Source organism: Actinoplanes sp. NPDC051346 (assembly GCF_040682215.1).
GTDB lineage: Bacteria > Actinomycetota > Actinomycetes > Mycobacteriales > Micromonosporaceae > Actinoplanes.
In genome coordinates, this window is record NZ_JBFBAJ010000001.1 from 174,148 (window position 1) to 231,818 (window position 57,671).

48 protein-coding genes (1 of these 48 running past the window's edge) are annotated in these 57,671 nt (G+C 71.4%); 29 read left to right on the forward strand and 19 right to left on the reverse strand.

Translation table 11 applies throughout. The features are described 5' to 3' along the window. The first annotated feature begins 712 nt into the window (after window positions 1-712). The 3 genes from nrdR to AB0M36_RS00765 all read left to right on the forward strand — a co-directional run bounded on the left by nrdR (window position 713) and on the right by AB0M36_RS00765 (window position 6,106). Window positions 713-1,240, forward strand: a complete 528-nt coding sequence (gene nrdR / locus AB0M36_RS00755; protein WP_364150337.1) for a transcriptional regulator NrdR — start codon at window positions 713-715, stop codon at window positions 1,238-1,240. Between the two features lie 673 nt (window positions 1,241-1,913). Continuing rightward, entirely contained in the window at window positions 1,914-4,808 is a 2,895-nt protein-coding gene (locus AB0M36_RS00760) for a vitamin B12-dependent ribonucleotide reductase (RefSeq protein WP_364150339.1), read from the forward strand. Between the two features lie 83 nt (window positions 4,809-4,891). Beyond that, entirely contained in the window at window positions 4,892-6,106 is a 1,215-nt protein-coding gene (locus AB0M36_RS00765) for an MFS transporter (protein ID WP_364150341.1), read from the forward strand. On the opposite strand, the gene AB0M36_RS00770 is transcribed toward AB0M36_RS00765, so the two are convergent. Together AB0M36_RS00770 and AB0M36_RS00775 are read right to left on the reverse strand one after the other, a co-directional pair. Further along, on the reverse strand, window positions 6,081-6,989 hold the full coding sequence (locus AB0M36_RS00770; protein ID WP_364150343.1) for an alpha/beta hydrolase: 909 nt from the start codon (window positions 6,987-6,989) through the stop codon (window positions 6,081-6,083). The genes AB0M36_RS00765 and AB0M36_RS00770 overlap by 26 nt on opposite strands. After that, window positions 6,986-7,795, reverse strand: a complete 810-nt coding sequence (locus AB0M36_RS00775) for a hypothetical protein (protein ID WP_364150345.1) — start codon at window positions 7,793-7,795, stop codon at window positions 6,986-6,988. Before AB0M36_RS00775 ends, AB0M36_RS00770 begins: the two co-directional genes overlap by 4 nt. Before the next feature lie 381 nt (window positions 7,796-8,176). Here AB0M36_RS00775 and AB0M36_RS00780 point away from each other — a divergent pair, with 381 nt between their 5' ends. Further along, on the forward strand, window positions 8,177-8,455 hold the full coding sequence (locus tag AB0M36_RS00780; protein ID WP_364152157.1) for a DUF5522 domain-containing protein: 279 nt from the start codon (window positions 8,177-8,179) through the stop codon (window positions 8,453-8,455). 62 nt (window positions 8,456-8,517) lie between these two features. Beyond that, window positions 8,518-9,069: a hypothetical protein gene (locus AB0M36_RS00785; RefSeq protein WP_364150348.1), complete on the forward strand. Its 552-nt coding sequence runs from the start codon at window positions 8,518-8,520 to the stop codon at window positions 9,067-9,069. 387 nt (window positions 9,070-9,456) lie between these two features. Here the strand turns inward: AB0M36_RS00785 and AB0M36_RS00790 are convergent, their stop codons facing one another. Further along, window positions 9,457-10,155 carry a metal-dependent transcriptional regulator gene (locus tag AB0M36_RS00790; protein WP_364150351.1) on the reverse strand — a complete coding sequence of 233 codons (699 nt, stop codon included), beginning with the start codon at window positions 10,153-10,155 and terminating at the stop codon, window positions 9,457-9,459. A 542-nt stretch (window positions 10,156-10,697) separates the two neighbouring features. Between AB0M36_RS00790 and AB0M36_RS00795 the strand changes: the two genes are divergently transcribed. Together AB0M36_RS00795 and AB0M36_RS00800 are read left to right on the forward strand one after the other, a co-directional pair. Beyond that, window positions 10,698-11,882, forward strand: coding sequence for an acetoin utilization protein AcuC (locus AB0M36_RS00795; protein ID WP_364150353.1), 1,185 nt, complete (start codon window positions 10,698-10,700; stop codon window positions 11,880-11,882). 562 nt (window positions 11,883-12,444) lie between these two features. Beyond that, entirely contained in the window at window positions 12,445-14,991 is a 2,547-nt protein-coding gene (locus AB0M36_RS00800; protein ID WP_364152160.1) for a GNAT family N-acetyltransferase, read from the forward strand. Between the two features lie 198 nt (window positions 14,992-15,189). Here AB0M36_RS00800 and sigB read toward each other — a convergent pair whose 3' ends face one another. Then, window positions 15,190-16,146, reverse strand: coding sequence for an RNA polymerase sigma factor SigB (gene sigB / locus AB0M36_RS00805; RefSeq protein WP_364152163.1), 957 nt, complete (start codon window positions 16,144-16,146; stop codon window positions 15,190-15,192). Window positions 16,147-16,461: 315 nt separating this feature from the next. On the opposite strand from sigB, the gene AB0M36_RS00810 reads away from it, so the two are divergent. Next, complete coding sequence (locus AB0M36_RS00810; protein WP_364150355.1) at window positions 16,462-17,247, forward strand: sporulation protein; 786 nt, start codon at window positions 16,462-16,464, stop codon at window positions 17,245-17,247. On the opposite strand, the gene dtd is transcribed toward AB0M36_RS00810, so the two are convergent. After that, window positions 17,244-17,666, reverse strand: a complete 423-nt coding sequence (gene dtd / locus AB0M36_RS00815; RefSeq protein ID WP_364150358.1) for a D-aminoacyl-tRNA deacylase — start codon at window positions 17,664-17,666, stop codon at window positions 17,244-17,246. The genes AB0M36_RS00810 and dtd overlap by 4 nt on opposite strands. A 102-nt stretch (window positions 17,667-17,768) precedes the next feature. Between dtd and AB0M36_RS00820 the strand changes: the two genes are divergently transcribed. After that, window positions 17,769-21,008, forward strand: a complete 3,240-nt coding sequence (locus tag AB0M36_RS00820; protein ID WP_364150360.1) for a hypothetical protein — start codon at window positions 17,769-17,771, stop codon at window positions 21,006-21,008. On the opposite strand, the gene deoC is transcribed toward AB0M36_RS00820, so the two are convergent. Then, on the reverse strand, window positions 21,002-21,706 hold the full coding sequence (gene deoC, locus AB0M36_RS00825) for a deoxyribose-phosphate aldolase (protein WP_364150363.1): 705 nt from the start codon (window positions 21,704-21,706) through the stop codon (window positions 21,002-21,004). The genes AB0M36_RS00820 and deoC overlap by 7 nt on opposite strands. Further along, complete coding sequence (locus AB0M36_RS00830; RefSeq protein WP_364150366.1) at window positions 21,703-22,431, reverse strand: GntR family transcriptional regulator; 729 nt, start codon at window positions 22,429-22,431, stop codon at window positions 21,703-21,705. Before AB0M36_RS00830 ends, deoC begins: the two co-directional genes overlap by 4 nt. Before the next feature lie 136 nt (window positions 22,432-22,567). On the opposite strand from AB0M36_RS00830, the gene AB0M36_RS00835 reads away from it, so the two are divergent. Continuing rightward, window positions 22,568-23,146 carry an HhH-GPD-type base excision DNA repair protein gene (locus tag AB0M36_RS00835; RefSeq protein ID WP_364150368.1) on the forward strand — a complete coding sequence of 193 codons (579 nt, stop codon included), beginning with the start codon at window positions 22,568-22,570 and terminating at the stop codon, window positions 23,144-23,146. On the opposite strand, the gene AB0M36_RS00840 is transcribed toward AB0M36_RS00835, so the two are convergent. Then, window positions 23,100-25,484: a bifunctional diguanylate cyclase/phosphodiesterase gene (locus AB0M36_RS00840; protein WP_364150371.1), complete on the reverse strand. Its 2,385-nt coding sequence runs from the start codon at window positions 25,482-25,484 to the stop codon at window positions 23,100-23,102. The genes AB0M36_RS00835 and AB0M36_RS00840 overlap by 47 nt on opposite strands. Window positions 25,485-25,570: 86 nt before the next feature. On the opposite strand from AB0M36_RS00840, the gene AB0M36_RS00845 reads away from it, so the two are divergent. Continuing rightward, window positions 25,571-25,924, forward strand: coding sequence for a DUF3099 domain-containing protein (locus AB0M36_RS00845; protein ID WP_364150373.1), 354 nt, complete (start codon window positions 25,571-25,573; stop codon window positions 25,922-25,924). 685 nt (window positions 25,925-26,609) lie between these two features. Here AB0M36_RS00845 and AB0M36_RS00850 read toward each other — a convergent pair. Further along, window positions 26,610-27,596 (reverse strand): PfkB family carbohydrate kinase, encoded by a 987-nt coding sequence (locus AB0M36_RS00850; RefSeq protein WP_364150375.1) that lies wholly within the window; start codon window positions 27,594-27,596, stop codon window positions 26,610-26,612. After that, a complete protein-coding gene (locus AB0M36_RS00855) occupies window positions 27,593-28,540 on the reverse strand; it encodes a pseudouridine-5'-phosphate glycosidase (protein WP_364152166.1) in 948 nt (315 codons plus the stop codon). Before AB0M36_RS00855 ends, AB0M36_RS00850 begins: the two co-directional genes overlap by 4 nt. Before the next feature lie 166 nt (window positions 28,541-28,706). On the opposite strand from AB0M36_RS00855, the gene AB0M36_RS00860 reads away from it, so the two are divergent. The 3 genes from AB0M36_RS00860 (at window position 28,707) to AB0M36_RS00870 (ending at window position 31,411) form a co-directional block, all read left to right on the forward strand. Beyond that, window positions 28,707-28,925, forward strand: a complete 219-nt coding sequence (locus tag AB0M36_RS00860) for a DUF3039 domain-containing protein (RefSeq protein WP_364150377.1) — start codon at window positions 28,707-28,709, stop codon at window positions 28,923-28,925. 16 nt (window positions 28,926-28,941) lie between these two features. Next, window positions 28,942-29,556 (forward strand): TRIC cation channel family protein, encoded by a 615-nt coding sequence (locus AB0M36_RS00865; RefSeq protein ID WP_364150379.1) that lies wholly within the window; start codon window positions 28,942-28,944, stop codon window positions 29,554-29,556. Between the two features lie 124 nt (window positions 29,557-29,680). Next, window positions 29,681-31,411 (forward strand): DEAD/DEAH box helicase, encoded by a 1,731-nt coding sequence (locus AB0M36_RS00870; protein WP_364150382.1) that lies wholly within the window; start codon window positions 29,681-29,683, stop codon window positions 31,409-31,411. A 233-nt stretch (window positions 31,412-31,644) separates the two neighbouring features. Here AB0M36_RS00870 and AB0M36_RS00875 read toward each other — a convergent pair whose 3' ends face one another. Continuing rightward, complete coding sequence (locus AB0M36_RS00875) at window positions 31,645-31,884, reverse strand: hypothetical protein (RefSeq protein ID WP_106129273.1); 240 nt, start codon at window positions 31,882-31,884, stop codon at window positions 31,645-31,647. Window positions 31,885-32,693: 809 nt separating this feature from the next. Further along, window positions 32,694-34,253: an RNA polymerase sigma factor gene (locus tag AB0M36_RS00880; protein WP_364150385.1), complete on the reverse strand. Its 1,560-nt coding sequence runs from the start codon at window positions 34,251-34,253 to the stop codon at window positions 32,694-32,696. Window positions 34,254-34,507: 254 nt separating this feature from the next. On the opposite strand from AB0M36_RS00880, the gene AB0M36_RS00885 reads away from it, so the two are divergent. Continuing rightward, on the forward strand, window positions 34,508-35,326 hold the full coding sequence (locus tag AB0M36_RS00885; RefSeq protein WP_364150387.1) for an inositol monophosphatase family protein: 819 nt from the start codon (window positions 34,508-34,510) through the stop codon (window positions 35,324-35,326). Window positions 35,327-35,354: 28 nt separating this feature from the next. Here AB0M36_RS00885 and AB0M36_RS00890 read toward each other — a convergent pair whose 3' ends face one another. Beyond that, window positions 35,355-35,894 carry a LytR C-terminal domain-containing protein gene (locus AB0M36_RS00890; protein ID WP_364150390.1) on the reverse strand — a complete coding sequence of 180 codons (540 nt, stop codon included), beginning with the start codon at window positions 35,892-35,894 and terminating at the stop codon, window positions 35,355-35,357. 371 nt (window positions 35,895-36,265) lie between these two features. On the opposite strand from AB0M36_RS00890, the gene AB0M36_RS00895 reads away from it, so the two are divergent. After that, window positions 36,266-36,562, forward strand: a complete 297-nt coding sequence (locus AB0M36_RS00895) for a DUF4193 domain-containing protein (RefSeq protein WP_023561654.1) — start codon at window positions 36,266-36,268, stop codon at window positions 36,560-36,562. 151 nt (window positions 36,563-36,713) lie between these two features. Further along, on the forward strand, window positions 36,714-37,559 hold the full coding sequence (locus AB0M36_RS00900; RefSeq protein ID WP_364150392.1) for a hypothetical protein: 846 nt from the start codon (window positions 36,714-36,716) through the stop codon (window positions 37,557-37,559). On the opposite strand, the gene AB0M36_RS00905 is transcribed toward AB0M36_RS00900, so the two are convergent. Continuing rightward, a complete protein-coding gene (locus AB0M36_RS00905) occupies window positions 37,556-38,041 on the reverse strand; it encodes a DUF3093 domain-containing protein (protein ID WP_364150394.1) in 486 nt (161 codons plus the stop codon). The two genes, AB0M36_RS00900 and AB0M36_RS00905, sit on opposite strands and share 4 nt — an antisense overlap. 93 nt (window positions 38,042-38,134) lie before the next feature. Here AB0M36_RS00905 and dut point away from each other — a divergent pair, with 93 nt between their 5' ends. The 4 genes from dut to AB0M36_RS00925 all read left to right on the forward strand — a co-directional run bounded on the left by dut (window position 38,135) and on the right by AB0M36_RS00925 (window position 40,679). Beyond that, window positions 38,135-38,626 carry a dUTP diphosphatase gene (gene dut / locus AB0M36_RS00910; RefSeq protein ID WP_364150396.1) on the forward strand — a complete coding sequence of 164 codons (492 nt, stop codon included), beginning with the start codon at window positions 38,135-38,137 and terminating at the stop codon, window positions 38,624-38,626. A 20-nt stretch (window positions 38,627-38,646) separates the two neighbouring features. Then, window positions 38,647-39,369, forward strand: a complete 723-nt coding sequence (locus tag AB0M36_RS00915) for a DUF3710 domain-containing protein (protein ID WP_364150399.1) — start codon at window positions 38,647-38,649, stop codon at window positions 39,367-39,369. Window positions 39,370-39,534: 165 nt separating this feature from the next. After that, window positions 39,535-39,915, forward strand: coding sequence for an OB-fold nucleic acid binding domain-containing protein (locus AB0M36_RS00920; RefSeq protein ID WP_364150402.1), 381 nt, complete (start codon window positions 39,535-39,537; stop codon window positions 39,913-39,915). After that, window positions 39,912-40,679 carry a DUF3159 domain-containing protein gene (locus tag AB0M36_RS00925; RefSeq protein WP_364150405.1) on the forward strand — a complete coding sequence of 256 codons (768 nt, stop codon included), beginning with the start codon at window positions 39,912-39,914 and terminating at the stop codon, window positions 40,677-40,679. Before AB0M36_RS00920 ends, AB0M36_RS00925 begins: the two co-directional genes overlap by 4 nt. On the opposite strand, the gene AB0M36_RS00930 is transcribed toward AB0M36_RS00925, so the two are convergent. Next, window positions 40,676-41,350, reverse strand: a complete 675-nt coding sequence (locus AB0M36_RS00930; RefSeq protein WP_364150408.1) for a TrkA family potassium uptake protein — start codon at window positions 41,348-41,350, stop codon at window positions 40,676-40,678. The two genes, AB0M36_RS00925 and AB0M36_RS00930, sit on opposite strands and share 4 nt — an antisense overlap. Window positions 41,351-41,352: 2 nt before the next feature. Continuing rightward, entirely contained in the window at window positions 41,353-42,018 is a 666-nt protein-coding gene (locus AB0M36_RS00935; protein WP_364150411.1) for a TrkA family potassium uptake protein, read from the reverse strand. 113 nt (window positions 42,019-42,131) lie between these two features. Between AB0M36_RS00935 and AB0M36_RS00940 the strand changes: the two genes are divergently transcribed. The 8 genes from AB0M36_RS00940 to AB0M36_RS00975 all read left to right on the forward strand — a co-directional run bounded on the left by AB0M36_RS00940 (window position 42,132) and on the right by AB0M36_RS00975 (window position 53,652). After that, window positions 42,132-44,201, forward strand: coding sequence for an APC family permease (locus tag AB0M36_RS00940; RefSeq protein ID WP_364150414.1), 2,070 nt, complete (start codon window positions 42,132-42,134; stop codon window positions 44,199-44,201). Further along, window positions 44,198-45,565, forward strand: coding sequence for a TRAM domain-containing protein (locus AB0M36_RS00945; RefSeq protein WP_364150417.1), 1,368 nt, complete (start codon window positions 44,198-44,200; stop codon window positions 45,563-45,565). The genes AB0M36_RS00940 and AB0M36_RS00945 overlap by 4 nt, the downstream gene beginning before the upstream one ends. A gap of 96 nt (window positions 45,566-45,661) precedes the next feature. Then, entirely contained in the window at window positions 45,662-47,590 is a 1,929-nt protein-coding gene (gene dxs, locus AB0M36_RS00950) for a 1-deoxy-D-xylulose-5-phosphate synthase (protein WP_364150419.1), read from the forward strand. 42 nt (window positions 47,591-47,632) lie between these two features. Then, complete coding sequence (locus AB0M36_RS00955) at window positions 47,633-48,946, forward strand: PQQ-binding-like beta-propeller repeat protein (protein WP_364150422.1); 1,314 nt, start codon at window positions 47,633-47,635, stop codon at window positions 48,944-48,946. Window positions 48,947-48,948: 2 nt separating this feature from the next. After that, complete coding sequence (locus AB0M36_RS00960; RefSeq protein ID WP_364150424.1) at window positions 48,949-50,280, forward strand: PQQ-binding-like beta-propeller repeat protein; 1,332 nt, start codon at window positions 48,949-48,951, stop codon at window positions 50,278-50,280. Between the two features lie 43 nt (window positions 50,281-50,323). Next, window positions 50,324-51,652 carry a hypothetical protein gene (locus AB0M36_RS00965; protein ID WP_364150427.1) on the forward strand — a complete coding sequence of 443 codons (1,329 nt, stop codon included), beginning with the start codon at window positions 50,324-50,326 and terminating at the stop codon, window positions 51,650-51,652. An 87-nt stretch (window positions 51,653-51,739) separates the two neighbouring features. After that, window positions 51,740-52,429 carry a response regulator transcription factor gene (locus AB0M36_RS00970; protein WP_364150430.1) on the forward strand — a complete coding sequence of 230 codons (690 nt, stop codon included), beginning with the start codon at window positions 51,740-51,742 and terminating at the stop codon, window positions 52,427-52,429. A 26-nt stretch (window positions 52,430-52,455) separates the two neighbouring features. Further along, a complete protein-coding gene (locus AB0M36_RS00975) occupies window positions 52,456-53,652 on the forward strand; it encodes a HAMP domain-containing sensor histidine kinase (RefSeq protein ID WP_364152170.1) in 1,197 nt (398 codons plus the stop codon). Window positions 53,653-53,698: 46 nt separating this feature from the next. Here the strand turns inward: AB0M36_RS00975 and AB0M36_RS00980 are convergent, their stop codons facing one another. The 3 genes from AB0M36_RS00980 to AB0M36_RS00990 form a co-directional block, all read right to left on the reverse strand. Next, entirely contained in the window at window positions 53,699-54,646 is a 948-nt protein-coding gene (locus AB0M36_RS00980; RefSeq protein WP_364150433.1) for a hypothetical protein, read from the reverse strand. 139 nt (window positions 54,647-54,785) lie between these two features. Further along, the gene (locus AB0M36_RS00985; RefSeq protein WP_364150435.1) at window positions 54,786-55,586 is read right to left on the reverse strand and encodes a hypothetical protein; all 801 of its coding nucleotides are present in this window, start codon (window positions 55,584-55,586) and stop codon (window positions 54,786-54,788) included. Window positions 55,587-55,736: 150 nt separating this feature from the next. Then, window positions 55,737-57,671, reverse strand: the 3' portion of a protein-coding gene (locus AB0M36_RS00990; protein WP_364152173.1) for a 3-hydroxyacyl-CoA dehydrogenase NAD-binding domain-containing protein. The gene runs 126 nt beyond the window's last position; only the last 1,935 of its 2,061 coding nucleotides appear in the window; its start codon lies beyond the right edge, outside the window; the stop codon is at window positions 55,737-55,739.

Genomic DNA, 57,671 nt, shown 5'->3' on the forward strand with positions numbered 1-57,671 from the left:
GAGCGGCGTCCCGCTGAGCCGTTGGGCAAGCGGTGTGCCGGCGAGGTTGTGGGGAAGCGGCGCGCCCGCCAAGGTCGTTGGGCGAGCGGCGTCCCGCTGAGCCGTTGGGCAAGCGGTGTGCCGGCGAGGTTGTGGGGAAGCGGCGCGCCCGCCAAGGTCGTTGGGCGAGCGGCGTCCCGCCGAGCCGTTCGGTAAGTGGCGTGCCGGCGAGGTCGTTGGGGCAATTGGCGCCCCGTTCAGGCTGTCGGGGAGCGGCGCACCGCCGAAGCTGCCAGGCAAGGACGCCCGCCGCCGAAGCGGTGAATCCCGGCGCCGCCGCGCGGGGCGGAGCCCGTTCCGTCGCTGCAGCCATCCACCGTCATGGTGCTCGCCTCCACCCCGCTGTCCCCTCTCCAAGATCTGCGATCAAGGCGATCCGGTGCTGGCCGTGACGGCCGCGGTACCCGTCGTGTTGAGGTAGAAAATACGGCGCGCCGACGCGCCGGTGAACTTGCATCGGGGTCCGTGGCGGCCTAACGTCGACCCCAACATCTAGTAGTTACAAGGGTGTAAGTCGTCCACAGGTTGGGGTCAGGTCCCCCGTAATCCACAGGCTCGTCCACAGCTCCGAGGCGGAAAATGATCACCGCGGAGCTGGGTTCGTCATGCCCGGATCGCGGGAACACCGCAGTCAACTCCCTGGGGCGGCGGCCCCGGCGACAGGAGGTTAGCGGTGCGTTGCCCGTACTGCCGGCACGCGGATTCCCGCGTGGTCGACTCGCGTGAGGCCGATGACGGTCAGTTGATCCGTCGTCGTCGGTCCTGCCCCGAGTGCGGCAAGCGGTTCACCACCGTGGAAGAGGCCGTGCTCGCGGTGGTCAAGCGTAGCGGCGTCACCGAGCCCTTCAGCCGGACCAAGATCATGAGTGGGGTGCGCAAGGCCTGTCAGGGCCGGCCCGTCGACGAGGACTCGATCGCTCTGCTGGCGCAGCGGGTCGAGGAGACCGTCCGGGCCCGGGGCGCGGCCGAGGTGCCGAGTCACGACGTCGGCCTGGCGATCCTCACCCCGCTCCGCGAGCTGGATCAGGTGGCCTATCTGCGGTTCGCGAGTGTCTACAAGTCGTTCGACTCGCTCGACGAGTTCGAGCGGGAGATCACCGAGTTGCGGGAGGCCGCGACGAGCAAGGAGTCAGCGGTGCGGCACGTCGTCACGCCTCGGTCCGGGGGTCGACCACCCAAGATCAGTGACCGTGCCCCCTAGCGCGTGACGGGCGACCGTCCGGATTGTCGAGTGGCCGGCGTGCACCAGGCCACTCGGAAAGCTGGGCCACCCGGAAAGCCGGTCCGGTCGGAAGCCGGGCCACCCGGAAAGCCGGTCCGGTCGGAAGCCGGGCCACCCGGAAAGCCGGTTCGGGCGGACGCCAGGCCACCCGGAAAGCCGGTCCGGCAAGGGAAAGCCGGTCCGGGCGGACGCCGGAGCGAGACCGTCCGGCCGGGCGCCGGCCGCACCAGAGCGGGATCGTCCGGGACCGTCCGGCGATCGCGCAGGTGCGGGAACCGCCGGGAAGCGCAGGCGGTTCGCGCGGAGTGCGGGACCACTTGTGGACAACGCGTGACCCGCATGACAACGGGATCACTTGGCGCACCAGAACGCGATCGTCCGGGAAGCAGCGGACGGCCGCACAAGTGCGAGGCAGCGCGGGACACCGGACGGCCGCACGAGAGCGAGCACGAGAGCGAGCACGAGAGCGAGGCAGTCCGAAACACCGGACAGCCGCACAGGGACAAGGTCGCCCGGGAGCGCCGGGTGACCACAGGCGACAGCGCGAGAACCGCACCGCGGCCACGGGGCGCCGCGCGTACCAAAGGCTTGAAAGATGTCGGAAATTGGATCGCGGTGGGGAAGCCGCGATCGTTCGAGGGGGAGCACACACATGGCCGGTGACGGCATGACAGCAGGTAAGCAGCGCAGCCGGGCGGGCAACGGCGGGGGCGCCGCGGTCGGGGGGCTGCGCGTCGAGCGGGTCTGGACGACCGAGGGTGTTCACCCCTACGACGAGGTCGAGTGGGAACGCCGCGACGTCGTGATGACGAACTGGCGGGACGGCTCGATCAACTTTGAGCAGCGCGGGGTCGAGTACCCGGGGTTCTGGAGCATCAACGCCGCCAACATCGTCACCACCAAGTACTTCCGGGGTGCGGTCGGCACGCCGGAGCGGGAGTGGTCGCTCAAGCAGCTCATCGACCGGGTCGTGAAGACCTACCGCAAGGCGGGCGAGGACCACCGGTACTTCGCGTCACCGGCCGATGCCGAGCTGTTCGAGCACGAGCTGACCTGGATGCTGCTGCACCAGGTGTTCAGCTTCAACTCGCCGGTCTGGTTCAACGTCGGCACCTCGTCGCCGCAGCAGGTCAGCGCGTGCTTCATCCTGTCCGTGGACGACTCGATGGACTCGATCCTGGACTGGTACAAGGAAGAGGGCCTGATCTTCAAGGGCGGCTCCGGTTCCGGCGTCAACCTGTCCCGGATCCGTTCCTCCCGCGAGCTGCTGTCCTCCGGCGGCACGGCCAGCGGACCGGTCAGCTTCATGCGCGGCGCCGACGCCAGCGCCGGGACGATCAAGTCCGGCGGTGCCACCCGGCGCGCGGCCAAGATGGTCATCCTCGACGTCGATCACCCCGACATCGAGGAGTTCGTCACCACCAAGGCCCGCGAAGAGGACAAGATCCGCGCGCTGCGGGACGCCGGCTTCGACATGGACCTCGGCGGCAGTGACATCGTCTCCGTGCAGTACCAGAACGCCAACAACTCGGTCCGCGTCAGCGACGAGTTCATGCGCGCGGTCGAGGAGGGCGGCACGTTCGACCTGCGCGGTCGCCTGCACGGCGAGGTCATCGAGACCATCGACGCCAAGAAGCTCTTCACCGAGATCGCCAAGGCCGCGTGGGAATGCGCCGACCCGGGCATGCAGTACGACGACACCATCAACGACTGGCACACCAACCCCGAGACCGGCCGGATCACCGCGTCGAACCCGTGCTCGGAGTACATGTCGCTGGACGACTCGTCCTGCAACCTGGCGTCGCTCAACCTGATGAAGTTCCTCAACGCCGACGGCGGCTTCGAGGTGCAGAAGTTCGTCAAGAGCGTCGAGTTCGTCATCACGGCGATGGAGATCTCCATCGCGTTCGCCGACTTCCCCACCCCGAAGATCGGCGAGACCACGCGGGCCTACCGCCAGCTCGGCATCGGGTACGCGAACCTGGGCGCGCTGCTGATGGCGTCGGGCCAGCCGTACGACTCGGAGGCGGGACGCGGGGTCGCCGCCGCCATCACCTCGCTGATGACCGGAACGGCCTACCGCCGCTCCGCGGAGATCGCCGGCGTCGTCGGCCCGTACGACGGCTACGCCCGCAACGCCCAGGCGCACAAGCGCGTCATGCGCAAGCACGCGGCCGCCAACGACGAGATCCGCCCGAACGGCCCGGTCGCGACCGCGCTGGTCAAGGAAGCCACCAAGCAGTGGCAGGACGGCATCAAGATCGGCGAGAAGAACGGCTGGCGCAACGCCCAGGCGTCCGTGCTCGCGCCGACCGGCACCATCGGCCTGATGATGGACTGCGACACCACCGGCATCGAGCCCGACCTGGCCCTGGTCAAGTTCAAGAAGCTCGTCGGCGGCGGCTCCATGCAGATCGTCAACCAGACGGTGCCGCGCGCCCTGCGCAGCCTCGGCTACCCCGAGGAGCAGGTCGAGGCGATCGTCGAGCACATCGCCGACCATGGCAACGTCGTCGACGCGCCGGGCCTCAAGCCGGAGCACTACCCGGTCTTCGACTGCGCCATGGGCGAGCGGTCCATCGCCCCGATGGGCCACGTCCGGATGATGGCCGCCGTGCAGCCGTTCATCTCCGGCGCGATCTCCAAGACGGTCAACATGCCCGAGTCGGCGACCGTCGAGGACATCGAGCACATCCACTTCCAGGGCTGGAAGCTGGGCCTCAAGGCGCTCGCGATCTACCGGGACAACTGCAAGGTCGGCCAGCCGCTGTCCGCGGCGAAGCCGAACAAGTCCGCCGCGGAGGCCAAGGCGCCGGCGCAGGTCGAGAAGGTCGTGGAGAAGGTCGTCGAGTACCGCCCGGTCCGCAAGCGGCTGCCGAAGAAGCGCCCGTCGGAGACGGTGTCGTTCTCGGTCGGCGGCGCCGAGGGCTACCTCACCGCGTCGTCCTACCCGGACGACGGCCTCGGCGAGGTCTTCCTCAAGATGTCCAAGCAGGGCTCCACCCTGGCGGGCGTCATGGACGCCTTCTCGGTCGCGATCTCGATAGGGCTCCAGTACGGCGTCCCGCTGGAGACGTTCGTCAGCAAGTTCACCAACATGCGCTTCGAGCCGGCCGGCATGACCGACGACCCGGACGTCCGCATGGCCGCGTCGGTGATGGACTACATCTTCCGTCGCCTCGCGCTGGACTTCCTGCCCTACGACACCCGCGCCGAGCTGGGCATCTTCACCGCCAAGGAGCGCGCGGCGCAGATCGCGGCCGAGGCGGCGGCGGAGGTTGCGAACGTCGACCTGGCCGGCATGGCGGCGTCCGCCCCGGTGTCGGCCCCGGTCGGTGCCGCCACCACCCCGGCGGCGCCCGCCCCGGCGGCCGAGGCGAAGCCGCCCGTGGAGGAGAAGGAAGCACACTCCTCGACGGAACTGCTCGAGATCGTGCTGGGAACGTCCGCGGACGCGCCGCTCTGCTTCACCTGCGGCACGAAGATGCGCCCGGCCGGCAGCTGCTACGTGTGCGAGGGATGCGGCTCGACGTCGGGCTGCAGCTGAGCCTGTGAAACGAATCTGAGGGAAGTCCCCCGGACGCCACCGTCCGGGGGACTTTCCCGTCTGGCGCCCATTACGTTCGAACGATGACCGCTGACGTTCTCGACCGCCGCCGGCTGGAGGCGGCCAAGGTCGCCGTCGGCGTCACCTTCGCCACGAACGGTCTTGCTTTCGGTGGATGGTTGGCGCGGGCTCCCGCCGTACGCGATGATCTGAGCCTTTCTCCGGCGGGGTTGGGTCTGCTTCTGCTGTGCCTGTCCGGGGCGGCGGTGGCCGCGATCCCGCTGGCCGGACCCCTGGTGCAGCGGTGCGGTCCGGCGAGGACGGTCCTGCTCGGCAGCATGTCGGTCGTGCTGGGACTGGTGGGCCTGGGCGTCGGCACCGCGGCCGGTTCCGTGCTGGTGGCGGGCGCCGGGCTGATAGCGATCGGCATGGGCAACAGCACCTGGGACGTCGCCATGAACGTCGAGGGCGCGGACGTCGAACGGCGGCTCGGCCGCACCCTGATGCCCCGCTTTCATGCCGGTTTCAGCCTGGGCACGGTAGCCGGCGCGGGACTCAGCGCCGCGGCGGCCGCCGCCTCGGTCACGGTCACCGTTCAGGTGCTCGTCATGGCAGCCGTGGCCGCGGTGATGACGCTGCTGACCGTGCGCCGCTTTCTCCCCGTACCGAAAATTCATGAGCGGCAGGCCCGCGGCCAGGTCGGAATCGCCTGGCGGGAGCCACGCACGCTGCTCATCGGCGTCATCATGCTCGGCTTCGGCTTCACCGAGGGCGCGGCCAACGACTGGCTCGCGATCGGCCTCGTGGACGGCTACGGCGCGAGCGAGACCGTCGGCGCCGTCGGCTTCGGCTTCTTCGTGACGGCGATGACCCTCGGCCGGCTCTTCGGCGGGGCGGCCATCGAACGGTGGGGCCGGGTCCGCACGCTTCGGCTGACCGCGACGTCGGCCCTCGCCGGCCTGCTGCTGGCCGTCTCCGGCATCGGCGTCCCGGCGGTGCTCGCCGGCGCACTGCTCTGGGGCGCCGGCGCGTCGCTGGGATTCCCGATCGGGATGAGCGCGGCGGCCGACGATCCATCGCGGGCGGCGATCCGGGTGTCGGTCGCGGGCTCGATCGGGTACGGGGCGTTTCTCGCCGGCCCACCGCTGATCGGGTTCCTCGCCGAACACGTCGGCGTGCTGCGCGCTCTGCTCGTGGTCGCCGCGGCGATCGGGCTCGGCGTGCTGGCCTCCGGCGCCGCCCGCCCTCTCGCCGGCGCCCTCGCCGGCGCCGTCACTGGTGCAGAAAGTCGCCGATGACCGAGGCGAGCACGTCCGGTCGCTCGATCACCATGGCGTGCGACGCGTCCGCCAACTGCAGATGACGCATGCGCGGATTCAGCTTCGCACCGGTCGCCGCCTGCTCCACCAGATAGCGGCGGTGCGCGGCGTAGAGGTCGGCGAACGGCTCCTGCTCCGGCAGGTTCCGGGTGGCGAGCACGGTGAGCGTCGGCGTGGGCGTCGAGGCATAGATCGAACCAAGATCAAACTCATTCATCAGCGTACGTAAGGAATCCGCGGTCTCCGCCGTCGGCCGCATCGACGTCTCCCCGTTCTTGTGCACGAGATTGCGCCGGAACCCCTCGATCCACACCTTCTCGTTCGCACCCATGTCCCGCGCCGCCATCTGCTGGCGCTCCACCAGATCGGGCAGTTCGGTAGCCGTGATCGTGCGCCCCATCTGCGCCCGCGCCCCATCGAAAGCGGCATCCAACCGCGCCAATTCCGCGGCCGCCTTCTCCGGATCCAGACCCGGCAGCTGAGCAATCCGAGTAGGCGGCGGATTACCGTCCAGGCTCACCACCCCGGGCGATTCGGGATGCCGCTGCCCCCAGAGAACGGCCAACATCCCGCCCAGAGAATGCCCAGCAACCGCAGGACGATCCAATTCCATCTGTACGGCCACCGCGGCGAGGTCACCGAGCGCCGCATCCCACGACCAGGGGCCGTCACCCGAGCGCCCGTGCCCCCGCAGATCCATGGTGATGACCCGATGCCGCGGCCGCAGCGCCCGGGCCAGCGTGGTGAGCATCGCAAGATTGCCCCCGGCACCGTGCAGGAGCAGCAACGGAGGCTGATCCCCACCGAAATCCCGAACGGCGATGGGAAGCTCCCCGGCGTCGATCAGTCGGTCATTGATCATTTGTCGTCTCCCTGGCGCTCGTCGCCGGCCTCGTGGTCGCCGCGATCGTTGTGTTCACCGCTCGTGCTGCTGACGGCGTTGTTGGGTGGGTCGGGGGTGGTGCCGCGGTCTATTGCCGGGGTGGTGGTGTGGCCGCGGCTTTTGGCTGGGTCGGCGTTTCTTCCATGGTCGCGGTTCTTGGTCGGATCCGCGTTGGTGTTGTTGTTGAGATTCTTCGCTGGATCCGCGTTGGTGTTGTTGTCGTGGTTCTTCGCTGGATTGACGTTGGCGCTGTTGTCGTGGTTCTCCGACGGATTGGCCTTGGCGCTGTTGGCGTGGTTCTTCGACGGATTGGCCTCGGTGCTGTTGGCGCGTTCGGAGGCGTGCCTCAGGCGGTCGCGGACCGCGGCCGATGGCACGCCGCCGTCCGGGTGACGGGGAAGCTTCCCCCGGCGGACCAGGTCGTGAACCCCCTGCCGCGTGATCCCGAGCATCGCCCCGGCGGTCGCGAGCGACACCGACTCGGCGGACGGATGGCCCACCCGCAGCGCCGTCACCCGTCCGAGCGGAGTGCGCCACCAGTCCACCGGCGGGTCGAAAGCGCGATCACCGGGATACAGCGTGGCGACAAGACGAATGACGGCCCCGGCAGCGATGCGATCGTCGGCAGCGCGCATGAGATCCGCCCAGCCGCCGGCGCGGACACGAACCAGCCCACGCAACGCCGCCACGGCGTCGTCGCCCTCGAGAAGGATCTCGAGCGGATCGAGCAGGCGGATGTCCAGCAGCCGGACGATCTGCTCGACGAGGTCCGCGCGGGTGGGCACCCCGCAATCCTCCATCTACTTGACGAGCGATGTCAAGGAAGGCTCGTCTAGGGTCGAGTGGTGGACGACCCGGCCCCGCAGCACCCGTCCGAGCCGCCCTCGTCCGAGCCGCCCTCGTCCGAGCCGCTCCGGTCGGTGCCGCCCTCGACTGAGCCGCCGCCGCCGTCGTCGCCGTCCGCTTCCGCGCCGTCCGCTTCCGCGCCGCCGCTTGCGCCGCCGCCGTCCGAGCCGCCCCCGCCCCCTTCCGCGCCCTCATCCGAGCTGTCTCCGTCCGAGCTGCCGCCGTCCGAGCTGCCGCCGTCCGAGCTGCCGCCGTCCGAGCTGCCGCCGTCCGAGCTGCCGCCGTCCGAGCCGCCGCCGTCCGAGCCGCCGCCGTCCGAGCTGCCGCCGTCCGGGCTTGCGGCGGGTTCGCCGACTGAGTCGCTTCCGTTCGGGCTTGCTCCGCGCCCCCTGTTCGAGCCCCATCCGTCCCGGCTCGCCGCAGGTCATCCGCGACGGACGGACATCCTCGCCGCCCACTCCGCGGCGCTGGAAGCGGGCCAGGCCGGCTACTCGGACCCGGAGACCGGCCTCTTCGTACTCACCGCCGGCTTTCTCGCCCGCCGCGGCACCTGCTGCGGACGCGGCTGCCGTCACTGTCCGTACGTGGATGGTGTCTGACCCGGCCTTTCGCGGTTTCCCCGAGACCAGTACGGTGTGCCCGAAATATTCGGGAGGACCAGGTGCGCAAGCGTCCCATCGCCCTCAGCGCCGCGGTGGCGCTGCTCGCGCTCGCGGGCTGTTCGAACGAGCAGCCCGACACGCCCCTGCCTCCTGTCCGACCGGTCGAGTTGCCGGCCGCGTCGGCGGGCGGCGCGTGCATCCTCTGGGACTACCCGTTCATCAAGCAGACGATCGGCGTCGACTTCTCCGTCGCAGCCTCCGGCCAGGTGGACGACACCTCCACGTGCGTGGTCCAGACGACGGCGTCGCAGGGTCCCTACCTGGTGCTTTCCGTGGTGGAGAGCACCAAAGCGGACGGGGATCTGTTCCTCGACGAACTGATGCCGTCGAAGTCGACGAAGGTGAAGGGGCTCGGCAAAGCGGGCTACCTCCTGGTGACGAAGGCGTCCGGCGACCATGGTCCAACGGTCGAAATCGGATGGCTGAGCGAGGCTGACCAGTTGCAGACGCTGCAGTTCACGTTCGCAAAGGAAGCCAAGACGAAAGACATCGAACCGATGCGTACGAAGCTTTTGGCGCTCGCCAAAGCGATGAACACCACCAACGGCTGACATCTGCCCAACCGGACAATTTCCCCCGTTCGGCGCCCATCCGTGCCGATCAAACCCCTCCGGGTATGGGCGTGCGCTGTGGATGGCGTGCGTTGCGGGATGACGTGCACTGTGGGATGGCGTGCGGCTGCGGGTTGGTGGGCGTGGGGACGGCGTGCCACGCACGACGATGCATTCCGTCAGGCGCGCCGCGAACCGTTCCGCCGCCGCGCACCTTGCGGTCGACTCACTCGCTGGCCTTCGGCCGGCGCGGTGTGCGGCGCCCAGCGGCGCCCCACAGCGATCGACATGTCGTCGGGATAGTGGCGCACGGCATGACCGTCCGACGGCGCTGAGATCCCGTCCGACGGCGCTGAGCTCAGAGCGGCACCGCCCTGGCGGACCTGCTCAGTAAGCGTCGACGAACACCCGCGACGCAACCTCGCGCGGCAGGCGGATTTTGTCACCCGACCGGTCGATCGTGACGCCGTCACGCTCCTGGGCGACGGTCACGGTTGCGCCAGGGTCGATGCCCGCGGCGTGCAACTGGCGCAGCACGCCGGCGTTCGTCTGAACGCTCTCGCAGATCCGCCGGACCACCACGCTGCCGCTGAGTCCAGGGAACGCGAGGTTACGCTCGCCGGCGCTCGCGACCGCGGTGCTGGTGTTCAGCGGTTCGTCCATCGGCAGGCCCAGAACCTCGAGACCGGGGATCGGGTTGCCGTACGGCGAGCGGGTCGGTCGGTTGAGCAGCTCGTAAACCTTCTTCTCGACCGCGTCGCTCATCACGTGCTCCCAGCGGCAGGCCTCCTCGTGTGCCTCCTCGTAGGGCATGCCGATGACGTTGACCAGCAGCAGTTCGGCGAGGCGGTGCTTGCGCATGACGGCGACCGCGGCGACGCGACCCTGCTCGGTCAGGAGCAGGTGACGGTCGTTCTCGACAGTGAGCAGGCCGTCGCGCTCCATGCGCGCCACAGTCTGGCTCACGGTCGGGCCACTCTGATGCAGGCGTTCGGCGATGCGCGCGCGAAGCGGTGGTACGCCCTCTTCCTCGAGCTCGAGAATCGTGCGCAGGTACATCTCGGTGGTGTCGACGAGATCATTCACGGTGCGGCCCTCCCAGCAGCGATATTACCTCGCAGCCGGGGGTTGACTTCGCGCCGACGAGGTGGGTGTGCAGACCTTACCGGACCGAACGCGGCGATGTCCGGACGGGACAAATTGCCACGGCCTGCCGCTCGCCGACCGCCCAGCCCGCCTCGACGCGCGGCGTGGCTCCCGCCTTCCTCTCGCGTGACCTGCCCCCGCGCTACCGCTTGACCTGCCCCGCGCTACCGCTTGACCTGCCCCGCGCTACTGCCTGACCTGCCCCGCGCTCCTGCCTGACCTACCCCGACCTTTCGCCTGACTTGCCCTGAGCTAACGCCTGATCTCCCCCTGCCTTGTCTCCCTGGTCTGCCCCCGACTTACCGTCTGGCGCGCCCCACTTGCCGCCTGATCTGCTCCACGATTTCTTGCCGCCTGGTGTGCTTCCTGCTTGTCGGCGGGCTACGCGGCTCTCGTTTCGGCTCTCACGAACTGAAACCTCGTTATCCACAGCCCTCAGCCGGCAGCCCAAATCTGTCGGACCGGCGTGGCAGAGTGACGGCATGGCGGATGGGACGACGGCAGTGATCTGGGACGAGGCGCTGCTCGCGTACGACATGGGCGATCACCCGCTCAACCCGGTGCGAGTCGAGCTCACCATCGCGCTCGCTCGGGAGCTGGGAGTTCTCGACCGGCCGGGGGTGCGGATGATCGTGCCCAAGCCAGCCGACGACGAGGCCCTGACGCGTGTGCATCGTGCCGACTATCTGGATGCCGTGCGGGCGGCGCCGATCGATCCCTTCTTCCAGGGCTGGGGGCTCAACACGCCGGACAACCCGGTCTTCGACGGCATGCACGAGGCGTCCGCACGCATCTGTGGCGCCACGATCGCCGCGGCCGAGGCGGTCTGGTCCGGGGCGGCGACGCGGGCAGTCAACGTCTCCGGGGGGCTTCATCACGCGATGGCCTCGCGCGCGTCGGGGTTCTGTGTCTACAACGACCCGGCGGTCGCCATCGCGCGCCTGCTCGATCTCGGCGCACGGCGCATCGCGTACGTCGACATCGACGTCCACCACGGTGACGGCGTCCAGGCGGCCTTCTACGACGACCCCCGGGTCCTCACCGTGAGCCTGCACGAGTCGCCACTGGCGCTCTTCCCCGGCACGGGTTTCCCCGACGAGACGGGCGGGCCGGCAGCCGAGGGCACGGCGGTCAACGTCGCCCTTCCGCCCGGCACGGGTGACGGGGGCTGGCTGCGGGCCTTCCACGCGATCGTGCCCTCGGTCGTGCGCGCCTTCGAGCCCGAGGTGCTGTTCACCCAGTGCGGAGCCGACGCCCACCGCCTGGACCCGCTCGCCGATCTGAGCCTCTCGGTGGACGGTCAGCGAGCCGCATACATCGCCCTGCGCGCCCTGGCCGACGAGGTGAGCGACGGTCGTTGGGTGGCTACCGGTGGCGGCGGATACGCATTGGTCGAAGTGGTGCCCCGAGCGTGGACGCACCTGCTCGCGGTGGCGACCGGGGAACCGCTGGAGCCCGGCACGGCAACCCCGCCACGCTGGCGCAAGCTCGCGGCTGAGCGCTGCCCCGGCGGCACGGTCCCGGACACGCTGACGGACGGCGACCCCCCGCCGGTCGAGCGCTGGGAACCGGGCACGGCACCGGATCCGGTCGACAAGGCCATCATGGCGACCCGGATGGCGGTCTTCCCACTACACGGACTCGACCCTCATGACCCCCGAGACTGACCAGGACCGGCGCCCAGCCTGCAAGGCCTCGCCCCCACAACCCCGCCCAACAGCGGCGAGGCTTGGCGAGGGAATAGGGGCAGGGCCGGCCGGAACACGGAGCGATGGATATGTGCGCCGCCGGCGAGCTTGCCCTGGTGCTTGTGGACTGGCAAACGGGGTGCGGCAAGGGCGGCGTAGCACGAAACGGTGGGAAGGGAGGACTCCCCGGCGCGTTCGCCGGCGGAGCGAGTGGATTGGCGATGGAGGTGTGGACCCCGAACGGTGGAGTACGGAGTTGAGGACTCACGCGCGGGTTAGCCGCCGGGACCGGTGGATTGGTGGCGGAGGTGCGGGCCCGAACGGCGGAGCACGCAGCGATGAGGAGTGTGGACCAGCGGCGGCTCGCCGCTGAGCCGGGGATAGGCGAGGGAGAGGCCGGGGCCGGGACGCGGAATTCGGAGCGGCCGGGACCGAAGAACCGCGACGTTAGAACCGCGACGTTAGAACCGCGACGTTAGAACCGCGACGTTCCGCCCTAGCGACGGAGACTTGGGAGGTGAAGCCGGTGACCAGAGAAGCCGTGACCAGGAAAGCCGACGTGCTGCTCTCTGACGGCAGCGCCGTACACCTGCGCCCTATCCGCCCGGACGATGCACCCGCCATCGTGGAGTTCCACTCGCGGATGAGCGACCGCACCCGCTACCTGCGGTATTTCTCGCCCTATCCGCGCATTCCGAAACGCGACCTCGACCGGTTCGTCAACGTCGATCATCGCGACCGTGAGGCCTTCGTCATCGTGTCCGGCTCCCGCATCATGGCCGTCGGCCGCTATGAGCGCCTCGGTCCCGATTCGCCGGAGGCCGAGGTGGCCTTCGTCGTCGAGGACGCGCACCAGGGCCGGGGCATCGGTTCGGTGCTGCTCGAGCATCTTGCCGACGCCGCGCAGGAGAACGGCATTCTGCGGTTCGTCGCCGAGGTGCTGCCACAGAACGGGGGCATGCTGCGGGTCTTCAGCGACTTCGGCTACCAGATCCAGCGACAGTACGCCGACGGGGTCGTGCACCTGAGTTTTCCGATCGCTCCCACCGAGAAGTCGCGTGAGGTGCAGGAGAGCCGCGAGCAGCGTACGGAGGCGCGGTCCATCGCACGGCTGCTGCATCCGCGGGGCGTCGCCGTCTACGGGGCGAGCGCGAGTGGGCAGGGCATCGGCGCGGCCCTGCTCGGCCACCTGCGGGACGGTGGCTATACCGGCACCGTCGTGCCAGTGCACCGCAGCGCGCGGCGGGTTGCCGGCTTGCCCGCGTACCGGGCGGCTGCCGAAGCCGATGCCGCCGTCGACCTCGCGCTCATCGCCGTACCCCCGGATGGGGTTGCGGAGGCCGTGGCCGACGCGGCCGCGGCGGGTGCGGGGGGACTGGTCGTGATCTCGGCCGGCTTCGCCGAGACCGGGCCGTCGGGTGCACAAGCGCAGCGGGTCCTGGTCGACACGGCCCACGCGGCGGGCCTGCGCGTCGTGGGGCCCAACTGCCTGGGCATCGCCAACACCGATCCTTCCGTACGGTTGAACGCGACGTTGGCGCCCCTCCTGCCGGCGGCGGGCCGGGTGGGCTTCTTCAGCCAGTCGGGAGCGCTCGGAGTGGCGCTGCTCGCCGAGGCCGACCGTCGGGGCCTGGGTCTGTCGAGTTTCGTGTCGGCCGGCAACCGTGCTGACGTCTCCGGCAACGATCTGTTGCAGTACTGGCAGGACGACCCTGGCACCGATGTCGTGCTGCTCTATCTCGAGACGTTCGGCAATCCGCGCAAGTTCGCCCGGTTGGCCCGGCGGATGAGCCGGGTCAAGCCCGTGGTCGCGGTCGCGTCGGCGAGCCGTCCGCCGGGGCTGGCCGGCGACCTGCCCGGGCCGGACACCAATGCCGTCACCGCGCTGTTCGCCCGCTCCGGCGTTATCCGCGTCGACACGGTCGCGGAACTGTTCGACGTGGGTGTCCTGCTTGCCCACCAGCCGCTGCCGACCGGTCGTCGGGTCGCCGTGGTGGGCAACTCCTCGGCGTTGTCGGGCCTGGCGGTTGCCGCCTGCCGTGCCAACGGGCTGACCGTGGCCGAGGGCTACCCGCACGACATCGGCCCGCAGGCCGGCGCCCACGACTTCGCGGACGCCCTTGCCGACGCGGCGGTCGACGACCGGGTGGACGCGCTGGTGGTGGTCTTCGCGCCGCCGCTGCCCGGCCAGCTCACCGATGAGGATGCCGACTTCACGGCCGCCCTCGGCAGCGTCGCGCTGGCGGGGGAGAAGCCCACGGTGGCCACGTTCCTACTCGGACGGCTTCCGGCCAGGGTGCCGTCGTATCCCTCCGTGGAGGAGGCGGTGCGGGCGCTCGGCCGGGTGGCGTCGTACGCCGACTGGCTGCGCCGGCCACCGGGCATCCTGCCGGCGCTTTCCGGTGTGGACCCGGGCGCGGCGGAAGTCGCGGGGCCGCTGCCGGAGTTGCTCGCCGCGTACGGGATCGCGATGCAACCCTCCACCGCCGCGGCCACGCTCGACGAGGCGATCGCCGCGGCGGAGGCCCTCGGCTATCCGGTGGCGTTGAAGGCGGCCGGGAGGGCGCTGCGCCATCGCATCGACCTCGGCGCCGTCCGGCTCGCGCTGGCCGACGAGCGCGACGTGCGCACCGCCTATCGGGACCTGGCCGCGGCGTTCGGCCCGCAGGTGCTCGTCCAATCCATGGTCGCCGCCGGGGTGGCGTGCACGATCGAGGTGGTCGAGGACCCGGCGTTCGGCCCGGTGGTGGGCTTCGGCCTGGGCGGCGTCGCCAGCGAACTTCTCGGCGACCTGGCCTGGCGTGCCGCCCCGCTCACCGACCGGGCCGCCGAGGCGCTGGTCGACGAGCCCCGGGCGGCGCCGCTGCTGCACGGCTATCGAGGTTCCGAGCCGGTCGACCGGGCCGCGCTGGTCGACCTGCTGCTCCGCGTCGGTCGTCTCGCCGACGAGCATCCCCGAGTGCAGGCCCTGTCCTTGAAGCCGGTGCTGGCTCGCCCGGACGGATACACGGTCCTGCACGCGTCGGTGGAGATCGGTGAGGCCGGCGCCCGCCCGGACACCGGCCCTCGCCGCCTCCACACCGCTTAGCGGCAAGGCCCGGGCGACCCAGTGTCCGGCGGCGAGACGCCGGGGGGCCCAGTGCCTGGCGGCGAGGCGACGGACACCCCGCACGCCCGCCAGCGATCCACCCCACACCGGCATAACCCAGCCGGCTCACCAGACCGACCAAATGATCAAGGCCGGTCGCATACCGCGACCGGCCTCTCCAAACACAGCAACCAAACGTCAGCTGGCGTAAGCCTCCAGCCGCGACGCCCGCTGCGGATCCCGCAGCTTCGACATCGTGACCTTCTCGATCTGCCGGATCCGCTCGCGGCTGAGCCCGAACTCGCGCCCCACCTCGTCCAGCGTGCGCTGCCGGCCGTCGTCGAGGCCGAAGCGGAGGCGGATCACCGCCGACTCGCGCTCCGACAGCGTCGAGAGCACGATTTCCACCTCGTTGCGGAGCTCGCCCTGAGCGACCGTGCTGCCCGGTTCGGCGTTCGGGTCGACCGCCGCGACGAAGTCGCCGAGAGCGCTTTCGCCGTCCTCGCCGACGGCCTGGTCCAGGCTGACCGGCTCGCGGTCGTACGAGATGAGTTCGATGACCTGGAACTCGGGCACGCCGAGGGCCTGGGCGATCTCGGCGACGGCGGGTTCGCGGCCGAGTTGGGCGGCGAGGTCGCGGCGGGCGCGGACCATGCGGTTGACCTGTTCGACCATGTGCACCGGGATGCGGATGGTGCGGGCCTGGTCGGCCATGGCGCGGGTGATGGCCTGGCGGATCCACCAGGTGGCGTACGTGGAGAACTTGTAGCCCTTGGTGTAGTCGAACTTCTCGACCGCGCGGATCAGGCCCAGGTTGCCTTCCTGGATGAGGTCCAGGAACGCCATGCCGCGGCCGGTGTAGCGCTTCGCGATGCTCACCACGAGGCGCAGGTTGGCCTCGAGCAGGTGATTCTTCGCGGCGCGGCCCTCGGTGATGATGACTTTGAGCAGGGGAGCCAGGTCGCTGCCCGCCGTGGGGAGCTTCTCCTCGGCGTAGAGGCCCGCCTCGATGCGCTTGGAGAGGGTGACCTCCTCGACCGCGGTGAGCAAGCGGGTGCGGCCAATGCCGTTGAGGTACGCCCGGACGAGATCCGCGGAGACGCCGCGCTCGTCGATGGCGTCCAGATCGGCCAGGGCCTCGACACCGTCAGTCATGATGTTCTCGGCGGTAACCACCGTGGACTCCGTCGCCTTCATCTGCAGGACCACCTTTCAGTCCCCTCCCCGCGTCAACCGATGTCGTGCCTTCCCAGCCGCATTCGCCTGCCGGTGATCAAAAGTGTGGACCGGGAGGCGTTAAGCCGAGGTAAGGCAACCGCGCGGTGGCATGAATCGGGGAGTACGGCGAGGTCGGCAAGCCGACAGCCCGCCCGGATTGAGGTGACATTTACTGAAGGCGGCGCAATTCCGATTACCTGGTCGGAGCCCGGTAATCTGCCAGGAGGGAACGGGTCGCCAGAAGGAGGTTCGGTGGTTTTCAAAAGGATGATGCAGGCCATGGGTGTGGGTGGGCCGTCCGTGGAGACGGTGCTCGCCAACCCGAACTGCCGGCCCGGCGGCTATCTCGAGGGCCAGGTGCATGTGATGGGCGGCGATCACGCCGTCGACATCGAGTACGTGGCGATCGGGCTGATGACCCGGGTCGAGGTGGAGAGCGGCGACAGCGAGTACAACACCGATCAGGAGTTCCACCGCCAGCGCCTCACCGGCTCCTTCAAGCTCGACGCGGGCGCGCGCTACGACGTCCCGTTCCGCTTCGACGTGCCGTGGGAGACCCCGATCACCGAGGTGTACGGGCAGCACCTGCACGGCATGACCATGGGTCTGCGTACCGAACTCGAGGTCGCCCGGGCGGTCGACAAGGGTGACCTGGACGCCGTGGCCGTGCACCCGCTGCCGGCCCAGGAGCGGATCCTGGACGCCTTCCTGCGGCTGGGCTTCCGCTTCAGCCGCGCCGATGTGGAAAGCGGCCGGGTCTACGGCGTGCAGCAGACGCTGCCGTTCTATCAGGAGATCGAGTTCTATCCGCCGGCGCAGTTCGCGCACGGCATCAACCAGCTCGAGGTCACGTTCATCCCGACGCCGCACCAGCTCCAGGTGGTGCTGGAGGTCGACAAGCGCGGCGGGGTGTTCACCGAGGGCCACGACGCGTTCGGGCGGTTCGACGTCGACTATCAGACGGTCGACCAGGTCGACTGGACGGCGCAGCTCAACGGCTGGCTGCAGCAGTCCGCGCAGCGGCGCGGGTTCTTCTAGAGATCCAGCAGGACGGTTCGCGGGCCCACGTTCACGCTCTCGACGAGCATGTGGGTCCGGAACCGGCCCGTCTCGACCGTCGCTCCGCGCCCGCGCAACGCCTCGACGAACGCCGTGACCAGCGGCTCGGCGACCTCCGCGGGCGCGGCCGCCGACCAGCTCGGCCGCCGGCCCTTGCGGGCGTCGCCGTAGAGCGTGAACTGGCTGACCACCAGCAGCGGCGCGCCGGCCTCGGCCGCCGAGCGTTCCTCGTCGAGGATGCGCAGCTTGTGGACCTTGCGGGCCATGGTCGCGGCGGTCTCGTCGGTGTCCGTGTGGGTGACGCCGAGCAGGACCAGCAGGCCGTCCTCGATCTTTCCGACGATCTCGTCCGCCACGGTCACGCTCGCCCGGCTTACGGTCTGTATCAGTGCCCTCATCGGCGGTGAGCGTACCGGCCGGCACGTTCTACTCAGCTGGCGGAGTGCGCGTCCGCGGCAATCGGTCTTGGCCGTCGCCCCCGCACCCGACATCATGGTCGGATGGCCAGGGGATTGCGTTACGTCGATGCCGTCAAGTTGCTCGACGGGGCGGGCCCCGCGGCCAAAGCGGTCGACGACCTCATCGGTGGGGTGCTGTCGGTGGCCACCGCGGGCGGCTCGGCGGCGGCTCTGTCGCTCTTCGACGCCAAGACCGAGATGGTCCGTCTCGGCCACGTCGTGGTCGGCCAGCTTTCCGATTCGGTACGGGGATTAGCCCGCCACGACCGCAGCAGCCGCCTCCAGGCCGCACATGCCGTGCTGGTGCTCGCCGCCTACTTCGAGGCTTTCGACCAGGTGGTGGCGCGGGCCGGGATCGGCGCACCCGGCCTGACCCGCGACGAGCAGATCCTGCTCTCCACCGGCACGCCCCTGGCAGGGGACTGGCTGGAGTCGCTGGTCACCGCGCACATTCCGGTCCCGTCGGTGGCACAGCGGGGCCTGGCCGCGGAGCTGGCCGAGTTCTACGCCGCCGCCAGCATCCGGCTGCGGGGGTTCCTCGAGGGTCTGGCGGTCTGGGAGCAGGCGAGCGAGCGTGACCGCCGTGCCGCCGGCGATCTGATCGACGCCCGGCTCCCCGGCCTGGCGCTGCGCCGGTACGAGGAGACGAGCCTGCGTCTGGCCGTGGACGTGCCGGAGTTCGGTTTCTGGGTCGAGCGCGCGGACCGCCGGGCGATCGGCCACAGCCTGCGGGAGCTTCGGGAGCTGCTGGAACGGGCAGGGTCCGGGCGGCGGGCCGAGGGCTGGCGGGCCGCGCTCGCGGCGGCCTACCACGCCGATCTGGAGCTGCCCGTGCTGCGCGGCGACACCGTCGCGGTCTGGTCGCTGGCGGAGGCGTATCTCGATCCGAGGTTCCGGGCGCGGGTCGCGTCACCGAACTCCCGCCCGGCGGAGGATTCGTGGTGGACCGGCGAGATCCGCGGCGACCTGGCCGCCTTTCTCGCCGGCTACCTCACCACGCCGCAGGCGTTCGAGGCGCCGCTGGTGCTGCTCGGCCAGCCGGGCGCGGGCAAGTCGGCGTTGACCCGGGTGCTGGCGGCGCGACTGCCCGCCGCCGACTTCCTCGTCGTCCGGGTGGTGCTGCGCGACGTGCCGGCCGAGGCGGGCATTCAGGACCAGGTCGAGTTGGCCGTACGCGCCGCGATAGGGGAGAGCGTCGCCTGGCCGGAGCTGACTCGCGCCGCGGCCGGCGCGCTGCCGGTGATCCTGCTCGACGGGTTCGACGAGCTGATCCAGGCGACCGGCGTCCACCAGTCCGACTATCTGCAGAAGGTGGCGGCGTTCCAGCATCGCGAGTCCGTCCTCGGGCGTCCGGTGGCGGTCGTCGTCACCAGCCGCCTGGCCGTGGCCGACCGGGCCAGGCTGCCCGCCGGCACCCTCGCCGTGCGGCTGGAGGGATTCGACGAGGCCCAGATCGCCGCCTGGCTGGCGACCTGGAACAGGGCGAACGCCGGCCGACCGGAGCACCGGCCGCTGCCGCCGGAGGTTCTCGCGCGCTTCCCGGACTTCTGCGAGCAGCCGCTGCTGCTGCTCATGCTCGTGCTCTACGACGCCGCCACGCACGCGTTGCAGAGCGAGGCCTCGCTCGACACCGCCGAACTCTACGAGCGGCTGCTGAGCAGTTTCGCGGAGCGTGAGGTGCGCCGGCTGCACCCGCGCGAGCCCGATGCGGCGCTGCCGGCGCTGGTCGAGGAGGAGCTGGTCCGCCTGTCGGTGGTGGCGTTCGCGATGTTCAACCGGCTCCGCCAGTCGGTCACCGAGCGGGAGTTGGACGCCGACCTCGCCGCACTCGGCCTCACGTCGGTGCGGGGTCGCACCGAGGCTTTCCACCGGCCGCTGACCGGCGGCGAGGAGCTGATCGGGCGCTTCTTCTTCATCCAGCGGTCCCAGGCCGTGCAGGACGACCGGACACTGCAGACGTACGAGTTCCTGCACGCCACCTTCGGGGAGTTCCTGGTGGCCCGGCTCGTGGTACGGGCCCTGCGGGACACGGCGGCGCGGGCGGCCGTGGCGCGGCTGTCCCTCGGCGGCGCCCGGGACGAGGGTCTGGTGCGTACGCTGCTGGGCTTCGCGCCGCTGGCCGCCCGGGCTACCGTGCTGCCCTTCGTCTCGTCGATGCTCGCCGGCGAAGACCGCGCCGTGATCCGGGCGTGGCTGGTGGACGCCCTGCGCGCCGCGCTGATCCGGCCCGCGTTGCCGCCTCAGGAATACCGCCCGGTCGACAAGCGCGCGGATCACCTGATGTCTACGTACTCGCTGAATCTGGCCCTGCTCGCGCTCGCCTGCGGTGAGCCGCTGCGCGCCTCCGAGTTGTTCGTCCACGCCGCCGACCCGGCCTTCTGGCTGCGCGGCGCCGCGCTGCAGTGGGAGGCGGCGGTTCCTTCCAGCATCTGGAACGACCTCGTCGGCACGCTGACGGTCATCCGCACCTGGGACGGCGACCGCCGCGACCTGGTCCTCGACCCCACGAGCGAGCGCCGCTTCCCAGCCGTGGACCTGCGCTGGAGCACCGCCGGCGCCACCTCAGGCACGCCCGGCGCCTGGGGCACGGTGGCGTACGACCGGGTCGCCAACCGCCTGCACCTCACCGCCGACCCCGCCGCCGACCTGGTCCGGTGGGCCGCCGAACCCCTGGCCCGGTGGATGCCCGACGCCGTCACCACCGTGGTGGCCCTGGGCGACGACGACGCCGAGTCGGTGGCGCACGCGCTCGTGCGGGTCTGGGTCGGTGCGGCGGGCGGCGATCCCGAGACGCTGGTGGCGTGCTACACCCGGGCGGTGGACGCCCTGCTCAGCGGGGGGCCGGAGCAGGCGGCCTCGCAGCTGCACTTCGGCCGGGCCGCCCGGCTGCTGCTGGGCATGCTAACCCGCGACGCCGGCCGGCTCCCGATCGCCGACGTGTTCCGCTGGCTGCGGGCGTTCGTGCGGAGCAGCTACTTCCGGCGCCTGGTCCCGGACGTCCTGGAGTGTCTCGCCGCCGCGCGGGCGCCGCGTGGTCCGGTAGTGCCCGAGATCGTCGACGAGATGAACCTGCTCCGGCTTCAGCTCGCTCCGGTCGACCAGCTCCGCGTCCTCGCCGCCCTGCACGAACTGCGGGAGCGGCTGCCGGCGCGGACCGCCGGATACCTGCGCGCGAATCTGGTGCACGGGGTCTCCACCGCCTTGGCAGATCCCCAGGCCAAGCAGATGCTGGCGGCCGACCGGTCCCTGGCCGCCCGCGTGGCGGAGGCGCTGAATCAGTAGCCGCCGGCGACGTCCGCGGCGGTGACGGCCGGGGTTTCGCCGCGCTCGAGGGCGACCTGCTCGGCGACGATGGCCTCGGTCGCGGTGGTGCCGAAGCGGGTCGCCCCCGCCTCGTAGAGGGCGAGCAGCGCGGCCAGCGTACGGACGCCGCCCGAGGCCTTGACCTCGACGGCGGGTGACACGGTCGCGCGCATCAGGCGGATGTCGTCGAGGGTCGCGCCGCCCGGCGCGAAGCCGGTGCTGGTCTTCACGAAGTGCGCGCCCGCGCTCTCGGCGAGACGGCAGCCGTGCACCTTCTCCTCGTCGGTCAGGTACGCCGTCTCGAGGATCACCTTGACCACCCGGCCCTGCGCGGCGGCCACCACCGCGGCGAGGTCGTCGCGTACGTACGCGTGCTCGCCGCCGCGCAGCATGCCGATGGCGAGTACCACGTCGATCTCGTCCGCGCCCGCCTCGACGACCGCGAGGGTCTCGGCCACCTTCACCGCCGGGGGAGTGCTGCCGTGCGGGAAGCCCACCACCGTGCCGACCAGCACGCCGGTGCCGTGGAGCGCGGCCGCGGCCAGCGCCACATCGGCAGGGCGTACGCACACCGAGGCCGCGCCGTGCCGTGCGGCGACCGCGCAGCCCTCCCGTACGTCCTCGGGGGTCAGCTCGGGACGCAGCAGCGCGTGGTCGATCATCTTGGCGACGTTCATCGGGTGTCTCCTGTCCGGGGTGGTTGCACGTCGAACGTGACGTGCAGCGAGTAGCGGGTGCCGACGTAGCGGCTGACCGAGTGCTCGAGGGGCTGCGAGTGCTGGTCGACGATGACGCGGCTCTCGACCAGCAGCGGCTCGGTGGCGGCGACCTGCAGATGGCCGCCGTCGGCGCCGGCGAGCTGGGCGCTGAGCGTGGAGGAACCGAGGGTCGGCCGCAGCCCGAGATCGTGCAGGACCCGGTGCAGCGAACCCGCCTCGAGGTCGACGTCGAGCAGCGCGGTCAGTTGCGGCGGAAAGCTCGCGTACTCGATCGCCATCGGCACGTCGTCGGCGAGCCGCACCCGGACGATCGAAATCACCCGCGGCGCGGCCGCGGTGAGCTGCAACGCGGCGGCCTCCTCGGCACTCGCCGGCCGCACCTCGGCCTCGACCAGTCGCGACGACGGCCTCCGACCCCAGCTGAGCACCTGGTCGTGAAAGCTCATCAGCGTGGCGGCGGCACGGGGCGCGGGACGCTGACGCACGAAGGTGCCCCGACCCTGCACCCGCTCGATGAGGCCGTCGGCCTCCAGAGCGTTGAGCGCGGCGCGCACGGTCATCCGCGCGACGCCGAACTCCTCGGCGAGGGCGGACTCCGCCGGCACCAGGTCACCGGGTTGGGCTCCGGCGAGCCGAGCCCGCAGGGCACGCTCGATCCGCACGTAGAGCGGCGTCTTCGCCATCGGTCCTCCAGGTCATCTAGACAACCTAGAGGTTGCCGCATCGCCCAGAAGTTGTCTAGAGGACCTGCGTCACACCGCCTGGCTCGGGCATATCCGGCCAAGGTCTTGGGTCTGGCTGGTGTAGCAAGATGACGTCATGACGTTCTCGCTGCCCATCGCCGACGAGGCCAACCAGCTGCTCTCCACCGACCCGTTGGCACTGCTCATCGGCATGGTGTTGGACCAGCAGATTCCGCTGGAGAAGGCGTTCAGTTCGCCGTACGTGCTCGCGCAGCGGCTCGGCCACGCACCCACCGCCGAGGAGCTCGCCGAGTTCGACCCTGAGGCGCTGATCGCGATCTTCGCCAAGCCGCCGGCCCTGCACCGTTTTCCGAAGGCGATGGCCGCGCGGGTGCAGGAGGTGTGCCGGGCGCTGGTCGGCAATTACGGCGGGGACGCGGCCAACCTGTGGCGCGACGCCGCGGACGGCAAGGAGTTGCTCAAGCGGGTGGGGGCGTTGCCGGGGTTCGGTAAGCAGAAGTCGCAGATCTTCGTCGCGCTGCTCGGCAAGCAGTACGACGTCCAGCCGCCCGGCTGGCGGGAGGCCGCGGGCGCCTACGGGGAGGAGGGGGCGCACCGTTCGGTGGCCGACATCGTCGACGGGGACTCGCTGGTCAGGGTGCGTGCCTTCAAGAAAGAGATGAAGGCGGCTGCGAAGAGCTCGTCAACAGGCTGAGCATTCGCGAGGCGGGCAGCGGCTCCGCGAAGAGGTAGCCCTGGCCGATGCCGCAGCCCAGCATTTGCAGCTCGGTGGCCTGCTCGGTGGTCTCGATGCCCTCGGCCACCGTGGTCAGGTGCAGGGCGTGGCTCAGCCGCAGGATCGCCTCGGTGATGCCGGCGCCCTCCGGGGTGCCGTTGAGTTCCGCCACGAAGCTGCGGTCGATCTTCAGGATGTCGACCGGCAGTCGGGTGAGGTAGTGCAGCGAGGAGTAGCCCGTACCGAAGTCGTCGATGGCCACCCGGATGCCGTGCGCGCGGAACTCGGCCAGCATGGTGATGCCGACGACGTCGTCGACCAGTGCCGACTCGGTGATTTCGAGGACCAGGCGACCCGGTTCCAGGCCGGTGAGCTGGAGTACGGCGAGGACGTCGGCCACCAGCGTCGGTTCCTGCAGCTGGCGGGGGGACAGGTTGACGCTGACGTAGGTGTTGCTGTCCCACGCGACGACCTGCGCGCACGCCTCCCGCAGTACCCATAGGCCGAGGGTGTTGATCGTGCCGTTGCGCTCGGCGATCGGGATGAACCGGGTGGGGGAGACCACCCCGAGCTCAGGGTGCTGCCAGCGGACCAGCGCCTCGACACCGATCGGGCGGCTGTCGGCGAGATCCACGAGCGGCTGGTAGAGCACGGTCAGTTCGCCGCGCTCCAGGGCGCCGGCGAGGTCCTCGGCCATCTGGGCGTCGGCCGCGCGGGCGTCGGTCATCGTCGGGTCGTACAGCTGGACGCCGTGCGTGCCGAGGTGTTTGGCCTGGTACATCGCGATGTCGGCGCGGCGCAGCAGGTCCTTGGGCGTGTCGCCGGCGCGGGTCGTGGCCACGCCGACGCTGGCGCGGACCGGCAGCATGTCGTCGCCGAGGCGCACCGGGGTGGCCGCGGCGGTGGCGAGGATGCGATGCGCGGCGGTCAGGGCCGAGTCGGCGTCGGGCACGTCGGTGAGCAGGACGACGAACTCGTCGCCGCCGATCCGGGCCGCCACGTCCTCGGCGCGGACCGAGGAGGCGAGGATCTCGGCGAAGCTGGTCAGCATCGCGTCGCCGGCGGCATGCCCGTACGCGTCGTTGACCAGCTTGAAGTCGTCCAGGTCGATGAGCAGCAGCGCCACGTCCGTGCGGTCGCCCACCGCGCGGGCGAGCCGGTCGTCGAGGCCGGTCCGGTTGGCCAGCCCGGTCAGCGGGTCGTGCAAGGCCATCCGCTGCAGTTCGTTCTCGCGCTGCCGGAGCTTGGTCTCGACCTCCTGGCGGCGCTCGATGTCGAGACGCAAGGCGGCGGTGGCCGCGTCGACCTTGCTCATGGCCCGGTTCCGGGCGCCGGTGAGGATGCCGACCAGCGCGGTCAGCAGCAGGGTGATCGTCAGCCCGAGCGTCCAGGTCGAGCCGACGATGCCCCGGTTGGACTCCGCGAGCAGCCGCTCGGTCGGGTGCACCTGCAACCGCCACATCCGCAGCCCGGCGGCGATGTAGGCCTGGCGGCTCAGCGCCGTGGAGGGGCGTGCCTCGGCGGCGGTCGCCTGGGCGACCGCCCGGTCGCTCGCGCTGTCGGGGTCGGCCAGCTCGGCCGTCACCGCGCCGTGCGCCTGCGCCCGCAACGTCTCGTTGAGCAGGTCGCCGCCGTGCACGCCCAGGCTCAGCCAGCCACGGATGGGGCCGTTCTTGAAGTACACCGGCATGGCCAGCGTGAACGACTGCTGCTGCTGGGCGGCGGGCAGGTGGCGGTCGGTCGGGAACACGTAGGCCCGGCTCACCGCCAGGCCGCCGACGATCCGCGCCTCGTCCAGGGTCGCGTCGGCGTCGGGCGTGTTGTTGAGGTCCCCGCCCGTGGTGACCGGCTGGCCGTCGAACGACTTGGTGAAGATGACGAACGTGTGCTCGATGCCGGTGCCCATCGGCTTCAGGCGCAGGTCGGGCGCGCCCTTGCCACGCCAGTACTCCTCGAGCATCGCGACGCCCGTGTCCTGCGAGGAGACCACGAAGCTCAGCGACGTCGCGCCGGGCAGGCGGCGGTTGCTCACCTTGGAGGTGATCCAGGTGAAGTGCTCGGCGTTGAGGTCGTCCTGGGCGCCGAGTGCGATCGCGACGTCGGCGAGCGTGTCGCCGTACCGCTGCAGCTCGTTGGCGATGGCCCGCTGGAGATCGCTGGTGTAGCGGTCCATGAGCTGAGCGGCGTAGCGCTGCTCGGTGCCTTCGGCGCCCCGCGCGGCACCCCACGACGCGCCGCACCCGACAAGCGCGACCACGACCACAAGCGCGACGCCGGACCACCGGCGCCGCTTCAGGACGGGCGAACTCGTCAACACGCTCTTCTTGATCGGCCGCTGCGGGTCGGACTTGAAGGACCGGCGCCGGGTGGTCTGCGAACGCGCGGCAGTGCGAGGATGTGCCGGTGAAGAAGCAGCCGGAGCGGCCGGTGCTAATCACCGACGCCGCCCGCAGCCAGGAAGATCAACTCCGCAGCCGACAGATCCGTTATGTAACGATGATGGGCCTCCGCGCCGGATGTCTCATCCTGGGCGCCGTCCTCATCAGCGTCCGGCCCCCGCTGCTCCCACTCTGGCTCATCCTCTGCGCCGCCGGGATGGTATTCCTGCCCTGGGCCGCGGTCCTGATCGCCAACGACCGCCCGCCGAAGAGCAAGGCCCACCCGCCAGCGCCGCAGCAGCAGCAGCCCGTGCAGCGCGCTGTCGAGCAGAACCCGGACGAGCCGCCCGCCCACCGCACCATCGACGTCGAGCCCTGACCCGACCCACCCGCTCCGGCTCCAGACCAGCCGCTTCGGCTCCGGCCCGGCCGGTCAGGCTCCGGCCCAACCCGCTCCGGCTTCTGCCCACCCGGACTTCTGCCCACCCGGTCAGGCTCCGGCCCCCGGCTCCGGCCCACCCCGACTCCGGCCCACCCCGGATTCCGGCCCACCCCGATTCCGGCCCACCCCGACTCCGGCCACCCCGACTCCGGCCTACCCCGGGCGCGGCTCCGGTCCGGGCGCGGCTTCGGTCCGGGCGCGGCTTCGGTCCGGGCGCGGCTTCGGTCCGGGCGCGGCTTTGGTCCGGGGCGACTCTGGCCGGGCGCGCCTTCCGACTCAGCCACTGCTTCGGCGCAGGCGCGCTTTTGCGCTGACGGCGCGCATTTGCGCAAAGCAGGCGCAGGGCAAAGGGCTTCGCGTTGACGGTGTGCTGTGTGTTGGCGGCGCGTTGCGGGCTGGCGTCACGTTGCGCGTGTTGCGGGCTGGCGTCACGTTGCGCGTGTTGCGGGCTGGCGTCACGTTGCCGGGCTGACGGTGCGCTGTGTGCTGGCGGCGCGTTGCGCGTGTTGCGGTTGGCGGCACGTTGCGGGGCGGACGGCACGCTGCGGGGCGGACGGCACGCTGCGGGGCGGACGGCACGCTGCGGGGCGGACGGCACGCTGCGGGGTGGCGGCGCTCGCGGCTAAGGGCGCGCGCCCACCCGCTGCACGGCCGCGGCGCCAAGAGCGGCGCCGGCTGCCAGCGCGGCCTCCGGCTCCGCGCCGGAACACCATGCCTCCAGCACGCCCGCCGCGAAGGCGTCGCCCGCGCCGGTCGGATCAATCGACGGTACGCGGACACCCGCGACCGACCGCAACACCCCGTCTCGGGTTCCCCAGACGGCACCGTCGCCCCCGCGTTTGACGACCACGTTGCGGGCGGACGAGGCGAGGATCACCGCCTGCGCCTCCGCCGTGCCCGGGCCGGCGAGGACTTCCGCCTCGTCCGCGTTGCAGAGCAGCAGGTCGACCCCCCGTACCAAATCCAGAAAGTCGCCCGACCGCCGTAGGGGAGCCGCGGAGGCCGCGTCGACGCTGGTTGTCAGGCCCCGCTTGCGGGCCGCCGCGAGCGCTGCCAGCCCGCCGGGCCGGGATTCGGGATGCAACAGCGGATAACCGGACAGGTGCAGGTGCCCGGCGTCGGGTGCGGCCTCGACGGCGGACGTGACATCGGCCGGCGCCAGCAGCAGCGCCGCGCCGCGGTCGGTGATCATCGTCCGCTCGTCGGGGGTGCTGAGCACGACCACGCTGCCGGTCGCCGCGCCCGGGTGGTGCCGCACGTCGCACCGCACCCCGGCCGCGGTGAGCTCGGCGACCCGTTCCCGGCCGCCGGCGTCCTCGCCGACCGCCGCGATGAGGGTGACGGGCGCGCCGGCGTGGGCGAGCCAGGCGGCCGTGTTCGCCGCCTGCCCGCCGCCGCCGACCCGGATCCGCGCGTCGGTGTCCGACCCGGTGGCCAATGGCCCGGACCGCACCACCAGCACGTCCGTGACCAGGTCGCCGACGACGATCACGCCCGCGCGGGCGGCGTTCGCGCGCTCGCTGGTTGGGGCGGCGTTCGCGCGCTCGCTCGTCGAGGCGGCGGCGTTCGCACGCTCGCTGGTCGAGGCGGCACTCGCACCCTCGCTCATTGGGGCAGCGAGAACCCGAGCGCCGGGTGGGCCGGGGTGGCCGCGACGGCGATCTGTGCGGCCAGGGCGGCGTTGCGCAGGATGATGCGGACGTTTACCTCCAGGCTCTTGCCCTGCGTGCTGCTGTGGAAGTGCGACAGCAGGAACGGCGTAACCGCCTTGCCGGTGACGCCGTCGCGGGCCAGCAGTTCGAGGCCCTCGGCCAACGTCCGGTCGTGCAGGGCCGTGTCGAGCTGCTCGTCGGTCGGCAGCGGGTTGCCCAGCACGAGCGCGCCCCTAGCCACGTCGTGGTCCTCGCGGGCCGCCATCGCGGCCGCGACCGCGGCGGGGGTGTCGAGCTGCCAGTCGACGTCGAAGCCGCCGTCGGTGACGAAGAAGCCGGGGAAGCGGCGGGTGCCGTAACCGGCGACGGAGACGCCGAGCGTCTCGAGGCGCTCCAGGGTCGCGCCCACGTCGAGGATCGACTTGACGCCCGCGCAGACCACGACGATCGGCGTACGCGCCAGCGTGGTCAGGTCCGCCGACTCGTCGAACGTCGTGTTGGCCTCCCGGTGCACCCCGCCGAGGCCGCCGGTGGCGAAGACGCCGATGCCGGCCGCCGCGGCGACCGCGCTGGTCGCGGCCACGGTCGTGGCGCCGTCCGCGCCGGTGGCGGCGGCGACCGCCAGATCGCGTACGGACAGCTTGGCGACCCCGTCGGCGCCCGCGAGGTGCTCGATCTGGGCGTCCTCGAGGCCGACGACGAGCTCGCCGCCGATCATGCCGATGGTGGCGGGCACGGCGCCGTTGTCGCGGACGGTCTGTTCGATCTCGCGGGCGACGCGCAGGTTGTCGGGGCGGGGCAGCCCGTGCGAGACGATCGTGCTCTCGAGCGCCACGACGGGCTGGCCGTCGCGGCGGGCCCGGGTCACATGGTCGCCGTATCGGATGGAGAAGCGGCCCACCGGCCGCGTGGAATCGGTCACGATGGCAACGGTACGGCCCCGAGCAGGGCCACCGTCGTTGGACCGAGCCGGCGTGAGGTGTCAGACTTGCAGGTTGGAGCTTCCGCCGCGGAGGCCGGGGGGCTCGCGGCGGTCAGGACTTTTGTATCGACGAGAGGCAGACGCCGTGAGCACGCAGATCCTCGAGCGCCCGGAGACGAAGGACGCGGACACCGGGCCGGAGATGTTCCACTACGTGCGCAAGGAGAAGATCGCCGAGAGCGCCGTCATGGGAACATTCGTGGAGGCGCTCTGCGGGGAGAAGTTCCCGGTGACGAAGACACCGAAGCCGGGTTCGCCTGTGTGCCCGCAGTGCAAGGAGATCTACGAGTCGATGAAGGTCTGATCGGGGAGAACGGCGCGTGACGGGAAGCTACAGCCTGCTCGTCGCGGACCTGATCGGTGTGGCGGTCTTCGCGGCTTCCGGCGCCAGCGCCGCGGTCGCGAAGCGGCTCGACCTGTTCGGTGTGGCGTTCGTCGGGTTCCTGGCGGCTCTCGGCGGCGGCATCCTGCGCGACCTCGTGATCGGCGCGGTGCCCCCGTTGGCCTTCTCCGACTGGCGCTACGCCGTGACGGCCGTCGTCGCCTCCGTGGCCGTCTTCTGGCTGCATCCGCAACTCAACCGGCTTCGGCGTACGGTGCTGCTCCTCGACGCCGCCGGGCTCGGCCTCTTCACCGTGACCGGCACGCTCAAGGCGCTCGACGCCGGTGTGCCGGCGGTGGGCGCCTGCTTAGTGGGAATGCTCACGGCGATCGGCGGCGGTCTGGCCCGCGACCTGGTCACCGCGGAGATCCCGGTGGTCCTCCAGCGGGACATCTACGCGGTGGCGGCCCTGGGCGGTGCCGTCGCGGTCACCGTGCTGAGCTGGCTCGACGTCGCTGATCCGATCACTCTGGCCGCGGCTGTGGCCGGCGTGACGGGGGTACGACTGCTGGCGTTGTACCGCCGGTGGTCGGCCCCGGTGGCCGTGCCGTAGCCGTCTGGTCGCTCGCCCCGGCCGGTCATGCCGCGCGAGATTGTCGGCTCCCGCCGCTATGCTGGGTCCGGCCTCCGCGGCTTTCCGCGGAGGCGTTTGTGTGACTGGAAGGGATCGCCGCAGCTTGAGTCCGCCGTTGCCGAATCTCGATACCTTCCCCCCGCTGCGTGACTGGCAGCGCAAGGCGCTGGTGCGTTACCTGCGCAAACGCTCCGCCGACTTCATGGCGGTGGCGACACCGGGCGCCGGCAAGACGACCTTCGCTCTGCGCATCGCGGCCGAACTGCTCTGCGACGGCACGGTCGAGGCGGTCACGGTGGTCTGTCCCACCGAGCACCTGAAGACGCAGTGGGCGTCCGCGGCGGCCCGGGTGGGCATCCAGTTGGACTCGGCGTTCCGCAACTCCGACGTGCACAGCGCGCGCGACTTCCACGGGGCCGTGCTGACGTACGCGCAGGTGGGCATGGCGCCCGCGGTGCACCGGCGGCGCACCATGACCCGTCCGACCTTTGTCATCCTCGACGAGATCCACCACGCCGGCGATTCCCGCACCTGGGGCGACGGCGTGAAGCAGGCCTTCGACGAGGCCGAGCGGCGGCTGATGCTGACGGGGACGCCGTTTCGTTCCGACGACAACCCCATCCCGTTCGTGGAGTACGAGCGCGGCGAGAACGGCCTGCAACGCTCCCGCTCCGACTCGGTGTACGGCTACAGCGACGCCCTGCGCGACGGCGTCGTCCGCCCGGTGATCTTCCTGGCGTACTCGGGTGAGACCCGCTGGCGCACCAGCGCGGGCGACGAGCTCGCGGCCCGCTTGGGCGAGCCCATGACCAAGGACCTGATCGCCCAGGCCTGGCGCACCGCCCTCGACCACCGCGGTGACTGGATGCCGCAGGTGTTGCGTGCCGCCGACGCCCGGCTGTCCAGGCTGCGGTCGCACGGCATCACGGACGCGGGCGGCCTGGTCATCGCGAGCGATCAGCAGACCGCCCGGGCGTACGCGAAGCTGCTGGAGACCGTCGCCGGGGAGAAGCCCGTCGTGGTCCTCTCGGACGACCAGGGCGCCTCGGCGCGCATCGCGGAGTTCGCGCTCTCCGAGCAGCGCTGGATGGTCGCGGTCCGCATGGTTTCCGAGGGCGTCGACATCCCCCGCCTGGCCGTCGGCGTGTACGCCACCAGCGCCTCGACCCCGCTCTACTTCGCCCAGGCGATCGGCCGTTTTGTCCGGGCCCGCCGCCAGGGCGAGACCGCGACGGTGTTCGTGCCCAGCGTGCCGCACCTGCTCGGCCTCGCCAGCGAGATGGAGGTGCAGCGCGACCACATCCTCGGCGCCCCCAAGGACCCGGACGGCCTGGACGACGCCCTCCTCGAGCGGGCCCAGCGGTCCGAGGACGCCGAGGGCGAGCTCGAGAAGCGCTTCGAGGCCCTGTCGGCGACGGCGGAGCTCGACCAGGTGATCTACGACGGCGCCTCGTTCGGCACCGGGGCGCGGACGGGCACGCCCGAGGAGGAGGAATACCTGGGGCTGCCGGGCCTGCTGACCCCGGACCAGGTGGCGGTCCTGCTGAGCAAGCGCCAGTCGGCGCAGCTCGCGGCCCAGAAGAGGGCGGCGGCGACGGCCTCAGCGGATGCCGTACCGGCCCCTCGGGAGCCGGTGGCGACGATGCCCGCCGCCGAGCGCCGGGTGACGCTGCGCCGCCGGTTGAACGCCTTGGTGGCCGCCCACCATCACCGCACCAACCTGCCCCATGGCAAGATCCATGCGGAGCTGCGGCGGTTGTGCGGGGGCCCGCCGAGCGCCCAGGCGACGATCGAGCAGCTCGAGGAGCGCATCGCCACGATCCAGACCCTCTGAGCCCACGATCCAGACCCTCGAGCCGCCGGCGGTCGGGCTGGACCGGTGCGGGCCGGCCGGAGAATCCGATCCGCGAGAACATGTCGCGGCTTCTTGCGCGGATTCACCCGCTCGGGGGACGCCGGGAGGCTGCTCGCCGCGATCGTCGCCCGGCTCGTCCCGCGGAGCGACCGCGGACCGACGGCATGAAAAAGGGCGCCCCGGCACGGGACGCCCTTTCGCAGCCTATGGGGTTAGTTGGAGTTAGACATCATTTCCGCGCCGCGCCACGTGAACTCGGGGTCGGCGGCATACTGCACCGCGATCTTCACCAGGTCCTCGGCGTACCTGTTGGCGTGGTGCCCGCAGAACACCAGCTCGCTTCCACCAGCCAGGGTCAAACGGAGCTTTCCGGCTGCATTGCAGCGGTCGCACCGTTCATCGGCTGCTGTTCCGGCCACGCTTCCCGCCGGCGGCGTGAGAGTCGGGGTCATCGCCTTCCTCCTCTGGTCGTCACCGATGAACATGTTCCTCGGCTAATGCTCACCCATCGTGCAACACCATTGGCCCTTGCAGCCTTCCCACAGTGCCCCGGGGGGACCCAAGTCACACGTGGTCCGGCTAGTGTGCCGTGCACCAAGGGTGCCACGTCAACGATCACTTCTGCACAACGGTCTGGTTACCACCCGATGATGTACGGGTAGTGACCAAAAGGGCACGCAGTGTTGACTACCTGACTGGTTTTCCGGTATTGATCAAGCTGTCCGTGTCCAGTACCGGACAACTGATCTTGGTCCCGGTCGGATGCCGCCCGCCCGGCGATGGAGCGCGCCCGTCGGTAGTCCGACTGCGACCCAGCCGGGCATTCGCCCGCCATACCACCGTCACCGGTCGCACCGTCACTGTCCGTATCCCCACCGCCACAGTGAAACTGCCGCTTCACGGGAAGCGATCGCCCCACAAGAAGCGATCGCCACACGGGAGCCGACCGCCGCATGTGAGGCGACCGCCACACGGGAGCACCGCCCGCCGAACGAGTGGGGGCACCGCCCGCCGAACGAGTGGGGGCACCGCCCGCCGAACGAGCGGGGCACCGCCCGCCAAACGAGCGGGGCACCGCCCGCCAAACGAGTAGGAGCGCCGCCCGCCAGACGAGTGGGGCACCGCCCGGCCGCCGAGCTGGCGCCACACGTGGGTCGCCCACCCGCCGGAGACGCCCACACGCCCACACGCGAGCACGCCGACGATGTGCGGCGCGCGCGCCGGTAAGCGCGCGGCCGCGTCCTCGTCCCCGCGACCCGGATCAGTCCAGGTAGTCGCGCAGCACCTGCGAGCGCGACGGGTGCCGCAGCTTCGACATCGTCTTCGACTCGATCTGGCGGATGCGCTCGCGGGTCACCCCGTAGACCTGGCCGATCTCGTCGAGCGTCCGCGGCTGGCCGTCGGTCAGACCGAAGCGCAGCCGGACCACGCCCGCCTCGCGCTCCGACAGCGTCTGCAGCACCTGCTGGAGCTGGTCCTGCAGCAGCGAGAACGAGACCGCGTCGACCGCGACGACCGCCTCGGAGTCCTCGATGAAGTCGCCGAGTTGGCTGTCGCCCTCGTCGCCGATGGTCTGGTCGAGCGAGATGGGCTCCCGGGCGTACTGCTGGATCTCCAGCACCTTCTCCGGGGTGATGTCCATCTCCTTGGCCAGTTCCTCCGGGGTGGGCTCGCGGCCCAGGTCCTGGAGCAGCTCACGCTGTATGCGGCCGAGCTTGTTGATGACCTCCACCATGTGCACCGGGATGCGGATGGTGCGGGCCTGGTCGGCCATGGCGCGGGTGATGGCCTGGCGGATCCACCAGGTGGCGTACGTGGAGAACTTGTAGCCCTTGGTGTAGTCGAACTTCTCGACCGCGCGGATCAGGCCCAGGTTGCCTTCCTGGATGAGGTCCAGGAACGCCATGCCGCGGCCGGTGTAGCGCTTGGCCAGCGACACCACCAGGCGCAGGTTGGCCTCGAGCAGGTGGTTCTTGGCGCGCTCGCCGTCGCGGCCGATCCAGCGCAGGTCGCGCTCGAAGTTGCGGTCGAGCTTCTCCTCGCCCTCGTCGCAGGCGCGCAGGCGCTCGGCGGCGTAGAGCCCGGCCTCGATGCGCTTGGCGAGCTCGACCTCCTGCTCGGCGTTCAGCAGGGGGACCTTGCCGATCTGCTTGAGGTAGGCGCGGACCGAGTCGGCCGAGGCGGTCAGCTCGGCGTCGCGGCGAGCCTGCTTGAGCGCCTCCGACTCCTCGTCGTCCCACTCGAAGTCGCCGTCGGTGGCCGAGCTGGCGGCGTCGGTGGCGGCGGCCTGCACCATGGCGGCCGGCTCCTCCACGACGACGTCCTCGAGGTCGGCGGCGAGTTCCTCGGGGTCGATCTCCTCGCCCTCCGCGGGTCCACCCTCGCCCGCGGCCTTGGTGGCCTTCGCCGGACCGGCGGCCTTCTTCGCCGGGCCGGCCGCCTTCTTCGCGGCGGCCTTCTTGGCGGGACCGGGCGTCGCGGCGGAGGCGTCGGTCTCGGTCGCCCCCTGCTTCGGCGCCGGCGCGGCCTTCTTGGCGGGGGCACGGGTGGCCTTGGCGGTGGTCGCCTTCGAGGCCGGGGTCGCGGCGCGCGCGGCGGCGACCCGGCGGCGGGTGCTGGCCGAGCCGTCGACGACGACCGTGACGCCCGCGTCCACGAGGGCGCGGAGGATCTTCTTGGCCTGAGCCGGAGTCACCTCGGCGGACTCAACCGTCTGCACGACCTCGGCCGACGTGATCTGCCCGCCCGCACCCTGCGCGTGGGCGATCAGGGCCTCGGTGAGAGAGCGAACGTCGGCACCGGTCTGGTGGGCTTCTGTCACGAATGACCTTCCGGAGGGCGATGAAACACGGCCATGGGCCCAGCGCAGCACGCGGCGAAACGAGGCTGGCCGGTGTGGTGTGGGAGCCCGCGGAACGCGGACGGGGCTTGCTGGCGGTGTCCGTGAAGCGCGGGCAGGGGTGAATTGTAGCGCCGTCCAGCGAGATCCTCCCGCCGCAGCACGCCGCAGGGGGTCGCCGACCTCTCTTCGTGCGCCGGGCGGGAGAATGGTAGCTGCTGAAAGGGCGGTGTGGAGTGGTCGAAAACGCCGAGGTGCCGGCGCCGGAGGAGTTGTTGGCGATCGCCGTGCGGATCGCGCGGGAGGCCGCCGGGACGGCTCGGCGCATGCGCGCCGAGGGGGTCACCGACGTGCAGACCAAGAGTACCGACACCGACGTGGTGACGGCGGCCGACAAGGCCGTCGAGCGCGACGTGGTCGAGGCGCTGCGGCGCGAGCGGCCGGGCGACGGCGTGTTGGGCGAGGAGTACGGCGACAGCGCCGCACCGGCCGGCCGGGTCCGCTGGATCCTCGACCCGATCGACGGCACGGTGAACTACCTCTACGGCCTCCCGCAGTACGCGGTGTCGCTGGCCGCTGAGGTGGACGGCGTCGTGGTCGCCGGAGTGGTCCGCAACGCCGCGACCGGCGACGAGTGGACCGCGACGCGGGGCGGTGGCGCGTGGCGCGGTGAGCGGCGGTTGAGCGGCTCCACGCGGACGTCCCTGAACCAGGCACTTGTCGCGACCGGCTTCGGCTACGACCCGGCGCGCCGCGCGCATCAGGGAGCCGTGCTGGCGGCGTTGATCACCCGAGTGCGTGACATTCGCCGCTTCGGCGCGGCGTCACTGGATCTGTGCCTGGCGGCCGAGGGCGGGGTGGACGCCTACTTCGAGAAGGGGCTGCACGCCTGGGACCACGCGGCCGGCGGGCTGATCGCCGTCGAGGCGGGCCTGTGGGTGTCCGGACTCGACGGACGCAGCGCCAGCGAGGACATGCTGGTGGCCGCGCCGCCGGCGCTCTTTCCCGCGCTGCATGACGCGCTCGTGGAGCTCGACGCCGCCGGCGGTCCCTGACGGTCGCTGACGGCCCGGGCGGGTCCGGTCAGGAGTCCTTCTTGGCCGGTGCCGGGCAGGCGCCCGGCGGCACCTGCGGCTCGCCGAGCTCGACCAGCGACTGGTTGACCTCGGTGGTCGTGGCCAGCTGCTGGAACTGGCTGCCGATCACGACGTCGACCACCGCGCCCTTGCGCTTGGGGTTGTACTGCGGGTCGGCCTGGTTCAGGAAGTACGCCCGCAGCAGCCAGGCCGAGCCGACCGCGTCCGGGCCGTACCGCATGACCGCGACGCCGTCGACCTTCTTGTTGTTCTCGGCGGGCTTCTGGGTCTGGAAGCGCCGGTTCTTGAATTCGTTGGTGACGTTGTCGGCCAGGCCGGGCTGGTCGGTGCCGTTGTAGACCTTGACCGTGACCTGCTCCGCGTCGTCCGGCAGCGTCACGTCGGCCAGGACGGAACCGGTGGGGCACCCGCCACCCACCACGGCGTCACCCTGGGTGTCGCGGACCAGCGCCACCACGACGAAGACCACCGCGGCCACGGCGAGTACGCCGACCACGACGAGCGCTCGAACGCGCGCAAAGCTCATGGTGCAGTACTCCAGGTGAGGTGGGGGTGGCGGCAAGAGTCTGCGGTGAGGTTAGCGTCTACTCCGACGCGCGCGGAAACAGGGAATGTTCCCGGCGCGGCGACGATGATCCACGGGCTTCGCCCCCTACCTTGATGTCGCCTCAGTCACATCGGGAACAATTGGCCGCCCACGAACGTACAAGCGTCCCACTAGGGCGGTAAGGTGCCGCGTTTGCCGGGGCAGTTTCACAAGGGGGTGGGAGCGCCTCGGCGGATGGTCGTTCCCTGCTGTCTGGGCCAGGGAGAAAAGTCCGTCACAACGGGAACCGAAACGTCGTCGCCGGCGTTACTTACGCCAAGTGACACATCGATACAGGAGAGTGAAAACCGATGGCCACCGACTACGACGCCCCGCGTCGCGACGAGGTCGACCTCGGCGAGGACAGCCTCGAGGAGCTCAAGGCCCGCCGCGCCGACTCGCAATCGGGCGCAGTGGACGTCGACGAGGTCGAGGTGGCGGAGAGCTTCGAGCTCCCCGGTGCCGACCTGGCCGACGAGGAACTCACCGTCAAGGTCCTGCCGATGCAGACCGACGAGTTCCGCTGCGCCCGCTGTTTCCTAGTGCACCACCGCAGCCAGCTGGCGGTCGAGCGCAACGGGGAACTGATCTGCCGCGAGTGCGCCTGACCGCGCGCTCGCCGTGGTAGCCACCCGGTCGTCGGCGACGACCGGGCGTCGTGCGACCCCTGGAGCGGGGCGTGCGGCGTGTGACCCGTGTGCCCACCTGTCGCACTGGGTAGAGGGTCACTGACGGCAGACGAAGGGGAGGTCGACCACCATGAGCCGCCCAGACGAGAACTCGGCGCCGACCGCAGAGCCGGGGCGAGAGCTCATCGAGGTCGACCCGACACCGGCATCGGCGCTCACCGATGCCGCACGGCCGGCGGTCGAATCCGCCGACCGGGCCTCTGACGCCGACATCGGCGCCACCGTGGCCGCGCTCACGGCCGACGACCTGGCGCCGGACAAGCGGCGGCACCTGCTCGGCAGGCTGGTCGGCGACGTGCGCCGGCGCGGGCTCGGCCGATTGTTTCGCCCTCGGGCGGCGCTGCGCTGGATGGCCGATGCGGTCGCCGACATCGCCCCGCACGTACCGATCCGAGATGTGGATACTCTGCGCCGCCATCACGGCGGCCTCGACGACGACGAGCTCGCCGAGCGCCTCGTCCGCAACGCCTCCCGCGCTACCGCGGGGGTTGGCGCCGCCGGCGGCGGCGTGGCCTCGCTCGAGTGGGCCGTCACACCCACCCTGCTCTCCGCGCCGGTGCTCCTGGCCGCCGAGACGGTCGCCGTGGTCGCCATCGAGCTGAAGCTGATCGGCGAGCTGCACGAGGTGTACGGCCGGCCGATCGCCGGCTCCGCCGGCCAGAAGGCCACCGTCCTGATCCAGTCCTGGTCCGGCCAGCGCGGCGTGAACCCGCTGATTCCCGGCGTCGGGGTTGCCACGGTGCTCGGCACGGCGGCCCGCAAGGAGCTGCAGGCGAGCCTGCTGCGCCGATTCGGGCGCAACCTGACCACGCTGGGCCCGATGCTGACCGGCGCGGCCGTGGCCAGCTATCTCAACCGCCGGGCCACCAGGAACCTGGGCGACAAGGTCGTCAAGGACCTGCGCAAGAAGCGCTAGGCCGTGCGGCGCGCCGCCAGCAGTGCCGTCGCCAATTCGACCGGCTGCCGCGTGCTGACCACCCAGAACGGGGTGGGGTCCGCGGGATCGTCGAGCACGACCTGCACCGCGCCCTTGATCCAGGGACGCTGGATCACGAACGCCAGCGGGTGGGAGCCGACGCCGAGCACCTCGCGCCGGCCGTCGGCGTCCAGCGCCACGGCGTCCGCGATGGCCGAGATCGGCAGCCGGGCGTCGTCGACCTGGAACTCGGTCGCCGTGACGGCGACCCGGATGCGCCCCAGCCACCAGGGGAGCACCATCGACAGGGGTAGCAGCGCCACGAACGGCACCCACGCGCGCAGTCCGTCGCTGCCCATCCAGATCTCGGTGGCGAGCAGGCCGGCGAGGCCGGCCGCGGCGGGCCACATCCACCAGGGAGCGTGCAGCCGCTCGGCGTACGCGGCGGGCTCGGCCGTGCGTGCGGAGGGCTCGGATGTCACGCTGGTGAGGGTACGGCGCGCCTCCGTCTGCGATGACGGCAGGATGGCAGGGTGGGTGCCGCCCGATCCGCTCGACGTGAGGACTCAGCAACCGTGGACATCCAGGTCCGCCAGCTCGACCCCGGACTGCCGCTGCCGGCGTACGCGCACCCCGGCGACGCCGGCGCCGACCTGTACGCGGCGGAGAGCGTGGAGCTCGCGCCCGGGCAGTGGAAGTGCGTGCCGACCGGGGTCGCCATCGCGCTCCCCGAGGGTTACGTGGGGCTGGTGCACCCCCGCTCGGGGCTGGCCGCTCGCCTCGGCGTGACGGTGCTCAACGCGCCCGGTACGGTCGACGCCGGCTACCGCGGCGAGATCCTCGTGAATCTCATCAACCACGACCGGGAGCGCCCGGTCGCGATCTCACGGGGGGACCGCATCGCCCAGCTGGTGGTCCAGCGGGTCGAGCGGGCCGTGTTCCACATCGTCGACGAGCTCGACGACAGCGTGCGCGGCACCGGCGGCCACGGCTCCACCGGCGGTCACGGCGCCCTCCCGGAACAGGGCCAGGGGTCCGCGCCGGTGCTCGCGCAGCAGAATCTCTAGATCGGGAAGGTGGCAAGCAGATGTTCTCCCGCAAGCGCGGAGGCCCGCGGCATGTACGCCCGGACGACGCGCCCCAGACGTCGGCGCTCGCTCAGAGCATGGGTGACCTGCCGCCGGCGCCCGAATTCGGTCCCTGGGACAGCGCGCAGGCGCCCGACGGGGTCCAGCGCCTCGATCTCGGCAGCCTGCTGATCCCCGCGGTCGAAGGTGTCGAGGTGCGGGTGCAGGCCAACCCGGAGGGCGGTGTCGAGCAGATCGTCCTGGTGCACGGAAACAGCGCCCTCCAGCTCGGCGTCTTCGCCGCGCCGCGGACCGAGGGGATCTGGGACGAGGTCCGCGACGAGATCGCGGGAGCGATGAAGGCGGACGGCGCGGCCCCGCGCGAGGTCGACGGGCCGTACGGCGTCGAGCTGGCGGCGCGGGTGAACACCCCCGAGGGCCCGGCGGACGTCCGGTTCGTCGGCGTGGACGGGCCGCGGTGGATGGTCCGTGCCCTCTTCCAGGGGCTGGCCGCGGCCGACCCGGCGCAGGAGGGCGTGCTCGGCGAGTGCCTGCGGGAGCTGGTCGTCGTCCGCGACAACGAGGCCCGGCCGGTGCGCGAGGCGCTGCCGCTGCGGCTGCCGCGGGAGATGGCCGAGGCCGCCCAGCATCACGATCATGATCACGACCATGAGGATCCGACGCCGCCGGACGCCCCGCCCCACCAGGAGATGCCTGGCACGAACGGCCGCCACGCCCACTAAGGGTGTGTCCCGCGCCCCAAGCGCGGAGATCCATTCGCGCTTGGTGAGATAGGTCACGGGGTGCGCTTCCGGCGTACCGTGGACGGGCGGTCCCTGATCACACTGGGGCCGTCCTCCGGTACTCCGCCGGTGGGATTCGCGGCTCGCACAGAGGCGGCACAGGTCATGACGACCGATGAGCGCACCACCGGACTGCGCCGGTTCCTGGAGCGGCTGACCGCCTCCGAGGAGGAGCTGGACGCTCAGGAGTTGCAGCGCGACAGCGCCAAGTGCGGCGCGGTGCCGGCCGGGCAGTGCCAGCGTGGCCAGGTCGTATCCGTGTCGGGACGGTTGCGTACAGTGGCATACACTCCCCGCACCAACCTGCCGACGCTCGAGGCCGACCTCTACGACGGCAGCGACGTGGTCACGCTCGTCTTCCTGGGCCGCCGTTCGATCGTCGGTATCGAACCGGGGCGTCAGCTCACCGCGCGCGGCCGGATCGCGATCCGGGACGACCGTAAGGTCATCTACAACCCGTACTACGAGCTGGAGGCGCCCCGGTGACACCCGGCAGCGAACCCCGTCACGCCGCCCACGAGACGGTGGAGGAGAGGGTCGCCGAGGAGGTTGTCGAGGAACTCGACCTGCACCCGGTCGAGGAACCCCTGCCCTCGATGAGCGAGCAGATCGCCGAGCAGTTGGGCGGGGTGCGCGGGCTCATCGAGTCCAGTCTGCCGGTGCTCGTGTTCGTGGTGCTCAATGTGCTGCTCGGCGACGCGGTCCTGGATCTGGGAAAGAAGACGGCGCTCTACTGGGCGATCGGCGGCAGCGTGGGCTCGGCGCTGGCCATCGGGGCCTACCGGCTGAGCCGCAAGCAGCCGATCCGGCACGCGGTCAACGGCATCTTCGGCATCGCGGTCGGGGCCTTCCTGGCGTGGCGCACCGGCGACGCGAAGAATTTCTACCTGCCGGGCATCCTGCTCACCCTGGGACAGGTGGTCCTGCTGATCGCGTCGGTCGCGGTCCGTCGCCCGATCATCGGGTACGTCTGGGGCGTGCTGGCCAACGGCGGGAAGCACGACTGGTTCACCAACCCGCGCTTGTTCCGTACGTTTCAGTGGCTGACCCTGCTCTGGGCCGCCTCCCTCTTCGTCCGCGCGGGCGTGCAGGGCTGGCTCTGGCTCGCCGACGAGGCCAACGCGATCGGCATCGTGCGCATCCTGATCAGCTGGCCCATCTACGCGGCGACGTTCGCGTACACCGCCTGGGCCGTGCACCGCGTGACCGCCGCCCAGGCCGCCGAGAAGCAAGCGGCCGAAGCGGTCTAGCCCAGTTCGCCGAGCTTGCCGAGGACGACGGCACGGACCGCGTCCTCGACCTCGGTGGTGCAGACGAAGATCAGCTCGTCGCCGGCCTCCAGCGGGTCGTCCGGCGTCGGCACCAGCACGCGCTTGCCGCGCAGCACGGCCACGAGCGCCGCGTCGCGGGGCATCGGGATGTCGCGCACCGGCTGGCCGACGAAGGGTGCGTTCGCCGGCAGGGTGATCTCGACGAGGTTCGCCTCGCCCTGCCGGAAGGTCATCAGGCGGACCAGGTCGCCGACCGTCACCGCCTCCTCGACCAGGGCGGCCATCAGCCGGGGCTTGCTCACCGCGACGTCGACGCCCCACTGCTCGGTGAAGAGCCACTCGTTCTCGGCCCGGTTCACGCGGGCCACCACCCGGTTGACCGCGAACTCGGTCTTGGCCAGCAGAGACACGACCAGGTTGGCCTTGTCGTCGCCGGTGGCGGCGACGACCACGTCGCAGCCCGCCACGTCGGCCTCCTCGAGGCTGCTGACCTCGCACGCGTCCGCGAGCACCCACTCGGCCTGGGGCACCCGCTCGGGGCGCAACTGGCGCGGCTGGCGCTCGATCAGCATCACGCGGTGGCCGTTGCCGATGAGTTCCTGGGCGATGGACCGGCCGACGTTGCCGGCACCCGCGATGGCGATCCGCATGATCAGTGACCCCCCAGCCCGGTGCTCGCGGCCGCCGCGAGGACCTGATCGACGATGTCGTCGGTGACCAGGACGAACACCTGGTCGCCGTCCTGGAGCACGGTGGCGGGGGAGGCCAGTGAGCCGATGCCGAAGCGCATGAGGTAGGCCACGCGGGTGCCGAGCGCGTCCTCGAGCGACGTGAGCGAGCGTCCCACCCAGTCGCGGTGCAGCGGTGCCTCGACGATCGAGACGGCGCTGGTGGGGTCGCGGAACACCTCGACGGTGCCCTCGGGCACCAGGTGCCGGACCATGCGGTCGGCGGCCCAGCGGATCGTCGCAACGGTCGGAATGCCCAGGCGCTCGTAGACGAGCGCGCGGCGGGCGTCGTAGATGCGGGCCACCACCCGGGACACGCCGAACGTCTCGCGGGCCAGCCGGGCCGAGATGATGTTGGAGTTGTCGCCGCTGGAGACGGCCGCGAAGGCGTCCGCCCGCTCGATGCCGGCCTGGCGCATCACGTCGCGGTCGAATCCGATCCCGGTGACGGTCTCGCCGCCGAACTCGGCGCCGAGCCGGCGAAAGGCGTCGGAATTCTGGTCGATGATCGCGACCGAGTGGCCGCGGGCGTCGAGCTTGTGGGCCAGCGTCGAGCCGAGCCGGCCGCAGCCCATGATCACCACGTGCAAGGTTCTCGCGCCTCCCGCTGGATGCTTCCTCAGCAGAGCGTGCCATGCCGTGGCGACGGATGCTGGCCGGGGCGGCCGACGGCGTGGCGCGCGCGGCCGTAGTCTTGGCGCTTGTGGCAAGTTCGACGTCCTTAGCCAAGCGCCTGCTGCTCGGCCGGCCCTTCCGGTCCGACCGGCTGCAACACACGCTGCTGCCCAAGCGGATCGCGCTGCCGGTGTTCGCGTCGGACGCGCTGTCGAGCGTCGCCTACGCCCCCGACGAGATCCTGCTGACCCTCTCCATCGCGGGGGCCGGTGCCTTCATCTACTCGCCGTGGATCACGCTGGCCGTCGCGGTCGTCATGGTCACGGTGGTGGCGAGCTACCGGCAGAACGTGCACGCCTACCCCTCCGGTGGCGGCGACTACGAGGTGGCGACGGTCAACCTCGGCCCGCGCTTCGGTGTGGCGGTGGCCAGCGCCCTGCTCGTCGACTACATCCTCACCGTGGCCGTGTCGATCAGCGCCGGCGTCACGAACCTGGGCTCGGTCGTCCCGTTCGTCGCCGAACACAAGATCGGCATCGCCCTGGTGGCGGTCTCCGTGCTCGCCGCGCTCAACCTGCGCGGTCTGCGCGAGTCCGGCACGGCGTTCGCCGTTCCGACGTACGCGTTCATCGTCGTCATCCTCGGCATGCTCGTCACGGGGCTGATCCGGGTCTACGTGCTCGGCCAGGACCTGCGCGCGCCCAGCGCGGACCTGATCATCGACGCCGAGGAACACCACCTGACGAGCATGGCGTTCGTGTTCCTGCTGCTGCGCACGTTCTCGTCCGGGTGCGCCGCGCTGACCGGTGTCGAGGCCATCTCCAACGGCGTGCCGGCCTTCAAGGCGCCGAAGAGCAAGAACGCCGCGACCACGCTGCTGCTGCTCGGCGGCGTCGCGATCCTGATGCTGGTCGGGATGGTCATGCTGGCCCGCGCCACGCACCTGCAGTTCGTCGAGGACGCCAAGCAGATCGTCGGGGGACCGCCGAACTACGTGCAGAAGACCGTGACGGCCCAGCTCGGCGAGACCGTCTTCGGCAGCGGTTCGGCCCTGCTCTACCTGGTCGGCGCGGTCACCGCCCTGATTCTCTTCCTGGCCGCGAACACCGCCTTCAACGGCTTCCCGGTGCTCGGCTCGATCCTCGCGCAGGACCGCTACCTGCCGCGCCAGCTGCACACCCGCGGTGACCGCCTCGCGTTCAGCAACGGCATCATCTTCCTCGCCGTCGCGGCGATCGTGCTCATCGTGGCGTTCGACGCCGAGGTGACCCGCCTGATCCAGCTCTACATCGTCGGCGTCTTCGTGTCGTTCACGCTCTCGCAGGCCGGCATGATCAAGCACTGGAACCGGCTGCTGCGGACCCAGCGCGATCCGACCAGGCGCCGGCAGATGTACCGGTCACGGGCCATCAACACCTTCGGGATGGCGCTGACCGGGGCCGTGCTGATCGTCGTACTGATCACGAAGTTCATGCTCGGCGCGTGGATCGCGATCGTGGCGATGCTGGTGATCTACGTACTCATGCTGAGCATCCGCAAGCACTACGTGCGGGTGGCCGAGGAGCTGCAACCCACCGAGGAGCGCCCGGTGCTGCCCTCGCGCAACCACGCCATCGTCCTGGTCAGCAAGGTGCACATGCCGACCCTGCGTGCGGTGGCGTATGCCCGGGCCACCCGCCCGGACACGCTCACCGCGGTGACGGTGAACGTGGACGACAAGGACACCCGCAAGATCCAGGACGAGTGGGAGCGCCGGCAGGTGCCGGTGTCGCTGACCGTGGTCGACTCGCCGTACCGGGAGATCACCCGGCCGATCATCGACTTCGTGAAGAGCGTGCGGCGGGGCTCGCCGCGCGACGTGGTCACGGTCTTCGTCCCCGAGTACGTCGTGGGCCGGTGGTGGGAGAACCTGCTGCACAACCAGAGCGCTCTGCGGATCAAGGGTCGGCTGCTCTTCGAGCCGGGGGTGATGGTGACCAGCGTGCCGTGGCAGCTGCGCTCCAGCCAGGACCGCAACCTGGACCGGCTCGACGAGCACCTCAGCCGGGCACCCGCCCGCGGGCCGCGTACCCGCCCCAACGACCTGGCGGCCACGGCCTCCCCGGCGCAGGAGCCGCCCGTCTCGGCTACCGCCACGGCGCCGGACGACGCCCGGTGACCGCGGTGGAGGGCTACGCCGACGCGGAGTTGGTCGAGGGAGACCGGATCGAGCTTGTTACGGGAGCGCCAGCGCACGGCGGGCACTGTGTGGCCCGCATCGGCGGGGAGCACGGCCGCGTCGTGTTCGTGCGGCACGCCCTGCCGGGAGAGCGGGTCACGGCCGAGATCACCGAGCTGCACCGGGGATATCTGCGCGCAGACGCGGTGGCCGTGCACGACGCCTCGCCGGATCGGGTCACGCCGCCGTGCCCGTACGCTCATCCCGGCGGTTGCGGGGGATGCGACCTGCAACATGTCGCACCGGCGGCGCAGCGCGAGTGGAAGACCGCGGTGGTGCGCGACCTCCTCGGCCGCATGGGCGGTCTGAGTGGCGAGCGGCTCGACGCGCTGGACCCGACCGTCCGGCCGCTGCCCGGCGGACCGCTGGGCTGGCGGTCGCGGATCCGCTATGCCGTCGACGCCGCGGACCGGCCCGGGCTGCTCAAACACCGCTCGCACGAGGTCGTGCCGATCGACTTCTGCCGGATCGCCCACCCGCGGCTGCGGGAGCTGGACGTCACCTCGCGGCTGTGGCCCGGCGTCACCTCCGTCGAGGCGGTCGCCTCCACCGGCGGGGACGTGACGGTCGTGGCCCGCGCCGCCACACCGGCCGCGCGCGGTGCCGACCCGCCGGTGCGGCCGGCTGGAGCGCGCGCCGGGCGTGCCGATCCGGCTGACGGCGTCGCGGGCGATTCGCTGCTGGACGAGGCGCACGGCGGTGAGCGGGTGCTGCTGGAGGGCACGCCGCAGGTGCGGGAGCTGGCCGCCGGCCGGGAGTGGCACGTGCCCGCCGAGGGCTTCTGGCAGATCCACCCCGCGGCGGCGGACACGCTGGTCGACGCCGTGCTCGAGCTGCTGCGCCCGGAGCCGGGCGAGGTCTGCTGGGACCTCTACGGCGGCGCCGGCCTGTTCGCGGCGGCCGTGGCCGAGCGGACGGGCGCACGGACCACCGTCGTCGAGTCGTCGCCGGAGGGTGTCGCGGCGGCCCGCCACAACCTCGCCGGCGTGACCGGGGCCGAGGTGGTCGCGGCCCGGGTCGACGCCGCGCTCGCGCGCCGGCGGATCGCCGGGCCGGTCGATCTGGTCGTGCTGGACCCGCCGCGCAGCGGTGCCGGCGCCAGGGTCGTCCGGGCGGTCGTGGCGGCGCGGCCCCGGGCGATCGCCTACGTCGCGTGCGATCCCGCGGCCCTGGCGCGCGACGTGCGGACCTTCGCCGAGGAGGGTTGGCAGGTCGAGGCGCTGCGGGCGTACGACTGCTTCCCGATGACCCAGCACGTGGAGTGCGTGGCGCTGTTGATCCCTGACGAGACCAGTGTGATCTGAGCCTCCGTCGGCCGGATGTGCAGGTTTTGTGGAGGACATCGCAGTTGTGCCTCGGGCCGGATGCGCGCGGGCGCGGCGCGGATAGACTTTCGCCCCATGAGCGACCGCAGCGATCAAACGGCGACCGGCCTCCTCGGCACCATCGAGACGCCCGGTGATCTCCGGCGTTTGACCCCTGAGCAACTCACCCTGCTCGCCGCCGAGATCCGCGACTTCCTGGTCGCCAAGGTCTCCCGCACCGGCGGGCACCTCGGCCCGAACCTGGGCGTGGTGGAGACCACCCTCGCCCTGCACCGGGTCTTCGACTCGCCGCGGGACCGGATCCTCTTCGACACCGGTCACCAGGCGTACGTGCACAAGATCGTGACCGGCCGCCAGGACGGGTTCGACCTGCTCCGGCAGCGCGGTGGCCTCACCGGATATCCGAGCCGGGCCGAGAGCGAGCACGACTTCATCGAGAACTCCCACGCCTCCACCGCTTTGTCGTACGCGGACGGCATGGCCAAGGCTTTCGCGCTGCGCGGTGAACAGCGGCACGTCGCGGCGGTCGTCGGCGACGGCGCCCTGACCGGTGGTATGTGCTGGGAAGCGCTCAACAACATCGCCGCCGCGAAGAACCCGCTGGTCATCGTCGTCAACGACAACGGCCGGTCGTACGCGCCCACGATCGGCGGCCTCGCCGACCACCTCTCGACGCTGCGCCTCAACCCCGGCTACGAGCGGGTGCTCGATCTGGTCAAGAACGCGCTGAGCTCGACCCCGCTGGTGGGCAAGCCGGCCTACGAGGTGCTGCACGCGGTCAAGAAGGGCATCAAGGACGCGGTCAACCCGCAGGCGATGTTCGAGGACCTCGGCATCAAGTACCTCGGCCCGGTCGACGGCCACGACATCGAGGCCATGGAGTCGGCGCTGCGCCGTGCCAAGGGCTTCCAGGCGCCGGTGATCGTGCACGCGGTGACCCGCAAGGGCTACGGCTACCGCCCGGCCGAGGACGACGAGGCCGACTGCCTGCACGGCCCGGGCAGCGCGTTCAGCATCGAGACCGGCAAGCTGCTGGCCGCCCCGTCGGTGAAGTGGACGCACGTCTTCGCCGAGGAGCTGGTCGCCATCGCCGACGAGCGCCCGGACGTCGTCGGCATCACCGCCGCGATGGCCGAGCCCACCGGCATCGCGGCGCTGCAGAAGAAATACCCGGAGCGGACGTACGACGTCGGCATCGCCGAGCAGCACGCGGCGACGTCCGCGGCGGGTCTCGCGATGGGCGGGCTGCATCCGGTCGTCGCGGTGTACGCGACCTTCCTCAACCGCGCCTTCGACCAGGTCCTGCTCGACGTGGCCATGCACCAGCTGCCCGTCACGTTCGTGCTCGACCGCGCCGGCATCACCGGCCCGGACGGCCCCAGCCACTACGGCATCTGGGACATGAGCGTCTTCGGCGTCGTTCCGGGCCTGCGCATCGCCGCGCCGCGCGACGCCGCCACCCTGCGCGAGGAGCTGCGCGAGGCGGTCGCCGTGGACGACGGCCCGACGATCGTGCGCTTCCCGACGGGCTCGGTCGCCGCCGACCTGCCGGCGCTGCGCCGGATCGGCCCGGTCGACGTGCTGCGCGAGGAGGACCGCAAGGACGTGCTGCTGGTCGCCGTGGGTGCCTTCGCCAAGCTCGGCATGGAGGTCGCCGAGCGGATCGCGGAGCAGGGGTACGGCGTCACGGTCGTCGACCCGCGCTGGGTGCGCCCGGTGCCGATCGAGCTCGTGGGTCTGGCCGACGCGCACCGGCTGGTGGTGACGCTGGAGGACGGCGTGCGGGCCGGCGGCGTCGGCGAGGCCGTGGCGAGCACTCTGCGGGACGCCGGCGTCGGCGTGCCGCTGCGCGACCTCGGCGTGCCGGCCGGCTTCCACCCGCACGGCAGCCGCGCGGAGATCCTCGCCTCCCTCGGCCTCACCGCGCAGGACATCGCGCGTGACGTCACCGAGTGGGTGTCCGGGCTCCAGGAAGCGACCACGGAGCATCAGCCCACATCCTGACGCACGCGGGCGATTTTGTTATTAAGCCGTTACCTTTGAGGCATGGCGGCGGAGACGTTCGGCGGCGCGACGGTAGTCATCGACCTGGGCCTGGCCCGCGGCGAGCCCGACGAGTACGACACCCCGGTGGGTCGGACCGTGCCCCGTTGGTTCGCGCCCCTGCTCATCGCGGTGATCGTGCTGCTCGGATCCGCCGCGTCCGCCGCGCCCCCACCGCCCGCCCTGTCGCCCGTGCTGTCGCTGCGCTTCGGCCCGGCGGACCCGTTCACGCTGACCGACACCGGTGACCTGCTCGCCCAGAGCCTGGGCCGGCTGGCCGCGTACGACCTGGGCGACGGGCGGATGCGCTGGCAGGCCCGGTCCGAGGCGCCCAGCTACCGGCTGCGGATCGGCGGCGGCCTGGTGCTGCTGCGCCCGTATTCCGGCGGCGCCTATTCCGATCGCGGCACCACGGCCGTGTCGCTGGCCGACGGCTCGGCACGCTGGCGCCGGTCCGGCAGCATCGTCACCGTCGCCGGCTCCGACACCCTGCTCGCCGTCTCCACCGTGCGCAGCTACGGGCCGGGCCGGCGCGTGCAGGGCCCCGTCGAGGCGGTCGACCCGGCCACCGGGCGCACCCGCTGGCGGGTCGACGTGCCGTCGACGGCGGTGCTCCTCGGCGTGCCCGGATCGACCGGTCAGCCGGCGCGAATGCTGCTCCTGCACGACAGTCGCGTCGCGGCGGTGCACGACCTCGCGACCGGCGCGGTGCTCGCCCACGCCGAGCTGCCGGCCGCCGACTACGGACCCGAGAACCCCGTCGTTTCCGGCGGCTTCCTGCTGTTGCGGCATCCGGCGACGACCGGGAGCGCCGTCTCGGCGTACGACCTCACGTTGCGGCAGCGGTGGACCCGGCCGGCCGGTTTCGCCTTCGGCGTCACCGCCTGCGGGCGGCTGGCGTGCCTCGTCGGCCCGGACGGCGTCCGGGCGGTCGAGGTGTCCGACGGCGTCGAGGCGTGGTTCCGCCCCGGGTGGCGCAGCGTCGAGCAGCACGGCGGCCTGATCATCGCCTACGGCACGACGGCGGGCGACGCCGATCCCGTCGGCATCATCGACCCCGCCACCGCCCGGGTGCTCACCGACCTGCACGGGTGGCGTCCCGTTCCCGGGACGGGCGGTGACCATCTGCTCGTTGCCCGGACGACCGGCGGGGATGGCCGTACCATGGTCGCGATCGCCGCCCCCGGTGACGCCCGGCCGCGCCCGCTGTCAGACCTGCCGGCCGGCACCGGGGACTGCCAGGTCGGCTCCGGCCGGTTGGTCTGCCGCACCACCTCCGGCGAGCTGATGATCTGGGCGTACGAACGAAAGGGGTAGGCGTGGCGCTGATCGAGCTGAGCCCCGACACCCCGGCTCAGCCGTCGATCGGCCGGCCACCCGCGCACGTCTACCGCCGCGTCGGCCTGCTCCTCGCCACGGCCCTGGTCCTCGTCCTCGGCGGTGCCGTGCCACCGACCTCGCTGATCTGGCGGCAGGTCGGCGTGGTGCCGTTCGAGCGTGGCATCGACTTTCGGCTCATCGACGGCCGCGTCTACAGCGTCGACCTCGACCGCCAGCCGCCGCAGCTCCGCGCCTGGTCACTCGATCCGATGCGCGAACTGTGGAACTCGCCGGGTCCGTCGGGCGACGAGAACCGGCCGTATCGGATCGACCGCGCGGCCACCAACGTGGTGGTGGTCAAGAACGGCCCGGCGCAGACCTATCTCGATGCCCGCACCGGCGCTGTGCGCTGGCGCTCACCCATCGCTGTGCAGGAGCTCGACGGTCGGACCGGACTGATCGTCGAGGAGCGGTTCCGGCCCGGCACCGAATACGACCCGGACTCCGGCGAACCCGGCCCGCTGTACGGCCTCGGCGGCGATGTCCTGCACACCGAGCCCGCGCTGAGCAGCACGCTCGCCGGCGTCGACCTCGCTAACGGCCGCCGGCTCTGGACCGCCGAGGAGCGGGGTTCCGTCTCCGCGCAGTGGGCCGGCGCGCCGCATCGAGCGATCGTCGTGCTCACCGCCGGCCGCCTCGTCCTGCGATCGCCGACGACCGGCGAGGTGGTGCGCGAGCAGACGGTCCCGCCGGTCAACGGCCGGCTACCGGAGTGGATGGACCTGGCCGGCGATGTCGCGCTGGTGCGCTACGGCGCCTTCGGCGAGGGCGGGCGGGTCGCCGCGTACGCGCTCGACACGCTCGCGCCGCTCTGGCAGCAGGACCACCCGGACCCGCTGGGCGGGCCGGGCAACTGCGTCGGGATGCCCTGCCTGACCAACGGCGCCGATCTCAACGTTCTGGACCAGAGAACAGGCGCGAAGCTGTGGCGGGCCGGCACCGACGACACTCTCTTCGCGTTCGGTGACCGCTCGGTCCTCGAGACCCGGTTGATGACGCGGCCAACTCGCACGTCCGACCGGCGCACCGGGCGGACGCAGGTGGAGCTGACGACCTGGGAGACCCACACCGTCCTGCCGGACGGTAAGGCGTACCTGCTGACCAAGCAGGAGCCCAACAACGACACGGTCGTCGGGATACTCCGGGCCGGCGCCGGTGCGGTGCAGCCGCTGGGCCGGATCGCCGGGGGAGCCGGAGGATGTCAGCCCGACGCCACCTATGTGGCCTGCACAGTGTCCGAGGGCGTCGCGATCTACCGCTACCGGGGCTGAATCCGAGGTCGCCGGGCGGCTCGCCTCGGCGCACAATGACGGCGTGGGCGTCGTCATCGACCTCGGCGAGCTGCGTCACATACAGCAGCCGCTCACACCCGCCCGACGGCCGCCGCATCCGAGGGTCGCACTGGCCGCCGTCGCCGGCCTGCTGGTCGCGCTGACCGCCGGCTCGGTGCCCAGGACGCTTCCGCGGTCGCCGATCATCGTGCCCGCCCGCCTGGGCGACACCATGGTCGTCGAACGGGACCGCATCCACGTGGTCGCCGCAGCACCCTTCCTGCCGCCGTCGACGTCGACGCCGGCCCTGCGGGACCGGGTCGTCAGCACGTACGCGCTGCCCGGCGGCGACCTGATGTTCCGGACCACGGCGACGGTGAGCGGCGCCGTGCTCTCGGTGACGTCGGTGGGCGGGACGGTGCTGGTGTCCTACCAGGTCGACACGGTCGGAGCGGAGGCCACGGTCGCGGTGGCCGCCGGCACCGGCACCGCGCTCTGGCGGGCCCCAGCCCGCCTGCTCAGGGCCTCGGCGACCGACGGTGTCGCGCTCCTGCGTCAGTACGGTCCGCAATTCGGCAAGCTCGACTGGTACGGCGTCGATCTCGCCACGGGCCGCCATCGCTGGACCCTGCGCCAGCCCGCGCTCGGCGCCTCCACCGACGCCGGCTACACCGCCGACGGCTTCCCCCACCGGCTGGTCACCGTCACGGCCGACGGGCACCTCGAGGCCCGCGACACCGTCAGCGGGCGGCTGGTGGCGACGGCCGACGTGCCGGCGCCGCCCAGCTGGTCGCGTCGTGGCGTCACGGCGTGGCCGGCCGGAGACCTCGTGCTGGTCGGCGGGCTCGGCGGCGTGACCGCGTACGCCCTGAGCGACCTCGGCCGCCGCTGGACCGGCCCCCTCGACCTCTCCGGCCGCTGGGTGCAGAACGGCTGCGCGGGCGGCATCTGCCTGGTCGGCTACCGCGGCGGTGTCGAGGTCGTCGACCCGGTCACCGGAACGCCCCGGTGGTCGAGCCCGCGCTGGAGCTCGGCCGTGGAGGCGGGACCATGTCTGCTGGTCACCGGCACCGAAGGCCTCGAAGCGCAGTATCCGCTGGCCGTCGTCGACGCGCGGACCGGCGCGGTGCGTGGCGATTTCGGCAGGTGGCGCTCGGTCGGTCCGGTCCGCGCCGACGGCACGATCGTGGGCCTGCGGCAGCGCATCGGTGACGATGTCGTCTGGTACGCCTCCCTCGACCCGGGCACCCGCTCCGTCCGGGTGCTCGGGGCGGCCACCCGCGTCTCCGGCGACTGCCAGGCCGCCGGAGATGTTCTCGTCTGCCGGGGAATCGACGCATCCGTCGCAATCTGGCCCCTTACCGGATCGTGACCCGCGGGTAGCCTGACACTCACAGCCTCTTCACACCGCTGCGGTAAAGCTGGGCGGCGGGCTGAGAAGGATCCGGAGGACCCGCGGGTGCGCGTGCTGGTGGTGGAAGACGAGCGGAACCTCTGCGATGCGATCGCGCGAGGGTTGCGGCGTAAGGGAATGGCGGTCGACGTCGCGTACGACGGCACGAGCGGCCATGAGATGGCGTATGTGACGCGCTACGACGTCGTGGTGCTGGACCGGGACCTGCCCGGCATGCACGGCGACGAGATCTGCGCGGCGCTGGTCGAGTCCGGCGCGCTGACCCGGGTGCTGATGCTCACGGCCAGCGGCACGGTCGCCGACCGGGTGGAAGGGCTCCAGCTCGGCGCCGACGACTACCTGCCCAAGCCGTTCGCCTTCGACGAACTGGTCGCCCGGGTCCAGGCGCTGGGGCGGCGTGCCACTCCCGCCGCGCCGCCGGTGCTGACGGTCGGCGACCTCGTCCTCGACCAGACCCGCCGGGTGGTCACCCGCGCGGGCGCACCGATCGAGCTCACCAACAAGGAGTTCGGCGTCCTCGAGGAGCTGCTCAAGGCCCGCGGCGGCGTCGTGTCCAGCGAAGAGCTGCTGGAACGCGTCTGGGACGCGAACACCGACCCGTTCACGACGACCGTACGGGTCACGGTGATGACCCTGCGGAAGAAGGTCGGCGACCCGCCACTGATCGAGACGGTGGTCGGCGCCGGCTACCGCGTTCCCGATCCCGTCGTGGTGGCTCCCGGCGGCACGGCGTGACCGTCTATGCCAGCCGGCGCGAGCGGATGCGGCTCCGGCCGACGCTGCGGCTCCGGCTCACCCTGCTCAACGGCATCCTGCTCGTCGGCGCCGGCGGGATCCTGGTGCTGCTCGCCTGGCTGCTCGTCAACGCGGTGAATCCGAAGGACAAGCTGATGCCCGGCACCGAGGTCGTGCTCGCCGACGGCAGCCGGCTCGACGCGCTCGCGTGGCAGTCCGCGCTCGTCGACAACGCCTCGCAGGAGCTACTCGTCAAGGGCCTCCTGGCGCTCTTCGCCATCGGCATCATCGGCATCGCCGGCGCGTACGCCGTGGCCGGGCGCGCGCTGCGCCCGCTGCACCATGTGACGGCGACCGCCCGCAGGCTCGGCGAGGAGACCCTCGACCAGCGCATCCGCTACTCCGGCGCGGACGACGAGGTGGCCGAGCTGGCCCGCACCTTCGACGCGATGCTCGACCGGCTCGCGGGCGCCTTCGAGTCGCAGAAGCGGTTCGTGGCGAACGCCTCGCACGAGCTGCGCACCCCGCTGGCGGTCATGCGTACGGAGATCGACGTCACCCTCAGCGACGACGAGGCGGACGTGGCCGAGTACCGCCGCATGGCGAAGGTGGTGCGCAATGCCTCCGAGCGCGCCAACGGGCTGGTCGACGCGCTGCTGGTGCTCGCCCGCAGCGAGGCCCAGTCGGGTCGCCGCCTGGTCCGCAAGGTCCCCGCCGACCTGGCGACGAGCGTCTACAACGCCCTGTCCGCGGTGAAGGCGGAGGCGGAGCGGCTGAAGCTCGACGTGACGACCGACCTCGACGCCGCCCACGTGGTGGGCGACCCGAGCCTGCTGGACCGGCTCGCGGGCAACCTCATCGAGAACGCGATCCGCTACAACCACCTGATGGGCAAGCTCTGGCTGCGCACCGGCAACGTCGACGGGCACGCGCGGCTGGTGGTGGGCAACACGGGCTACGAGGTCGACCCGGCCGACGTGCCCGGCCTGTTCGAGCCGTTCCGCCGGGGCGGCTGGGAACGCACCGGATCCCGCGGCTCGGGCCTGGGCCTGTCCATCGTCCGCGCGGTCTGCGACGCCCACGGCGGGACCGTGTCGGCGGTCGCCCAGCCCGGGGGAGGGCTGGAGGTGACCGTGAGCCTGCCGGCTGCCGACACGACCCCGGTGGTGGCCGCCTCAGCCACCGTGCGGCGCACCAAGGGCCTCGGCGTCGCCCCGAGCTGAGTCAACCGTCGCCCCGAGCTGAGTCAACGGTCGCCCCGAGCTGAGCTCAGCGTGAGACCTGCTCGACCTGCTCCCGGAGCTTGGTGAACTCCGCCTTGGCGTTGCTCATCGACTCGTAGTACCAGATGATCCAGCCGACGCTGCCGTCGTCCGCCCAGGCGCAGAGGATCACCGGTGCGCCACCCGCGTTGCCCTTGCCGCACTTGGCGACGCCGCCGAGGCTGCCCGGAGAGGTCGTGGTGATGCCGGAGAGCTTGAGGCCCGTGATGCCCGCGCCCAGGAAGGTGGCGTTCAGCTCGCTGGTGGGGTTGGACACCTCGGCCGCCGCCGCGGCGACGACGACGAGGTCCTGCTTCGCGGGCGTGCCGTACAGGGCGCCGACCGTCTCGGAGGCCTGGGGCAGCTCGGCGAGCTCCTTCTTCAGCTGGTCGACGGCGCCGGCGAACTGCTTGTCGGTCACCTTCGGCCGGCCGCCCAGCCGCTTGGGCTCCACGACGGTGATCTCGGCCTCCGGCGCCTCGGTCGCCTCGGTCCGCTGCGGCGTGGTGGTCGGCGGCACGACCGGCGCGGCCGATCGCGACGTGCTGACCTTGTCGGCGGCGTTGCGGCCCACCAGGTAGAGCGCGGTGCCACCGCCGACACACAGCACCAGGACGACCGCGATCGACACGAGCGTGATCGGCAGGGCCCGGGACTTCGGCTTCGGCGGCGGCGGGTAGCCGGCGGCCATCGGCGGCCCGGACTGCGGATATCCGGCCTGGGAGTAGTCCGGCTGAGGATACTGGGGCTGCGCGCCGTAGCCGGGCTGCGGCGAGTAGCCCGGCGGCACCGACTGCGGCACGTCCGGGTTCGGCTGGCCCTGATAGGGCGAACCCGGGCCCGGGTAGGGCGACGCGGGATAAGGCTGCGGGGGGCCCGGCTGGGCGCCGTACGCGGGGTAGGGCTGTCCCGAGGGCTGCTCGGGATAGGGCGGCTGGTTCGGCGGCTGCGACATCAACGCTCCAGAGATCGGGCTGGGGCGAGCTTAGCCGTATCGAGGCCCGTGTGGTCTCCCCGAATGACGCGAGCCCCGCCACACTGGACGAACTGCCGGTGGCGGGGCTCACGGCGCGGCTAGGAACGCCGCTGAAGGTTCAGGACTTCTTTTCGATCTGACCGCGCAACGAGATGAACTCCTTCTCGATGTCGGCCCGCTTCTTGAAGAGCATCGCGATCATGCCGGTGCTGCCGTTGTCGGACCACACGCAGAGCGCCATCTCCACGCCGCCCTCCTTGCCGTCGCCGCACTTGGCGATGCCACCCAGCGGTCCCGGGTCGGTGTCGGAGAGGTTCGTGATGTTGAAGCCGCCCGAGCCGAGGCCCTTGGAGAACTCGTCGAAGCGGCTCTGCGCGGAACCGCTGACCGTGGAGGCCGCCGCGACCATGACGAGGTCCTGCTTCTGGACGTCGCCGTAGACGGCGCCGACCGACGAGCTCGCACCGGGGACGTCGGCCATCGCACCGTCGAGGCTGCTCTGCAGGTCCTTGTCGCTGCTCTTGGCGCGACCGCCGAGGGTCTCCGGCGTCACCACGGTGATCTTCGCGCCGTCGACGACCTTCGCGACCTCGTCCTTGGCGGCGAAGTAGACGACGGCGATGCCGCCGACGCACAGCAGGGCCAGCACACCGAAGACGATCAGCACGATCTTGAGTGCCGATCCCTTCTTCTTCGGCGGGGTCGGCGTGCCGAACTGGGGCGCGGCCCCTCCAGGCGGAGGCGGGTAGGCACCGTCGCCCGGCGGCGGGTAGGCGCCCGCCCCAGAAGACGGCGGCGGGTAGGCGCCCGCCCCGGAGGACGGAGGCGGGTAGGCACCGGGAGCCGCCGGCGGCTGGTAGCCACCGCCCGACTCGGGACCGGGCTGTCCGGGCGGGGGCGGATACGGCGGCTGAGACATGAAAACTCCAGTACTGAAGACGATAGCCGCCGGAGCCTACCGGCCCTCGGTTGCAGGTTGAGTTGCCGGTTAGTCACCGTTGCGGCACATTGATGTCACGAAGGCGCCCCCGCGCCTGTTGATGGCACGGGGGCGTTCTGCGTTCGTGCGTCAGGCAGGCACGCTGGCGAGGCCCGGGGGCAGGAAGCGCTTGCCCGCCACCCGCTCGGAGGTGCCGCTGCGGTCCAGGTACGGCGTCACGCCGCCCAGGTGGAACGGCCAGCCGGCGCCGAGGATCATGCACAGGTCGATGTCCTGCGCCTCGGCGACCACGCCCTCGTCCAGCATCAGCCGGATCTCCTGCGCGAGCGCGTCCAGCGCCTTCTGGCGTACCTCATCGGCGGTCAGCGGGGCGTTGCCGCCCTCGACCAGCTTGACCACCTCGGGGTTGATCTCGTCGTCGACCATCAGGGGCAGGCCGGCGTCGACGATCTTCTTGAGGTTGGGGCTGTCGCCGAAGCGGTCCGGGAACGCCTGGTGCAGCGTGCCGCCCACGTGGTAGGCGACGGCCGGGCCGACGAGCTGCAGCAGCGCGATCGGGCGCATCGGCAGGCCCAGCGGGTCCAGCGCCGTGTCGACGGTCGCCAGCGGGGTGCCGGCGTCGATCGCGCGGAAGACCTCGCTGGTGAAGCGGGTCAGCAGGCGGTTGACCACGAACGCCGGGGCGTCCTTGACCAGCACGCACGACTTGCGGAGCTCCTTGCCGACCGCGAACGCCGTGGCCAGCGTGGCGTCGTCGGTGCGCTCGCCCTTGATGATCTCCAGCAGCGGTAGGACCGCGACCGGGTTGAAGAAGTGGAAGCCGACGACCCGCTCCGGGTGCTCGAGGTCGGCCGCCATGTCGCTCACCGACAGCGAGGACGTGTTGGTGGCCAGCACCGTCTCCGGTCCGACGATCTTCTCGATCTCGGCCCAGATCTGCTTCTTCAGGTCGAGGTTCTCGAAGACGGCCTCGATGACGAAGTCGGCGTCGGCGAAGACGGACTTGTCCACCGAGCCGCTGACCAGGCCGCGCAGCTTGGCCGCCGTGCCCTCGTCCATCCGGCGCTTGGAGACCATCTTGTCGATCTGGCCGTGGACGTACTCGACGCCCTTGTCCACCCGGCCCTGGTCGAGGTCGGTGAGCACGACCGGCACCTGTAGGCGACGGGCGAACAGCAGCGCGAGCTGCGAGGCCATCAGGCCGGCGCCGACGATGCCGACCTTGGTGACCTTGCGGGCCAGGTCCTTGGACGGCACGCCCACCGGCTTCTTGGCGCGGCGCTGTACCAGGTCGAAGGCGTACATGCTGGCGCGGCACTCGTCGCCCATGATGAGGTCCGCGAGGGCCTCGGTCTCGGCAGCGGTGCCGTCCTCGAAAGTCGCGTCCTTGGCGAGGGCGAGCAGCTCCAGCGCCTTGTTGGCCGACGGGACGGCGCCGTGCAGCCGTTCGTCGAGCTGCTGCTTGGCGAAGAAGAGCACGCCGTCCCACATGTCCCGGTCGATCTCCGGACGCGTGACCGTGATCTCGCCCTTGACGACGCCGGCGGCCCAGGCCAGGGAGCTCTCCAGGAAGTCGGCCGCCTCGAAGAGGACGTCGGCGACGCCCATCTCGGCCGCCTGCTTCGGCTTGAGCACCTTCTGGGTCAGCGGGTTCTGCAGGATGATCTGCGCCGCGCCGGGCGCGCCGATCAGGTTCGGCAGCAGCTGGCTGCCGCCCCAGCCGGGCACCAGGCCGATCGCGACCTCGGGCAGGCCCAGCGCCGCGGCACCGCTGGAGACCGTGCGGTAGTGGCAGTGCAGGGCGGTCTCCAGGCCACCGCCGAGCGTCGCGCCGTTGATGAACGCGAAGGTCGCGATGGTGGAGTTCTTCAGCCGGGCGAGGACCCGGTGGCCCAGCTCGCCCAGCGCCACGGCCTGCTCACGCTGCTTGATCAGTGGCATGCCGGTGATGTCGGCGCCGACGCAGAAGATGTACGGCTTGCCGGTCACCGCGATGAACGCCGGCTGCGCCTCGGTGGCCTTGGTGATCGCCTCGTCGAGCGAGCGCAGGCCGCCCGGGCCGAA

What these genes read in the sequence shown, in the direction of transcription:
- AB0M36_RS00760 (WP_364150339.1), top strand. Translation starts at nt 1,914, where the DNA reads ATGGCCGGTGACGGCATGACAGCAGGTAAGCAGCGCAGCCGGGCGGGC.
- AB0M36_RS00765 (WP_364150341.1), top strand. Translation starts at nt 4,892, where the DNA reads ATGACCGCTGACGTTCTCGACCGCCGCCGGCTGGAGGCGGCCAAGGTC.
- AB0M36_RS00770 (WP_364150343.1), bottom strand. Translation starts at nt 6,989, where the DNA reads ATGATCAATGACCGACTGATCGACGCCGGGGAGCTTCCCATCGCCGTT.
- AB0M36_RS00795 (WP_364150353.1), top strand. Translation starts at nt 10,698, where the DNA reads ATGGCGGATGGGACGACGGCAGTGATCTGGGACGAGGCGCTGCTCGCG.
- sigB (WP_364152163.1), bottom strand. Translation starts at nt 16,146, where the DNA reads ATGACTGACGGTGTCGAGGCCCTGGCCGATCTGGACGCCATCGACGAG.
- dtd (WP_364150358.1), bottom strand. Translation starts at nt 17,666, where the DNA reads ATGAGGGCACTGATACAGACCGTAAGCCGGGCGAGCGTGACCGTGGCG.
- AB0M36_RS00820 (WP_364150360.1), top strand. Translation starts at nt 17,769, where the DNA reads ATGGCCAGGGGATTGCGTTACGTCGATGCCGTCAAGTTGCTCGACGGG.
- deoC (WP_364150363.1), bottom strand. Translation starts at nt 21,706, where the DNA reads ATGAACGTCGCCAAGATGATCGACCACGCGCTGCTGCGTCCCGAGCTG.
- AB0M36_RS00830 (WP_364150366.1), bottom strand. Translation starts at nt 22,431, where the DNA reads ATGGCGAAGACGCCGCTCTACGTGCGGATCGAGCGTGCCCTGCGGGCT.
- AB0M36_RS00835 (WP_364150368.1), top strand. Translation starts at nt 22,568, where the DNA reads ATGACGTTCTCGCTGCCCATCGCCGACGAGGCCAACCAGCTGCTCTCC.
- AB0M36_RS00850 (WP_364150375.1), bottom strand. Translation starts at nt 27,596, where the DNA reads ATGAGCGAGGGTGCGAGTGCCGCCTCGACCAGCGAGCGTGCGAACGCC.
- AB0M36_RS00875 (WP_106129273.1), bottom strand. Translation starts at nt 31,884, where the DNA reads ATGACCCCGACTCTCACGCCGCCGGCGGGAAGCGTGGCCGGAACAGCA.
- AB0M36_RS00890 (WP_364150390.1), bottom strand. Translation starts at nt 35,894, where the DNA reads ATGAGCTTTGCGCGCGTTCGAGCGCTCGTCGTGGTCGGCGTACTCGCC.
- AB0M36_RS00895 (WP_023561654.1), top strand. Translation starts at nt 36,266, where the DNA reads ATGGCCACCGACTACGACGCCCCGCGTCGCGACGAGGTCGACCTCGGC.
- AB0M36_RS00900 (WP_364150392.1), top strand. Translation starts at nt 36,714, where the DNA reads ATGAGCCGCCCAGACGAGAACTCGGCGCCGACCGCAGAGCCGGGGCGA.
- AB0M36_RS00915 (WP_364150399.1), top strand. Translation starts at nt 38,647, where the DNA reads ATGTTCTCCCGCAAGCGCGGAGGCCCGCGGCATGTACGCCCGGACGAC.
- AB0M36_RS00920 (WP_364150402.1), top strand. Translation starts at nt 39,535, where the DNA reads ATGACGACCGATGAGCGCACCACCGGACTGCGCCGGTTCCTGGAGCGG.
- AB0M36_RS00930 (WP_364150408.1), bottom strand. Translation starts at nt 41,350, where the DNA reads ATGCGGATCGCCATCGCGGGTGCCGGCAACGTCGGCCGGTCCATCGCC.
- dxs (WP_364150419.1), top strand. Translation starts at nt 45,662, where the DNA reads ATGAGCGACCGCAGCGATCAAACGGCGACCGGCCTCCTCGGCACCATC.
- AB0M36_RS00955 (WP_364150422.1), top strand. Translation starts at nt 47,633, where the DNA reads ATGGCGGCGGAGACGTTCGGCGGCGCGACGGTAGTCATCGACCTGGGC.
- AB0M36_RS00975 (WP_364152170.1), top strand. Translation starts at nt 52,456, where the DNA reads ATGCGGCTCCGGCCGACGCTGCGGCTCCGGCTCACCCTGCTCAACGGC.
- AB0M36_RS00980 (WP_364150433.1), bottom strand. Translation starts at nt 54,646, where the DNA reads ATGTCGCAGCCGCCGAACCAGCCGCCCTATCCCGAGCAGCCCTCGGGA.
- AB0M36_RS00985 (WP_364150435.1), bottom strand. Translation starts at nt 55,586, where the DNA reads ATGTCTCAGCCGCCGTATCCGCCCCCGCCCGGACAGCCCGGTCCCGAG.